Origin of the sequence: Sinobacterium norvegicum (assembly GCF_923077115.1) — a bacterium.
Classification (GTDB): domain Bacteria; phylum Pseudomonadota; class Gammaproteobacteria; order Pseudomonadales; family Sinobacteriaceae; genus Sinobacterium; species Sinobacterium norvegicum.
Window position 1 is genome coordinate 1,441,167 of record NZ_CAKLPX010000001.1, and the last position, 57,671, is coordinate 1,498,837.

Annotated in this window: 55 protein-coding genes (2 of these 55 cut by a window edge); 23 read left to right on the top strand and 32 right to left on the bottom strand. The window is 50.5% G+C overall.

Going from position 1 to position 57,671, the window contains the following annotated elements; genetic code table 11:
- The 7 genes from L9P87_RS06390 to L9P87_RS06420 all read right to left on the bottom strand — a co-directional run.
- A protein-coding gene (locus L9P87_RS06390; protein ID WP_237443841.1) for an SbcC/MukB-like Walker B domain-containing protein crosses the window boundary here: on the bottom strand, window positions 1-684 show its 5' portion. 3,024 nt of this gene lie to the left of the window's left edge; only the first 684 of its 3,708 coding nucleotides appear in the window; the start codon lies at window positions 682-684; the stop codon falls past the left edge of the window.
- Entirely contained in the window at window positions 681-1,970 is a 1,290-nt protein-coding gene (gene sbcD, locus L9P87_RS06395; protein ID WP_237443842.1) for an exonuclease subunit SbcD, read from the bottom strand. The genes L9P87_RS06390 and sbcD overlap by 4 nt, the downstream gene beginning before the upstream one ends.
- A 117-nt stretch (window positions 1,971-2,087) precedes the next feature.
- On the bottom strand, window positions 2,088-2,855 hold the full coding sequence (locus L9P87_RS06400; protein ID WP_237443843.1) for an SDR family oxidoreductase: 768 nt from the start codon (window positions 2,853-2,855) through the stop codon (window positions 2,088-2,090).
- A complete protein-coding gene (locus L9P87_RS06405; protein ID WP_237443844.1) occupies window positions 2,855-3,229 on the bottom strand; it encodes a nuclear transport factor 2 family protein in 375 nt (124 codons plus the stop codon). The genes L9P87_RS06400 and L9P87_RS06405 overlap by 1 nt, the downstream gene beginning before the upstream one ends.
- Window positions 3,230-3,292: 63 nt before the next feature.
- Window positions 3,293-4,045 (bottom strand): SDR family NAD(P)-dependent oxidoreductase, encoded by a 753-nt coding sequence (locus tag L9P87_RS06410; protein WP_237443845.1) that lies wholly within the window; start codon window positions 4,043-4,045, stop codon window positions 3,293-3,295.
- A gap of 5 nt (window positions 4,046-4,050) precedes the next feature.
- Window positions 4,051-5,313 carry a sulfotransferase family protein gene (locus L9P87_RS06415; RefSeq protein WP_237443846.1) on the bottom strand — a complete coding sequence of 421 codons (1,263 nt, stop codon included), beginning with the start codon at window positions 5,311-5,313 and terminating at the stop codon, window positions 4,051-4,053.
- 55 nt (window positions 5,314-5,368) lie between these two features.
- Window positions 5,369-6,643: an MBL fold metallo-hydrolase gene (locus L9P87_RS06420; protein WP_237443847.1), complete on the bottom strand. Its 1,275-nt coding sequence runs from the start codon at window positions 6,641-6,643 to the stop codon at window positions 5,369-5,371.
- 156 nt (window positions 6,644-6,799) lie between these two features.
- On the opposite strand from L9P87_RS06420, the gene L9P87_RS06425 reads away from it, so the two are divergent.
- Window positions 6,800-7,414 (top strand): TetR/AcrR family transcriptional regulator, encoded by a 615-nt coding sequence (locus L9P87_RS06425; RefSeq protein WP_237444382.1) that lies wholly within the window; start codon window positions 6,800-6,802, stop codon window positions 7,412-7,414.
- A gap of 11 nt (window positions 7,415-7,425) precedes the next feature.
- Here L9P87_RS06425 and L9P87_RS06430 read toward each other — a convergent pair whose 3' ends face one another.
- Window positions 7,426-7,791, bottom strand: coding sequence for a rhodanese-like domain-containing protein (locus tag L9P87_RS06430; protein WP_237443848.1), 366 nt, complete (start codon window positions 7,789-7,791; stop codon window positions 7,426-7,428).
- A gap of 146 nt (window positions 7,792-7,937) precedes the next feature.
- On the opposite strand from L9P87_RS06430, the gene L9P87_RS06435 reads away from it, so the two are divergent.
- Window positions 7,938-9,062, top strand: coding sequence for a helix-turn-helix transcriptional regulator (locus tag L9P87_RS06435; RefSeq protein WP_237443849.1), 1,125 nt, complete (start codon window positions 7,938-7,940; stop codon window positions 9,060-9,062).
- Window positions 9,063-9,152: 90 nt separating this feature from the next.
- Here the strand turns inward: L9P87_RS06435 and L9P87_RS06440 are convergent, their stop codons facing one another.
- Both L9P87_RS06440 and L9P87_RS06445 read right to left on the bottom strand, forming a co-directional pair.
- A complete protein-coding gene (locus tag L9P87_RS06440) occupies window positions 9,153-10,568 on the bottom strand; it encodes a flavin monoamine oxidase family protein (RefSeq protein WP_237443850.1) in 1,416 nt (471 codons plus the stop codon).
- 205 nt (window positions 10,569-10,773) lie between these two features.
- Window positions 10,774-11,361, bottom strand: coding sequence for an NlpC/P60 family protein (locus tag L9P87_RS06445; RefSeq protein ID WP_237443851.1), 588 nt, complete (start codon window positions 11,359-11,361; stop codon window positions 10,774-10,776).
- 369 nt (window positions 11,362-11,730) lie between these two features.
- Between L9P87_RS06445 and L9P87_RS06450 the strand changes: the two genes are divergently transcribed.
- From L9P87_RS06450 to L9P87_RS06470, 5 genes are all read left to right on the top strand, one after another.
- A complete protein-coding gene (locus L9P87_RS06450; protein ID WP_237443852.1) occupies window positions 11,731-12,396 on the top strand; it encodes a dimethylsulfonioproprionate lyase family protein in 666 nt (221 codons plus the stop codon).
- Between the two features lie 145 nt (window positions 12,397-12,541).
- Complete coding sequence (locus L9P87_RS06455; protein WP_237443853.1) at window positions 12,542-13,885, top strand: SLC13 family permease; 1,344 nt, start codon at window positions 12,542-12,544, stop codon at window positions 13,883-13,885.
- A 127-nt stretch (window positions 13,886-14,012) separates the two neighbouring features.
- Window positions 14,013-15,200 carry a helix-turn-helix domain-containing protein gene (locus tag L9P87_RS06460; protein WP_237443854.1) on the top strand — a complete coding sequence of 396 codons (1,188 nt, stop codon included), beginning with the start codon at window positions 14,013-14,015 and terminating at the stop codon, window positions 15,198-15,200.
- 144 nt (window positions 15,201-15,344) lie between these two features.
- Entirely contained in the window at window positions 15,345-16,337 is a 993-nt protein-coding gene (locus tag L9P87_RS06465; protein WP_237443855.1) for a 5'/3'-nucleotidase SurE, read from the top strand.
- 23 nt (window positions 16,338-16,360) lie between these two features.
- Window positions 16,361-17,059: an META domain-containing protein gene (locus L9P87_RS06470; protein WP_237443856.1), complete on the top strand. Its 699-nt coding sequence runs from the start codon at window positions 16,361-16,363 to the stop codon at window positions 17,057-17,059.
- Between the two features lie 87 nt (window positions 17,060-17,146).
- Here the strand turns inward: L9P87_RS06470 and L9P87_RS06475 are convergent, their stop codons facing one another.
- From L9P87_RS06475 to L9P87_RS06485, 3 genes are all read right to left on the bottom strand, one after another.
- Window positions 17,147-18,514 (bottom strand): DUF1254 domain-containing protein, encoded by a 1,368-nt coding sequence (locus L9P87_RS06475; RefSeq protein WP_237443857.1) that lies wholly within the window; start codon window positions 18,512-18,514, stop codon window positions 17,147-17,149.
- Between the two features lie 25 nt (window positions 18,515-18,539).
- Window positions 18,540-20,876, bottom strand: a complete 2,337-nt coding sequence (locus L9P87_RS06480; RefSeq protein ID WP_237443858.1) for a TonB-dependent receptor — start codon at window positions 20,874-20,876, stop codon at window positions 18,540-18,542.
- Window positions 20,877-20,938: 62 nt separating this feature from the next.
- Window positions 20,939-22,906: an alkyl/aryl-sulfatase gene (locus L9P87_RS06485; protein WP_237443859.1), complete on the bottom strand. Its 1,968-nt coding sequence runs from the start codon at window positions 22,904-22,906 to the stop codon at window positions 20,939-20,941.
- 107 nt (window positions 22,907-23,013) lie between these two features.
- Here L9P87_RS06485 and L9P87_RS06490 point away from each other — a divergent pair, with 107 nt between their 5' ends.
- Window positions 23,014-23,922: a LysR family transcriptional regulator gene (locus L9P87_RS06490; protein ID WP_237443860.1), complete on the top strand. Its 909-nt coding sequence runs from the start codon at window positions 23,014-23,016 to the stop codon at window positions 23,920-23,922.
- Window positions 23,923-23,986: 64 nt separating this feature from the next.
- Here L9P87_RS06490 and L9P87_RS06495 read toward each other — a convergent pair whose 3' ends face one another.
- Window positions 23,987-25,198, bottom strand: coding sequence for a leucine-rich repeat domain-containing protein (locus tag L9P87_RS06495; RefSeq protein WP_237443861.1), 1,212 nt, complete (start codon window positions 25,196-25,198; stop codon window positions 23,987-23,989).
- A 311-nt stretch (window positions 25,199-25,509) separates the two neighbouring features.
- Between L9P87_RS06495 and L9P87_RS06500 the strand changes: the two genes are divergently transcribed.
- Window positions 25,510-25,884: an acyl-CoA thioesterase gene (locus L9P87_RS06500; protein WP_237443862.1), complete on the top strand. Its 375-nt coding sequence runs from the start codon at window positions 25,510-25,512 to the stop codon at window positions 25,882-25,884.
- A 49-nt stretch (window positions 25,885-25,933) separates the two neighbouring features.
- On the opposite strand, the gene L9P87_RS06505 is transcribed toward L9P87_RS06500, so the two are convergent.
- The 4 genes from L9P87_RS06505 to L9P87_RS06520 all read right to left on the bottom strand — a co-directional run bounded on the left by L9P87_RS06505 (window position 25,934) and on the right by L9P87_RS06520 (window position 29,013).
- Window positions 25,934-26,311, bottom strand: a complete 378-nt coding sequence (locus L9P87_RS06505) for a hypothetical protein (protein WP_237443863.1) — start codon at window positions 26,309-26,311, stop codon at window positions 25,934-25,936.
- A gap of 72 nt (window positions 26,312-26,383) precedes the next feature.
- The gene (locus L9P87_RS06510) at window positions 26,384-26,611 is read right to left on the bottom strand and encodes a hypothetical protein (RefSeq protein WP_237443864.1); all 228 of its coding nucleotides are present in this window, start codon (window positions 26,609-26,611) and stop codon (window positions 26,384-26,386) included.
- 145 nt (window positions 26,612-26,756) lie between these two features.
- Window positions 26,757-27,524 carry a glucose 1-dehydrogenase gene (locus tag L9P87_RS06515; RefSeq protein WP_237443865.1) on the bottom strand — a complete coding sequence of 256 codons (768 nt, stop codon included), beginning with the start codon at window positions 27,522-27,524 and terminating at the stop codon, window positions 26,757-26,759.
- 235 nt (window positions 27,525-27,759) lie between these two features.
- A complete protein-coding gene (locus L9P87_RS06520; protein ID WP_237443866.1) occupies window positions 27,760-29,013 on the bottom strand; it encodes a cytochrome P450 in 1,254 nt (417 codons plus the stop codon).
- A gap of 251 nt (window positions 29,014-29,264) precedes the next feature.
- On the opposite strand from L9P87_RS06520, the gene L9P87_RS06525 reads away from it, so the two are divergent.
- On the top strand, window positions 29,265-30,335 hold the full coding sequence (locus L9P87_RS06525; protein WP_237443867.1) for a DUF481 domain-containing protein: 1,071 nt from the start codon (window positions 29,265-29,267) through the stop codon (window positions 30,333-30,335).
- On the opposite strand, the gene L9P87_RS06530 is transcribed toward L9P87_RS06525, so the two are convergent.
- The 4 genes from L9P87_RS06530 to L9P87_RS06545 form a co-directional block, all read right to left on the bottom strand.
- On the bottom strand, window positions 30,332-31,111 hold the full coding sequence (locus tag L9P87_RS06530) for a hypothetical protein (RefSeq protein ID WP_237443868.1): 780 nt from the start codon (window positions 31,109-31,111) through the stop codon (window positions 30,332-30,334). The two genes, L9P87_RS06525 and L9P87_RS06530, sit on opposite strands and share 4 nt — an antisense overlap.
- 500 nt (window positions 31,112-31,611) lie before the next feature.
- Window positions 31,612-32,106, bottom strand: coding sequence for a hypothetical protein (locus L9P87_RS06535; protein ID WP_237443869.1), 495 nt, complete (start codon window positions 32,104-32,106; stop codon window positions 31,612-31,614).
- Between the two features lie 36 nt (window positions 32,107-32,142).
- Entirely contained in the window at window positions 32,143-32,442 is a 300-nt protein-coding gene (locus L9P87_RS06540) for a 4a-hydroxytetrahydrobiopterin dehydratase (RefSeq protein ID WP_237443870.1), read from the bottom strand.
- A gap of 123 nt (window positions 32,443-32,565) precedes the next feature.
- Window positions 32,566-34,032 (bottom strand): carbon starvation CstA family protein, encoded by a 1,467-nt coding sequence (locus L9P87_RS06545; protein ID WP_237443871.1) that lies wholly within the window; start codon window positions 34,030-34,032, stop codon window positions 32,566-32,568.
- 414 nt (window positions 34,033-34,446) lie between these two features.
- Between L9P87_RS06545 and L9P87_RS06550 the strand changes: the two genes are divergently transcribed.
- Window positions 34,447-35,220 carry an enoyl-CoA hydratase/isomerase family protein gene (locus L9P87_RS06550; protein ID WP_237443872.1) on the top strand — a complete coding sequence of 258 codons (774 nt, stop codon included), beginning with the start codon at window positions 34,447-34,449 and terminating at the stop codon, window positions 35,218-35,220.
- Between the two features lie 14 nt (window positions 35,221-35,234).
- Here L9P87_RS06550 and L9P87_RS06555 read toward each other — a convergent pair whose 3' ends face one another.
- The 4 genes from L9P87_RS06555 to L9P87_RS06570 all read right to left on the bottom strand — a co-directional run bounded on the left by L9P87_RS06555 (window position 35,235) and on the right by L9P87_RS06570 (window position 40,066).
- Window positions 35,235-35,636 (bottom strand): DUF333 domain-containing protein, encoded by a 402-nt coding sequence (locus tag L9P87_RS06555; protein WP_237443873.1) that lies wholly within the window; start codon window positions 35,634-35,636, stop codon window positions 35,235-35,237.
- 2 nt (window positions 35,637-35,638) lie between these two features.
- Window positions 35,639-37,834 (bottom strand): cation:dicarboxylate symporter family transporter, encoded by a 2,196-nt coding sequence (locus L9P87_RS06560; protein WP_237443874.1) that lies wholly within the window; start codon window positions 37,832-37,834, stop codon window positions 35,639-35,641.
- The gene (gene bshA / locus L9P87_RS06565; protein WP_237443875.1) at window positions 37,797-38,996 is read right to left on the bottom strand and encodes an N-acetyl-alpha-D-glucosaminyl L-malate synthase BshA; all 1,200 of its coding nucleotides are present in this window, start codon (window positions 38,994-38,996) and stop codon (window positions 37,797-37,799) included. The genes L9P87_RS06560 and bshA overlap by 38 nt, the downstream gene beginning before the upstream one ends.
- A 140-nt stretch (window positions 38,997-39,136) precedes the next feature.
- Window positions 39,137-40,066 (bottom strand): 2-hydroxyacid dehydrogenase, encoded by a 930-nt coding sequence (locus L9P87_RS06570; RefSeq protein ID WP_237443876.1) that lies wholly within the window; start codon window positions 40,064-40,066, stop codon window positions 39,137-39,139.
- Between the two features lie 149 nt (window positions 40,067-40,215).
- On the opposite strand from L9P87_RS06570, the gene L9P87_RS06575 reads away from it, so the two are divergent.
- Window positions 40,216-41,496, top strand: coding sequence for a cysteine desulfurase family protein (locus L9P87_RS06575; protein WP_237443877.1), 1,281 nt, complete (start codon window positions 40,216-40,218; stop codon window positions 41,494-41,496).
- Here L9P87_RS06575 and L9P87_RS06580 read toward each other — a convergent pair.
- From L9P87_RS06580 to L9P87_RS06600, 5 genes are all read right to left on the bottom strand, one after another.
- Complete coding sequence (locus L9P87_RS06580; RefSeq protein WP_237443878.1) at window positions 41,493-41,945, bottom strand: pyridoxamine 5'-phosphate oxidase family protein; 453 nt, start codon at window positions 41,943-41,945, stop codon at window positions 41,493-41,495. The genes L9P87_RS06575 and L9P87_RS06580 overlap by 4 nt on opposite strands.
- 52 nt (window positions 41,946-41,997) lie before the next feature.
- Complete coding sequence (locus L9P87_RS06585) at window positions 41,998-42,708, bottom strand: ChrR family anti-sigma-E factor (RefSeq protein ID WP_237443879.1); 711 nt, start codon at window positions 42,706-42,708, stop codon at window positions 41,998-42,000.
- Window positions 42,705-43,295 (bottom strand): sigma-70 family RNA polymerase sigma factor, encoded by a 591-nt coding sequence (locus tag L9P87_RS06590; protein WP_237443880.1) that lies wholly within the window; start codon window positions 43,293-43,295, stop codon window positions 42,705-42,707. Before L9P87_RS06590 ends, L9P87_RS06585 begins: the two co-directional genes overlap by 4 nt.
- Before the next feature lie 320 nt (window positions 43,296-43,615).
- Window positions 43,616-44,983, bottom strand: a complete 1,368-nt coding sequence (locus L9P87_RS06595; RefSeq protein ID WP_237443881.1) for an L-serine ammonia-lyase — start codon at window positions 44,981-44,983, stop codon at window positions 43,616-43,618.
- A gap of 63 nt (window positions 44,984-45,046) precedes the next feature.
- Entirely contained in the window at window positions 45,047-46,351 is a 1,305-nt protein-coding gene (locus L9P87_RS06600) for a serine/threonine transporter (RefSeq protein ID WP_237443882.1), read from the bottom strand.
- Window positions 46,352-47,060: 709 nt separating this feature from the next.
- On the opposite strand from L9P87_RS06600, the gene L9P87_RS06605 reads away from it, so the two are divergent.
- The 8 genes from L9P87_RS06605 to L9P87_RS06640 all read left to right on the top strand — a co-directional run bounded on the left by L9P87_RS06605 (window position 47,061) and on the right by L9P87_RS06640 (window position 53,819).
- Window positions 47,061-47,516, top strand: coding sequence for a nuclear transport factor 2 family protein (locus tag L9P87_RS06605; protein ID WP_237443883.1), 456 nt, complete (start codon window positions 47,061-47,063; stop codon window positions 47,514-47,516).
- A 2-nt stretch (window positions 47,517-47,518) separates the two neighbouring features.
- The gene (locus L9P87_RS06610) at window positions 47,519-48,322 is read left to right on the top strand and encodes an SDR family NAD(P)-dependent oxidoreductase (RefSeq protein ID WP_237443884.1); all 804 of its coding nucleotides are present in this window, start codon (window positions 47,519-47,521) and stop codon (window positions 48,320-48,322) included.
- Complete coding sequence (locus tag L9P87_RS06615) at window positions 48,319-49,572, top strand: NAD(P)/FAD-dependent oxidoreductase (protein ID WP_237443885.1); 1,254 nt, start codon at window positions 48,319-48,321, stop codon at window positions 49,570-49,572. The genes L9P87_RS06610 and L9P87_RS06615 overlap by 4 nt, the downstream gene beginning before the upstream one ends.
- Window positions 49,569-50,333, top strand: coding sequence for a DUF1365 domain-containing protein (locus L9P87_RS06620; RefSeq protein ID WP_237443886.1), 765 nt, complete (start codon window positions 49,569-49,571; stop codon window positions 50,331-50,333). Before L9P87_RS06615 ends, L9P87_RS06620 begins: the two co-directional genes overlap by 4 nt.
- Window positions 50,334-50,378: 45 nt before the next feature.
- Window positions 50,379-51,650 carry an SAM-dependent methyltransferase gene (locus L9P87_RS06625; RefSeq protein WP_237443887.1) on the top strand — a complete coding sequence of 424 codons (1,272 nt, stop codon included), beginning with the start codon at window positions 50,379-50,381 and terminating at the stop codon, window positions 51,648-51,650.
- A gap of 45 nt (window positions 51,651-51,695) precedes the next feature.
- Entirely contained in the window at window positions 51,696-52,289 is a 594-nt protein-coding gene (locus L9P87_RS06630) for a DUF2878 domain-containing protein (RefSeq protein ID WP_237443888.1), read from the top strand.
- Between the two features lie 37 nt (window positions 52,290-52,326).
- Entirely contained in the window at window positions 52,327-53,136 is an 810-nt protein-coding gene (locus L9P87_RS06635) for a hypothetical protein (protein ID WP_237443889.1), read from the top strand.
- Between the two features lie 62 nt (window positions 53,137-53,198).
- The gene (locus tag L9P87_RS06640; RefSeq protein ID WP_237443890.1) at window positions 53,199-53,819 is read left to right on the top strand and encodes a DUF3833 domain-containing protein; all 621 of its coding nucleotides are present in this window, start codon (window positions 53,199-53,201) and stop codon (window positions 53,817-53,819) included.
- Here L9P87_RS06640 and L9P87_RS06645 read toward each other — a convergent pair.
- Window positions 53,816-54,373 (bottom strand): NAD(P)H-dependent oxidoreductase, encoded by a 558-nt coding sequence (locus L9P87_RS06645; RefSeq protein WP_237443891.1) that lies wholly within the window; start codon window positions 54,371-54,373, stop codon window positions 53,816-53,818. The two genes, L9P87_RS06640 and L9P87_RS06645, sit on opposite strands and share 4 nt — an antisense overlap.
- Before the next feature lie 140 nt (window positions 54,374-54,513).
- On the opposite strand from L9P87_RS06645, the gene L9P87_RS06650 reads away from it, so the two are divergent.
- The 3 genes from L9P87_RS06650 to L9P87_RS06660 form a co-directional block, all read left to right on the top strand.
- Window positions 54,514-55,428: a LysR family transcriptional regulator gene (locus tag L9P87_RS06650; RefSeq protein WP_237443892.1), complete on the top strand. Its 915-nt coding sequence runs from the start codon at window positions 54,514-54,516 to the stop codon at window positions 55,426-55,428.
- Window positions 55,429-55,600: 172 nt separating this feature from the next.
- A complete protein-coding gene (locus L9P87_RS06655; protein WP_237443893.1) occupies window positions 55,601-57,139 on the top strand; it encodes an AbgT family transporter in 1,539 nt (512 codons plus the stop codon).
- A gap of 165 nt (window positions 57,140-57,304) precedes the next feature.
- On the top strand, window positions 57,305-57,671 hold the 5' end (the start) of the coding sequence (locus L9P87_RS06660) for a YncE family protein (protein ID WP_237443894.1). The gene runs 929 nt beyond the window's last position; the window shows 367 of its 1,296 coding nt (coding positions 1-367); the start codon lies at window positions 57,305-57,307; the stop codon falls past the right edge of the window.

Genomic DNA, 57,671 nt, shown 5'->3' on the forward strand with positions numbered 1-57,671 from the left:
AGCCAGTGCCTCTGGCGTTAACACATCCACCGCCTGGCTGCGTTGGCGCAATAGGTTTAGCTGGCTCTCCTGTTCGCGGGCGCTGTCGAATACCTGCTGGGAGATTTGGCCATAGATTTCGCTGCCGGTGATCTGCTCTAACAGGTCGGCTCGCTTGCCGGCATCGGCATTGAGGAAGGCGGCAAAGCCACCCTGGGCCAATAACATCGACTTGGTAAAGCGGCCGAAATCGAGGCCGGTAATGCTGGCGATCTGCTGGTCCTTCTCCTTCACCTTGTCGGCGAGAATTTTATCGCCGCCCTCGCCCTCGCCCTCATACTCTCCAGTGGTGATTTCGGCTAATTCGACCTTGGCCGACTGCAGCTTGCCATCGGCGGCACCGCGGGCACGGCGCACCGACCAGAAGGCTCGGTAGCGTTTGTCCTTGACCTCAAATTCGACCTCGGCCAGGCAATCGCCGCTGTGCCGCGTCATTACCTTGTCCGCCGGTGACGGCTCATTCAGCCGCGGCGTGCGGTGATACAGCGCCAAACAGATGGCGTCTAACAGGGTGGTCTTGCCGGCACCGGTGGCACCGGTAATAGCAAACAGACCGTTACTGGCAAAGGGCTCCTGGGTGAAGTCGATCTTCCACTCGCCCTTCAGCGAGTTGATATTCTTAAAGCGCAGCGTCAGTATTTTCATTGCCCCGCCTCCTCATTCGCATCTTCATTCAGGCTGGCCACCACCTGATCGAACAGCACCGCTAGGCGCTGCCGTTTTTGTTGCTGTGGCTCGCCCTGCCAGTCTTCGAGCTCCAGGCGTTTATCGAATACCTGTGCCGGGGTGAGTTCCTGCAGCGTCACCTTGGCCTCGGTGGCCAGGCTTTGCAGCCGCAGTTTGCGCTCGCGGCGCAGCAACAATACCTCCAGCGGCAGGCCGTCGATCATCAACTCGATGCGCTGCTGTAGATCGTTGAGATAATCCTGCGTGCTGACTTCGATATCGAGCCAGGCCGGCAGGCTGGCATCATACTGTGTCGCCAGCGTCGCGATCTCAGCCTCGATGGTTTTCAGATCACCCTTGATCAGGTGCATCGGCTGAAAGCGCGGAATCTGACAGGGGCTGACGCGGCTAAATTGGCCGCCCTCGAACTCGGCGATCAACACGATTTTATCGTTGCTCAATTCATCGAAGCTGAGCGGAATCGGCGAACCGCAGTAGCGAATATGGTCACTGCCAGCGACTTTTTGTGGCCGATGAATATGGCCCAGGGCGATGTAATTCAGCGGCGGAAACGCCGAGGCGGGAAAGGCCTCCAACGTGCCGATATAAATATCGCGCACCGACTCTGAACTCTTGGCGCCGACGGTGGTGAGGTGGCCGGTGCCGATGATTGGCAACCTAACGCCGTACTGTTGTTCGATCTGTTGCTGCTGCGCCTCGGCTAACTGATAGATGCTGTGGTAGTGCTCGGCAATGGCCTGCTGCAAGCCCTGTTGCTTTTGACTGCCGCTGAGGCCGGATTGGCTGAGGGTGATATCGCGGGGGCGCAGAAAAGGAATGGCGCAGATAATCGCCTGCGGCAGCTTGTCACCATCGCACAGGGTAATCACCTGTTGCGCCCTATCGTCACAGGCACCGGGGATGACATGGGTATTCAAACAGGCTAACAGCGCCTGGGATTCCCCCAGGGTGGCGACCGAATCGTGGTTGCCGCCGAGGATGATTAAATGCACGCCGGTACGCTGTAAATCGACAACAAACTGGTTGTATAACTCGCGGGCATAGCTCGGCGGTGAACCGGTGTCGAAGATGTCGCCGGCAACAATAATGGCATCGATCTGCTGGGCAACGGCGGTGTCGATCAACCAGGCTAAAAACTGCTGGTGCTCGGCGCGGCGGCTCTTGCCCATGAAGTGTTGGCCAAGATGCCAATCGGAGGTATGAATGAGTTTGAAAGAGCTGTTTAACGCGGTATTTTTCGGCATCGAGGGGCAACGAGGGTGGCTATAGAATAAGCCCTATAACATACACCATCGTGGTGTTATTTTGTATTGCGGCGGCAGAGCTTCGCAACTGCTGCCACCACTATTGACCCGGCCGACTTAGAACTGATCTGGTCGCAGCAACGCATCCTGACCACCGTCAACAAACAGAATCGAGCCACTGACGTAACGGGCCGCGGGGTCGAGCAAAAACAGCATTGCATCGGCAATCATATCCGGGGTCGCCAAGTCGCCATAGGAAATGCACTTGCTAAACTCACGCGTGGCATCACCTAAGGTTTCATCGGCAAAGACTTTATCGGTCAGCGGCGTGCGAGTCATACCCGGGGCAATACCGTTAAGGCGAACGCCTTTGCGCATCATCTCGGCGGCGTTGCGACGGGTCCATTTGGTCAATGCATTTTTCGAGCCGGCATAGGCGTTGTGGCCATCCAAGGTCTCAATCAGCGCACAGGCCTCGGCCTCCTTACCCGCTAATAGCAACTCGATATGCTCTTCATTGAGGCCCGGCAATGGCGCCGAATTTGAACACACCGAGACAATGGCACCGTTCTTTTTCGCCACTAAGTCGACGACGCCTTCGATGGTGGCGACGGCGGCAAAATAATTGACCTGAGTAATCAGCGACAACGGCTCCGCCACCGGTGGCAGGCCGGCGCAGGCGACGAAACCATCGAGGCCATCGGTGGCCAATTCGGTAATACCGGCAATCGCATGCTGACGGCCCTCAACCGTGGATAAGTCGGCGATGATATCGGCGTTTTTTAAATCGACCACAATGACGCGATCACCGCGAGCCTGCAGGCTTTCTTTGAGGGCGGCACCAATACCGCTGGCACCACCGGTCATGGCATAGGTTTTAGTCATTATTTCGCCACCATATTACGGTCGCCCCAATAGGCGGTCATCTGGCTGATTAAGCCGTCGTCATTAAACTCCATCACATCGAGGGTTTCGATCACCAAATCGACACCCTTGGGGTGGGCCAGCATCGCCGCCGCCCCCCACTTATCACGAATGCGTGCATTACCCTCTAACTCCATCAGTTCGACGCTGTCGATGGCGATCTGATAAAACGCGCGCAGCGCCTCTGTGCCCTGGTGGGCACCGGTGCCGATGGGGTCTTCGACCACGGCATCGGCGGTAAACAGTTCGAGGATTTTTTCGACATCGTCGCCGCTGACGGCTTCGACATAGGCTTGTAAGGTGTCGGCAATGTGTTGGTCGTTAAGCTTGCTCATCAAGGTATTCCTTATTGTTCTTGTATTTTTAAAAAAGACTATTGGCTGTATTCGACAACCGCGCTAAACGCCGAGGGTATAGCCGCCGTCGACGGTCAGCGTTTGGCCGGTAATAAAGCTGGCCTGTTCACTGCATAAAAACAGTACCGCACCGGCAATATCCTCTGGGCTGCCCCAGCGCTTCAGCGGTGTCTTTTCGATAATCGGGTCGTTGAACTCGGGCATATTTTTCATAAAACCGGTCATCCGCGTCTCGGTCATACCGGCGGCGACGTTGTTGGCGCGAATACCGTGCTCGGCCCAGGTCAACCCCATCGACTTAGCCATCTGCACTAAGCCGGCCTTGGCGGCACCGTAACCCGGCACCATCTCATTGGCAAAAAACGAGGTGAGTGAAGCAATGCCGATAACATTGGCCCCGCCGCTAAGCTCGCTGGCCTTGAGATGCTCTAAACAGGCACGCGACAGGTGGTAGGCCGAGAACAGGTTCACTCTGACAGACTCTTCAAAGCCGTCGTGTTCCCACTCATCACCGGCCGGCATGCTGGCGCCGGCGTTGTTGATCAGTATATCGAGGCCGTCTAACGAGGCAGCTAAAGCTTTGATAGCCTCGGTGTCCTGCACCTTTAGGCTGCGGTATGCAAAGCCGCTCAAATCGACATCGTCATAATCCTGGCTGCTTGCACGTGTGCCGGTCACCGTCACCGAGGCGCCGGCATCGGCGAAGGCAGTAGCAATGCCATAACCGATACCACTGGTGCCACCGGTGACCAACACCTTGACGCCGTTGTACTGATAGATCGTTGTATTGTTCATCGGGGTTATCCTCGTACTCGCTTCACGGGAAAGGCGTCATAGTAAAAATTAAAATTCTCTCGCAGTTGATCGGGGTCGGCACCAAACTGGCCTTTAAGATCGTAAATTACCTTGCCATAGGCGCCTTTGTGGGCATCGACAAATTGACCGAGTTCGGTCCTTGCCTGTGCCGTCATTTCGAGGCCAGCCTTTTTATAAATCTGCTCAACCCAGCCAATATCGTCTTTAATGAGTTGATGGAACGGTACATCCAGACTCTGCGCCGCCGGCAGTTTATCGCGGTCGTTGGCGCAGGCCTGTAATAAATGCTGTACCCGTTCGGTCCAGTAATCGAGTAATTTGGTGGTCTCTACTTTTTTTCGACTCATCCGTTGGCCGTACCCCAACATGGTCACCGATGACTGGATGACCGAGACGGGATCGCGATGGGTAATGGCAATGGTGGCATCGGGGAAAACCTTGTGCAGTACCGGTAGCTGTTCGAGATGCTGCGGGCACTTCAACACCCAGCGCGTCGGCAGATCGGTGTCGCGCTGCTGCCAAGTTAATAGCTTTAATACATCGCGCATGTATTCATATTGGTAGGTTTGATCTTCGGAAAAATAAAAATCGCGCCAGCGCGGTGAATGACACAGCCACTCGTAGTTATAGGAGCCGAAGTTTGGCCCCATCAACTCCAGTTCCTCGTGAATATGCTCGGGGTTCATCGGATGCATCGCTGCCAAGTGTGGCGTCATCATTTTCATCATATCCCAGGCATCGCTGCAGCGCTGATAACGGGGGTCGGTGCCGTCCTCTAACAGTCCTTCATTGGGCAGCGGCACCGGCTCGTAGGATTCCCACAACGGCAGGGCGCGCAACCGTGAATCCGCCGCCATCAGGTTTAATAAATGGGTGGTGCCGGAGCGCGGCAGGCCGGCGACAATAATCGGCCGTTCGATCTTTACAGCTAAAATCTCTGGGTGCCGGTTAAACTGATCTTGGATTAGCAAACGGCTAATGGCGTGCTGCAACAGCTTATTACGCAGGCTTAAACGACCGAGACCGCTCAAGCCTTGATCGCTATTCCACTCGTCGCAGAGTAGATCTAAACGGGGTAAAAAGTCGCTTGGGCCCCAATCACTGAGGCCGGTTTTACTCTCAGCCTCGGCCATAATCGACTGGCGATCGAGCTCAACGGTTAAGGTCTTACCGTAGTCGACGGCGGACTGCTGTAACTCGCTGTAAACCGGGTGGGCGAGGTCATCGATGTGTATGTCATTGCTCATGTTAGCGCTATCCTGCGGCTCTCGTTAAGCCATTATTTAAACGGTAGTAAAGCCGTTACTTAAAAGAAAGCGAGGCTGTTTTGCCGCCCTTTAACAACTTAATTTGGTTTTCCAGCCAGCCGTTAAGCCAGAAATTATCGGCCTGTGCCAGCAGCTGTTGATGGACGCTGATTGCCAGTGCCACGGCGCTCTCATGCTGCGGTTCAACCGCCATTACAATATCCACCAGGTGTAGGCATTGCTCTAACTCGCCAGCATCGGCCTTGCCTTGTGCCCGCTCGACTAACGCATCGACACCGGCCAGCTCAACCAAGTCGCTATAGACATCGCTGGCCGGCACACTATAGAGTTCGGTGGTCGATTGGTGGTGAAACCAGCCCGCATAGCCTTCCCAAATAGCCCGCACACTCCACGATACCTTGCCGTAGCCCTGGCCGACTTCACACTCGGCGGGCAGAGTAATCTCACGCATCAGGGTATGTAGGTCTTTGCCCTCGTTCATGCCTTTGACTGTCTCATCGTGTACATAGAGAATGGCATCGCGAATCGCCGTCACTTCAGTTTTGATTAAATCGGCACCCATGACCGGTGCATGGTGGCCATAGAGTATCACCTCGGCATTCAAATCGAGTACGGTCTGCGCCGCCTCGGCACAGGTAATAGCGTCGCGGTAACGGTCGCCACGTATGGTCACCAAATTGGGGAAGTGACCAAAGGGGCAGCCAAAGATATTACCGGTTAAACAGATCTTATGCTGAGGCAGCCAAACAACTAAAGAGTCGTTAGTCTCGGCGCCTTTAACGCCAACCAATACTACCTCCAAACCGCCGAGGCTGAAGTCGTAGTAATCGTCGAAGGTGATATCCGGGGTTGGACTATCCTGGCCGTTGATGTCGGTATAGCCCTGCTCAGCGTAGTAAGCGAAATCTTTTTGAAAACTATCGAGAAAGCGAAAGGCGGCACGCTGTGAGCGGAAAGGACGCAGGCGCTCGTCATATTCCTGATGCTCATGATTACCCGACTGGGCAATGTATTGCAGACCCTGGTTACGATCGCGGAAGAACTGCACACCGCCGACATGATCGACATGGCCCTGAGTACTGATCACATATTGAATATTATCGGCGTTACTGAGGTCCTGATAATTCTTATAGTGCACCGGCGCCTCATAACCCATGCCGGTGTTAACCAGAATATTACCCTCAGTGGTTTCGATCAGATAACTGTTGGAGCAGCCCTCGGACATGACAATAAAGTCGTTGACCCGCTCACCGCCAAAACGAGCAGAAAAAGGCGCGTAGGGGCGTGATTGATACAACGGTGTTCTCATAGTGACCTCGTCAACAGTTAAGCTTACAGTATTAACTATATCGAGCCAGCAGCACAAAGGCAACAACTTAATACGCAGTATTAACTAAATTTTATCAGCGGTGTATGCTAGGCAGCACGATTTACCCGAGAATAGGAGCTTGAACACTTGAAGACAGTGAGAAAAGACAGCCTTGAAACAAAACGACTATTAGTCGATGCGGCCGAGAAATTGTTCGCCGAACAGGGTGTCGATAACGTTAAGATGGTCGATGTCAGCCAGGCTGCGGGACAAAAAAACCGCAACGCCGCCCAATATCATTTTGGTAGCCGCGCCGGCTTGATTACCGCGGTACTCAATAAGCACGGCCGCGATATCAGCGCCGACCGCCGTCACAGGCTGGCCCGGGTTGTACAGCAGCCCTGCCACGACCTGCAGGATTTAGTCGCCGCCCTGGTACTGCCAATCAGCCAGCATGTTCGCCATGCTGAGAATGGCCGAACGTACTTAATGCTCAATCGTCAGCTGATCAACAATGACGACCACATCAAGTTGGTCTGGGGGCGAATGAATAATTTCGACGATGTCTTGCAGCTACAACAGATGATGACGGCAAAAATACCCGCCCATGCCAAGCCGGTGATTCACGCCAAGATGGTACTGATTCAATCGATGCTGTTTAATGGCCTGGCCAGCTTTTACGACCTGTCAACGCAACAGGATGACTCCACCTTTGTCGCCACGTTGTGCAGCAGCATCGTCGCCGTGCTGACCTGTGATGTGAATAGCTAAATCACGGCACACTAGGGTGCCAACAGCCTCTGCTCCAGTGCCTGCGCATCGGTCAGGCCGCCGACATTGGTAACCTTGCTATAGCCTAAATCTTGCAGAGTTTTCAGTGCGATACCCGAGCGTCTGCCGCTGCGGCAATAAAGATAAATCTCGGCCTGCTTATCCGGACTCACCGCCGCAATATGATCGGCAATAACGTCGAAGGGTATATTGACCGCCTGCGCCACATGGCCCCGATCAAACTCTTCAGCGGTGCGCACATCGATCCACAGATCCGGTTCAGCCTGCGCCGGCAGTGCTACCACCGCCATCATTGCGGTAAAAATAATCGCCACTAATACCGACCAGCGTTGCGGCCCCTGTTCAATCGCTATCATTGTCCTCTCCCCGCTGTGATTCTCGAAAATTGTCACCACAGTATAAACCCTACGCCGATTGCTCGGCGAAATAAACAGCGGACGCCGCCCAGCGAAGCCACTATAATAGCGGCCAGTCATCACGTCTCTCTTGCAAAGGCCCCACCATGGCGGACCACCCACAAGCTTTGGTCGATAGCATTTATGCTGGTATTGTTGAACCCACCCCCTGGCAGCCATTTTTGCAGCAGCTGCGCCAGGCACTCAATTGCCAGGTGGCCGGCATGTGGTTTCGCTCACCGTTTACCGAGCAGGCAACGCTGTCGATGAGCGATAGCGATGAGCAGTTCACCGATTTTATTCCGCTGTTTTTTCAAAAATTTCAACAGCAATCACTGATCTTTAAACAGCCAGTAGAGCATGGTGAGGTGACGCTATTTTCCGAAGTATTAAGCAAGCAGGTGATCAAAGAGAGTGCTTTTTATGCCGACTATTTAAAACCGAACGATATTATCGATGGCCTGCAACTGTATATTGAAGAGCCTAACGGCCTACAGATGTGGATTCAACTCGGCCGCTCATCCCAGCACCGCTACTTCGATCAGCAGGATAAGGACTATTGCAACCAGTTCTCCACCCACCTCTGCCGTGCCCTAACGATTTATTCGAGCCTCAAGAATGCCGAGGCCAGAGCCAATATCAACGCCGAGGTCGTCGAGCAACTGTCTGTCGGTATTATTACCCTCGACCGCAACGGCCACATTGTCGACACTAACGACATCGCTAAATCGCTGCTGACAAAAGCCGATGGTATCGAAATCAACCAGGCCAAGCTGCGCCTGCTCGATAGCGAACAGCAACAGGTGTTTCGCCGTGCACTCGACAGCGTCATCACCGAGCAAGACAGCAGCCCGCTGTCGCCCAGTGTCGAGGTGATGCGTATTCCGCAGCGCTGCGGTATGGACCTCGGCTTACTTATTCGCTATGCCGCCACCACCCCCTGGTATCAGGGCCGAGGCTGTCCGTCGGTGGTGATCTATCTCTGTGACCCTGCGGTGCAGCGTGATACCCGCGAAGCCTTTGTCGCCAAACTGTTTGGCCTGACCCTGGCCGAGGCCTCGCTGGCGATATTGTTATCCGACGGCATGACCATCAGCGAGGCGGCGATCAGCCTGGCACTCACCGAGAACAGCGCCCGCACGGTCAGCAAACGCATCTTTGCCAAGACCGGCACCCGCCGTCAGGCTGAACTGGTTAAACTGATTCTCAATAGCGTCGCAATCCTCGGCTAACGATTTTACTATATCGCAACGATTTAGCGAAAAACCGTAGGCAAAAAAAAGCCCGACGAATCGGGCTTTTTCAGCGATCACACGGACAAGTTACTCACCGGCGATCTGCTTAACGGCACGCTGACCAGAACGCACAGCACCTTCGATGAAACCAACATGGTCATCATCGGTGTGCTCACCGGCGAAGTAGACACGACCATCAGGCTCGATGAACGCACCCCAATACTTCATCACCTGACCTGGCGAGTAAGCCGCGAAGCCACCCATGGTCCACTCTTCACGGTGGTAAGCATAGAGCTTAGCATCGACGAAGTATTGGCTTGAATTAGGGTACATCTCTTCGATCTGCTCGAGACGGTTGTTGATAATATCCTGCTCGCTCCAGTCGATCTGCTGATCGGTATAGCTACCCGAGCTGTAGGCAATTAAGATACCACCCTCACCCTCTTGGCTCTCGGTGCTTTCCCAAGTCCAGCCGATCTGGGTATCAGACAAGGTGTCACCACCGAGGCCGTAATCCAACCAAAAACGCTTGCTGTATTGCATTAACACCTTGGTGTGCGAGCCGTAATTAAGATTATCGGCAGCCTCTTGCTTCCAATCTGATAGCGCTGGAGTAAAGGCAATGCGGTTCAACACTGTTGAAGGCACGGTAACAACGGCATAATCGGCGCTAAATTTCTTACCCGCCGCAGTAACCACAACACCATTACCATTTTGCTTAATCGCAGTTACCGCATGGTTTAGCAGTACCGGCTGAGCGAGGCGATCTTCAAAGGCTTCAGCAAAGGCACGGCCGCCATCAAGAAAGCGCAAAATTTCTGATTCATTATCGCCAACACTCTGGTAAAAAGCATACTGACGCGCCATATAGAGCAGCGATACATTCTCAGCATCATCAAATTCGGCGCGAATATAGTGTTCGCCTAACTCTTTGGCAATGGGGTGTAGATTTAGACCATCGATCCACTCTTGAACCGTGGTGTTATCCAGTTCAGCGGCATTTTCAGACAAGCGCGGGTCACCCGATTCATGGATCAGATCACCCAATGCATCGAGTTCGTTATTAAAACGATTGTAGTCCTGACGTACCTGCAGACCCAGCTCACGCTTCAGTGAGCCGTAGGGAATCAACTGGCCTTCAATGTAGTAAGCACCCTCTTCGATCTTGCCCCAGTAACCTGTGCTGGCCATCTCCACGTCAAATTCATCGGCGTAGTTATTCACCTCGGTGTGCACACGTGGGTGATCGATTAATTCGCCGCCGGTTTCACCGTGCTGGCCACCCATGTCCAGGCTGCCGATACGGCCGCCAATGCGGTCGCGCGCCTCAAGAACGGTAACACTATAGCCGCGCTGCTCTAATTCATAAGCCGCGGTTAAACCAGCCATACCAGCGCCAACAACCACTACTTCTTGTTGTTGAGCTGTGGCGATACCACAAACAACAACCGACGTGCTAAGGGTTAAACCCAGCATCGCCTTTTTCACAAAACGTGAAATCATACATACTCCAATTATTTTTTTTGTCCAAGGGAATTGCCAACCAGCAATTCTAACGCACCAACATAGCCGCGGCGTAAAGTATAAGCAACAGCATGGTTAATATATTTACAATAGCAACATGCAATTATGTGACGCGCGTCACATATATAACCACGAGTACATCACTTAACATTGGCTAAACCGCTGATTAACCTGTTTATTATTTTCAATCAGCAACACGGCGCGACTGCCAGTAATGGCGCCGCCAGTAGTGGTCGCTTAATGGCGTAATTGTCACACCTAGATTGGTTGATGCGTGCAAAAAGGTACCGTCACCGAGATAAATGCCGACATGCCGGCTGTTAACACCGGTTTTAAAAAAAATCAAATCGCCACTTTTTAATTGCGTCCGCTCTATCTGCCTTCCCACCAGCGACTGCTGTGCCGTCGTCCGAGGCAGGCTTTGGTTGAACTGTTGATCGAAGGTGGTTTGCACAAAGGCCGAGCAGTCTATCCCCGCTCTGCTATTGCCACCGTAACGGTAGGGCACACCCTGCCATAACTGATACTGCTGCTGGAGACGACCATCGACCGACGACGGAGATGAACCAGCCTGTTGATGATCAGTGCCATTGTCCCCTCCGAGCAACGCCCTGGTCTTGCCGGCGACAACCGGAGTAACATCGCCGCTGCCTAACAGGCTGGGTTGCTGTGACGAGGCACAGGCGGTGAGTACAACCATAGACAGCGCAATAATACAGCGCCGCATCAGGCAGTAGTGCGCGCGGCTTACAATGTAGGAATTATACGGCATGGTAAGACCATCAAAAAACAGCCATCATATTAGCATCTGCTGCGACAATAGTTGATCTAGATTGGCAGGCTGGTCGGCAAAACTTGCTCTGTTTCACGCTATCGAGCATGGCTTTTGGCCCCTGCCAAATACCTCTTAATCAGCCATTTTTGATCTATGACAACGCCCCAGAATCACACCAAAACTTAACCTTACTTTAAATCGATAGGGAGGCTTAGCACAATCGATTCTCCCCCCTCCAATGCTTTATCGAAGCCAGTATTGACTCAGATTAATGATTGTTCATCGGTTAACTTTAGCCCTATCACTACTGTGCTAACGTCACCGTGATCATTCATACATAATCCTATTTGCTAGGGAGAATCAACCTTGAAAAAGCTAATATCTTTTGTCGTTGCTGCCGTTGCTGCAGGCAGTTGCTTTGCCACCAGCGTCGATGACGTCACCAACAACCTTAAGCCACAAGACAACTACCCCGGTGCAGAGCGACCGGTGTTTGGCAGTGCAGCAGGGGATACTCACTTCGTCAGCGAGGGCGACCTGCAGCGTAAGTCAAACAGCAGCTACCCCGCTTGGTATCGCGGTAATGGCGAAAACGGCAAGGCCGATGCCGACTCCCTGTACTCCTATGTTGAAATTGCCGGGCCATTCAATAACCCTATCGCCACCGAAAACATTTATATGGGCACACTGATTCTTAAACCCGGGGCAACTTATCCCGCCCACAATCACGGTGCCAACGAGATGTATTATATTATCTCTGGGGAGGCTGACTGGTGGGTCAACGACCAGAAGCAACCGGTGAAGGCTGGCGATACTATCTACCACAAGCCCTTCGATGTTCATGGCTGGGTGAATACCTCCGCCACCGAGGAGCTACACGCGGTCTATATGTGGTGGAAAGAACCCGGCGATCCGGATGACTTATTCAACCACGGCGCACGCTTTGTAAACCCCGAGCTGTTTGAGTCAGAAGGCGACGCACTACCGCATGCACAGCCAATGCCGAAGCCCGCCACCCCACTAAAAAAATAAGGCGATTTAGCCTACAGTAATAGCAGAAACTCTTGCTATTTATCCGTTGGCACCACTCAATGGACTAGTGGTGCCGACCTAGTGGTCAGCCACATCGATCAATAGAAGGTTCGCATAAAATTTACACGCTATGTTGGGAGTTACGATGGCATCACTGACACTACCGATGAAATTACTATTGATTAGCCTATGGGCGATGGTGAGCTACTGGTTAGGCCACAGCCTAGTCGATGACAGCGAGACGCAGGTCGGCTTATTCATGCTGATCTTATTTGCCGGCCTCTGGGTGACCGAGATTGTGCCGCTGCCTGTTTCAGCCTTACTCGTTCCCGTCGTTGCAGCCCTCAGCCATATCATGCCATTTGGCGTCGCTATGAGTAATTTTTCATCGACCGTCATATTCCTTTTCATGGGTGGCTTTACTCTCGCCGCCCTGCTGAATAAACACGGCATAGATACCTGGTTAGCGAATAAAGTCACCACCCTCGCCGGTGGCCACCTGTGGGTATCGGTCATCTTATTCCTGCTCACCGTCGCTGTGCTATCGATGTGGATGAGCAACACATCGACCACGGCGATGATGCTGCCTATTGCCCTGAGTTTGGTCGATGATCGCTTCCCGCGCATGCGTACCTTCCTCGTACTGGGCACGGCCTATGCCGCCAATGTCGGCGGTTTGGCCACCCTGGTAGGGTCGCCGCCTAACGGTATCGCCGCATCGGCGATGAACTTGGATTTTCTCACCTGGCTCAGTGTCGGCCTTCCCACGGCGGCAATGCTGTTCCCCACCGTGCTATTGATTCTCTATCTGGTGTTGCGCCCTGAACATGACGCCCAAATCGGCCGGACAGAGCAAGCTGTAGCGATGAATTGGACACCAACAGCCAAGGGGGCCGTGGTGTTATTCTTGATCACCGTTGTGTGCTGGATCTTCGCCGCTCCTATTGGCCAATACCTGGCCGTCGATAGCTTCGACCGTATTGTCGCCGTCGCCATCACCGCCGCTGCTCCGGCGCTGGGTCTGATCCAATGGAAGGAATTAGAACGCAAGATCGACTGGGGGATTCTACTGCTGTTCGGCGGTGGCCTCTGTTTATCGATGGCGCTAAAAAGTACCGGCACATCCTCTTGGCTGGCCAGTGAATTGATGTCTGGCCTGCAGTATGCACCGACTTGGCTGCTGATTATGGCCTGTATTGCCTTTATGTTGTTTCTCACCGAACTTGCCTCTAATACCGGTTCGGCGGCTATTTTGATACCGGTGATGATCAGCTTGGCGGATCAATTTAACCCAGCCATCACCTACTCATTGGTCTTTGGCGTCAGCCTGGCCGCCACCTGTGCTTTTATGTTGCCAGTCGCGACTCCGCCCAATGCCCTAGCCTACGCCACCGGCATAGTAAAACAAAGCAATATGCTAAAGGCAGGCTTGCTGCTCAATATCGTCAGCATATTTATCGTCTATTTCTGCGTCACGCTGTTTATTTAACAATCTTCCCCCGCACTTATAGAGCTGCAGCGGGGGGAGGTTACCTTACCGATGTTACACTGTACTTCTGTCGCTACAGATCTTATTGTTACCGGTCCAACGACTCAGGATGTCAGTCTGCCCCACTATGAATATCACCAGTACTATTGCCGGCTTCGGCGGCTTGCTTGGCTTGCTTCTCGCCCTTGCACTTTATGCCGTTAATGGCCGCAACCGTTATGCCAACCGGATTTTGGCCAGCTTTGTTGCGGTCTCGTCGCTTTATCTTGTTGCTCTGGTACCCTTGCACGGAAATTTCTCGTCGCCCTATTGGCTGGTAGAAATCATCGAACTGGTGGCGATGACGCTGTTTCTTAGCGGCCCTATTTTATATAGCTATGTCCGCGCCATGACCACGCCGGGATTTCGACTCGGACAACGCGATATTATCCATATGCTGCCGTTTTTCCTGCTCGTGCTCAGCAGCTTGTTACATATGGCAACCAACCACCACCCCATCGACGACGCGACAACCATCAGCGTAAACAGCAACAGTATTGGCTATGCCTCACTGTTAGGTATCTGCCACTACCTATTATTGACACTGTATATGCTGTTGTCGCTACGTTGCTTGCGGCGTTATCAGCGGCGCCTTCCCAACCAGTTCTCGTCGTTGCAAGGGGTTAGTCTGCAGTGGTTATATATTTTGGTCAGCCTATGTTTGGGGCTGGCGGTGATCGGTGGCAGTATTGCCATCGCCAGAATAGCCACCGACTTCGACTTTTGGCCCCGCGCTGTCTACTCGATATCATTAATGCTAACGCTGTATTACACCATTGCCTTCAAGGCGATTACCCAACCGATTATCTTCAACGACATGACTTTCAATAACTCATTGAACAACCACTGTGTCGCAGACAACACACCACCGGCCCAGCCACAATATCTCACCAGCAGCCTCACCCAGGCGCAGGCAGTGCTCTATCGTCAGCAACTCGAGCAGGTCATGAGCAAGCAGCAGCCCTATCTGAATAATGAGTTGCGGCTCGGTGATCTATCGGCGCTGACCGATATACCGGCCAACCACCTCAGTCAGGTACTGAATCAACAATACGAACAGAATTTCTTTGAATTTATTAACCGTCATCGCATCGAACAAGCCAAGCAGTTATTGACCTCGCCAGAGCACGGCGAGCTGTCGATGTTGGAGGTTGCCATGCAGGCCGGCTTCAACTCCCAATCGGCGTTTTACAAGCAGTTCAAGCTCCATGTAGCACAGACACCGGCGCAGTATCGAAGACAAAACACTTCGAGCAAAATACACGCAACCAATTGATATAAAACAACTTACAGATTCTCTCTTTGGAAAGAAAGAGTCATACAGGCAGTTTTTACTCGCTCTTTATAAATGAGGAGGCCTGCCAAAATCACCCTTGTTAGCATGACCATCTCACCAATAATAATTAGATGGAATTGTGCAATGAATAAACTCACCCTCCCCCTGGGTTCTGCCCTCTTGGCGCTGAGCGCACCGGCGCTGTCACTGAACCTGCTGCTGGTCAACGATGACTCCTGTAACTCAGAGGGCATCAACACCATGGCCGACGTGTTAGAGGCTCGCGGCCATGCCATTACCATGGTTGCCCCCGCCGGCGAGCAAAGCGGCAAGAGTAGTTCAATTTCGACCGAGGTAGGTCAGAGTTATGACATCAGCAACAGCGGTTTCGAAGGTCCCACTTCGGCAGCCAATCGCTATTGCGTTCGAGTCCCGACAGAGAACCCAGAGGAAGGTGGAGCTGAGGGCTTTATTACTGCCAGCGCCAGTCCACGTGACAGCGCCTTGGTCGGCCTGCAGCTGATGAGCGATAACCAGCCCGACATGATCATCTCGGGTATTAACAAGGGCCAGAATGTCGGCCGAGTCGCCGTCACCTCAGGCACGATTGGTGCTGTGGTTGCCGGCTTGCAGAACGGTATCCCCAGCATAGCCATCAGCCGCCACCGCTTTACCGATGAGGATGGCGTCAGCATTGAGGGTGCCGCCGCCATCGTCGCCGATGTGATCGCCGAGCTTGAGGCCAATCAAATTGAGGGGCAGCCACTGCTGCCGGCAATGACCGGTATCAGCATTAACACTCCCAAGGGCGTGCCTGTTGGTATCGCCAGCACCACCCTCGGCGTCGATGCCGACCTGCGCTTTGGCCCCAAACTGAATGAGTCCGGTGGCGTCGATATTGGCTTTGGTGGTTTCGCCAACCTCGCTGAATATATCGGCGAAGAAGCCGCTACCACCCTAGCCAGCAACCCCAACGCCACTATTGCCGATTATGCCGCCGCCGGCCTTAACACCAATGACGAGAGCCAGATGTATGTGGCCAATTTTGTCACCATTACCACCCTCGATGGCGACTATACCGCAGGACTACGAAAGCGCGAATTGTTACAAGTTAAGCTTCGTAATCTTTCACTGTAAATTTGCCTGAGGAGGAGTACGCAATGAATCATTACTTCACAGCTATCTTACTGGCTGCCACCACCGTCTTACTCACGGCCTGTGACAGCGACAGTAACAGCGATAACAGTCCTGCCGCATCAGCGGTTGAATTAGCCAACAGCGGCCTGTACACCGGCACCATACAGCGGGACAACGGCGATGTCGCCTTGATTCGTGGCTATCTTGCCGCCAGTGGCGAGGCGGTCATCACCATCGAGGCTGACGACAGCGAGCAGGCGACACATATCGTCCACGGCAACGTCGATGAAAACTATCTGTTGAGCGGTGAAATCACCGATGGCACCACCAGCGAAACCGTCAGCATCGCGCTGACGGCAACCTCTGAGCAACTCAATACCAGCATCGACAGTAGCCTGTTTAGCGGCGACCTGAGCAGTTTGTTGCAGGCAGGCACTGCCAGTGCCAGCCTCGACACGGTCAGCGGTCAATTCAGCAGAATTGACGGTGACGACCGCACGACGCTGAGCATCGACGCCGACGGCAGTTTCAGCCTCAGCGGTCCCTGCCAAGACAGCGGCACAATTGCCGTCATCGACAGCGCGATAAACCTTTACAGCGTCACCACAGAGCAATCCTGTGGTCAGTTAGGACTGCTGGCCACACTGGACAGCATCGAGGTCGACAACGATGTACTGCGTCTGGTTGGCCCCCTCGGAGAGGTGGATTACTTCCGCCTGTAATCAGCGCTAAAACGCTGGCGATTCGCCAAAAAAAAGCCCGAATCATCGGGCTTTTTTTGTAACAACATGTTGATGCCAGCATAACCGCTACTGTTTAACCACCAACGGTGGATACCAGTGCCCGGTTAGCACCGACTCATCCGGCCAGTACAGCCGCATTGTAAGAGTAAATGCACCGGCTGGCGCCGGCAGCCAGTTAGTATTCTGGTCGGTGCTGGGCGGCTGATGTTGAAGCAGAATATCTACCGAGCCATCGCTGTTATAGTGCAGCGAATCACGTGAGCCCAACGAATAACGATCGATGACATTATTAACAAAATATCCGTTTTCATCGTACATCGTCAGCGACCAAAAACCGTTAACTGGTGGGATTTGATCGGCGCCAAAATGGATTTTATAATGCTTGCTGCCATCGTATGGCTGATGATGGCTATCGACCTTGCTCATCGGGTAGACAGCATCGGCAGGCTCATTGGCACCGAGGCCGATATTCGCCACCACCGCGCGCTTGGCATAATTGATACCGTAGCGGCCAATATCCTGTAGCGGAATACTCCAGCCGTCGACTGGCTCAGGCAGTGGCGGATCACGTAAAATACGCTTGGCCATCACTGCACCCGCCTGTAGCAACCATTGCTGTGCTGAGGCTAAATTGTCAAAATCAAAGTCACCCTCACCATTGATACCCAGACGACTAAGATCTGCCAATATGACCTCATCCTGCTGGTGCCCCGGATAACGCTGCAACAAAGCGGCGAAATGCTGATAAAAAGTCGCTGTATTCCAACTGGCAACCAAGGCCGGTGGCGTCAGACAGTCTTGACATTTCAGCGTCTTCGCCGTCGATGGCGGCTGGCTATTACCCTGCTGCCAATCCGTAACAGTACGCAATTGATACTGATTCTGCAGCGGATGAATCACCGCAAAATCATTACCCTCAGAAAAGGTGCGACCAATAATCCAGCCTTTGTCAGTGGCTAATTCTACCACCTGCAGACCATCAACAACCTCCCCCTGCCAGCCCTGGGCCACCAGTAAAAAATCGCCTTTTGCCTGGCCAGTGGTGCGGCTGCCAATCGATGCCACCACCTCTGTCCACATATCCATAATGGGGAACATAAAGTAGCGGTCACCCATATCCGGCACCGACAAGACCATTGGCTGCTCACTCACGTCATACCAAGCGCTGGAATAAAGCGTGTCGTTATTGGGACGAATAACAGCGGTAAAACTGGCGTCGGGAAACGCCCTGATATGATCAAAACGATTCACCGGCCCGGTGTCGTGGCCGCCGCCCATGGCCAGATGCGTCTGCTCCATTAACACCAGAGGATAGGCGTAGAAATACATCTCTACCGCCTTCTTAATCGGCGCCTTAGCCGCCCAAACAAGGGCGAGCAAGGCAACAACCAACAGCATTAAAACAAGCAGGCTTCTTTTCAACATCGCGGGCATAACACCGTCCTTCTTCAGCTATCGGTTAAAAGTTATAAATGCCCTGTAGGGCGACGGTTCTTGGCGCCAGTGTTACCTGGTTATAGCTTTCATAACCCTGTGTCAGCGGCGTATCACTGGTAAAGGTTGCGCGCCTAACATCGCTGAGGTTTTTACCAATAACCGCAACCGACCAATCACCTTCGGCATCGGTCAGCGCCACCGTCATGTCATACAGGGTATAGGCCGCGCTCTCGCTGTTAGGGTCGAGGTTGAAGGCAGTGTATTGATTATCGGTAAAACTGGCATTACCACTGACCCGCCACATCAGGTTCGATGCAATAAACTGGCTATAGTCAAAACCGAGACTGGCACTGAACTCCGGTGTGTAGATGTTTTCCATGCCGCTAAGATCGCAACTGTCACCCGTTGACGGTGGTGTGCTACCCGATGCATTACAGGGGCCGTCTTCAAACTCATCAAAATTGAAGTCCAAATAGCCCACAGAGCCATTCAGCGTCAAGCCCTCAGCAACCAACCAGCGGCCATCCACCTCCACCCCTTGAATAGTGGCCTCACCGGCATTGATCACATAATAACCGGTACCACCATCAAAGGATGAGGTTTGCAGATCAGTATAATCAGTATAGAAAATAGCGGCATTAAGCTCAGCAGCCCCCTCTAACAAACGCATCTTGGTGCCTAATTCATAGCTGGTCGCTTTTTCTGGTTCAAACTGCCAGGGCTGTGTGGCACTACTGTAATTCCCTTTAACATCGAAGCCACCGGACTTTTGCCCCTGGCTGAAACTGATATAGGCCATATTCTCATCGCTGTAATCCCACTGCACATTCAGCGATGGTGTTACATATTTATCGGTAAAACTATCTTGATTGTCGTGTCGCTCCGCCTGCAGAACAGTTTCCCAGATCAGTATCGATGTAGGGTTGGTTATCGCGTCAGTGGTTTTATAGTAATCAATACCCACTTTACGCTCCGCTTTTTTCTTTTCATAGGTATAACGCAAGCCTAATGTTGCACGGAGGTTATCCTGAATATTCCAAGTACCCTGACCAAAAGCGGCTGCGGTATAGGCTTCTTGATAGAAATCACGCCCGCTGCTAGCGAGGCCATAGGTCGCCAATTGATTGATTTGATCTTCAGTAAATTGCGGCAGGCGATCATACAAAAGGCTGAGGCTATCGGCCAAATCGAGATCAGTATCGTTACTGAAACTGAGTTCAGAATAATCAAAATAGGCGCCGGCCAACCAATCGATGGTCTCACCACCGGGCGAGACGATACGGAATTCCTGGCTCCACTGCTCATACTCCTCGTCGCCAAACTGGTCGATTGTGTCATAGGCTGAGCGTGTCGATACCGTGCCACCAGACTGAAGAATATCGGCATCGGTTTTGCTCAGCGGTGACACCGATCCACCATCGGCATCAAGCGCATCACGATAATCATAGGCCGAATAGCCGGTAATGGATTTGAGCTCATAGTCACCGGCACTGGCATCCAGTGTCAGTATGACGTTGTTGACCTCAGTATCGCGGAACTCCTCACTGCCTGCACTGCGCTTCAGGTCGAAGCTGGTTTCGCCAGCATACTTACCACCGGCATCACTGCCACTGAGCTGTAATGGTAAGCCATCTTGTTCAAACTGTGAGTGCTCAACCTGCAGAGTGGCGGTGACAGTATCGCTCATATCCCAGACCAGGCTACCGCGAATAGTTTGATCATCCTTGCTTGGCTGATCTTTATTGAGCGTGGTGTTTTCCATAAAGCCATCACTCTGATAACCGCGGACAGCGAGACGTCCCGACAGACTGTCGGTTAAGCCGCCGCTGACAATACCCTGTACTTCTTTACTGTTATATTCCGGCTCATAGAGGGCAGTAACTTTAGCCTCAAATTCTTCCGTTGGTTTCGCTGTAGTGGAGCTGATCGCACCACCAATAACACTCTTGCCGAATAATACGCCCTGCGGCCCGCGCAGCACTTCTATCCGCTCAAGATCAAAGAAAGCCGTACTGGCCAATGCCGCGCGACCGCGATAGACACCGTCGACAAAGGTTCCCACTGATTGTTCGAAGCCCTGGTTGGCGCCGGTGCCGACACCGCGAATGTAAATGGCATTACTGATGACGCCATCGGTGGCGGTTAAGTTGGGGATCGATGAGGACAAATCGGCCACATTGGTAATATTGTATTGATCCAAGGACTCGCCGGTCATCGCGGTGATAGAGATCGGCACATCCTGCAACGACTGACTGCGTTTCTGCGCCGTTACAATGACTTCTTCTAACATCATATCTTGCGCCTGCACATTCGCAACAACGGCAAGTATAGCTAAGGACAGCGTAGCTTTCTTCAACATCTTAGTATTCCTTATATTGTTATTTTTCGTTTATATTTTAAATTTTAACTGATATTTAATTTTTATTGAGACGGCACAATGGCGAAATAAGGATCTGGCTCGACCAACGTCGACAGCACCTTTAATATCGCTAATGGATTGCCATCGACGCTGGCATCACCACTAAAAATCAAACCGGTAATGCCGCGTTCGCCGATCATAAAATCGACAAAGTTTTTACTGCTAATGGTTAACGTGGCCTGCGCAGGACGCGCCTCGGCGACCACAATATTATTTAAATTGGCATTACTGAGTTCAACATAGGTAATCACGCCGTTACTTGGGTCGATCACATTAAAGTTTACAAAGCCAATCTCTTCGGCCTCGTTGCTATCCACACGCACCGCCAACAGATCAAACAACTCAGCAAAGGTTAGCTCGGCCATTACATCCTTCGAGGGCGGCTTGAGCGCCGTGTGCTGTATGCCCTCTCGCAACTCCAGCGCACCGGTTAAGTAGATATTGCGCCAACCGGCTGTTTCCGCCTGATAGCCTAGCTGTTCATAGCTATCGGCTAACAACTCGCGGGCTGCTATGTTGCCAGGCTCCGCAGTCACGAGATGATTGAGCACTGTCGAAACAAAACGATACTCTCCAGCGGTATAGTCCTGCTGAGCGCGCTTCAGTATGTGGTGGCTGCCGCCCATGTATTCAACATATTTCAAGGCCTCTGGCAGGGTTGGTAACGGATTAAGATTGGCCGGGTTCATATCGAAATAGCCGAGGTAGCGGTTGTAAACCGCCTTGGCGTTATGGCTATAACTGCCATGGTAGCCATTGGTGGCCCATGACTGCTTAATCGTCGCCGGCACCAGCGCCTCTAACGCCTCACCGATGTCCTGAATCACTACGCCATTATTGGCCAGGCGCATTGCCTGGTTATGAACAAAGCCATAGTTATCACGCTGCAGGGTCAAGAAGTCTCGAATATTCTGCCCGCCCCAAATTGGCGAGGAGTGGGAGGCGATCAAGGTTTCCGCCTCATCCCCCCAAAACACCAACATCTCGTTAATATACTTGGACCAAGCCAGCGCATCGCGTACCTTGGCGCCGCGCAAGGTATAGATATTGTGCATGCCGTGAAAGGTTAACTCCGCCGTCCACAGCATTTTCATGGCGGGGAAGTACAGTACGGTTTCAGCCGGTGCCTCGGCACCCGGCACATCGAGGGCAATCAGCTCAACGCCGTCAATGGTATGACTCTCCTGGCGCTGCTGCTGATTAAACAATTGAGTCGGCAGGGCATAGTCGATACTGCCTTCTGACAAGGCCTTACCCAAGGCCGCATCGACAATGCCGTGGGGATGTGCCTGCAAGCCTGAGCCGTACTGATAGACGGTGCGTCGTGACATGGCATTGCCAGCGAGCAGGTTTTCGCTGATGACTTCTTCGGTCATGCCCACCGGAGCGTAAATATCAATATCGGGGAACAGATCGGTAACCCCCCGTGAGCCACCGAAATGGTCGCCGTGGGAGTGCGAGTAAATCATCGCCACCACCGGCGCCTCACCACCCTCTGGCATATTCGCCAGGGCGAACTCTAACGAGGCCTTGGCGGCTTCACGGGTGAGTAAAACATCGAGCACAATCCAGCCGTTATCACTGCGAATCAGCGTCATATTAGACAGATCGGCGCCCCGCACCTGATAGACACCCTCCCTAACCTGATACAGACCCTCGGCCGCCATATTCAATGTTGCCTGCCGGTATAGCGACGGGTTGATTGAATCGGGCATGGTCTGATTAATGAACAGGTAATCGTTGCGCATTAAATCGGCCGTGTTCTGATCGAAGGGGGCGATCAAGCCTTTTTTAGCATTCTCAAACGCCGTCACGTCCTGCCAATTAAGGTCGACAGCAAACGCCTTATTCTGCGCAATAGTCGCGGCCGTGGCCGGTTTGCCCTGATAATCCAAGACCACCGCCTCATCCGCAAAGGCTGTGGCAGCCAGGGCCAGAGCCAAATAAGTCATAATGTATGTCAATTTCATCGCTAATCAGCCTAATTCTTGTTCTATAGCCACCATAACCCAGTTGTAGCAGTGATGAAATACATCTAAGATGAGGGATAGTATTCACAATATGAATAGATAAAGCCATGCCAAAGCTCAAGCATTTAGACCTCAATTTATTCCGAATATTCATCTCGGTCTACCGCACCCGATCCTTTACCCGCTCGGCGGAAGAACTGGACCTGACCCAGTCCTCGGTCAGCAATGCCATTGGCCGGCTCAAACGCAGCCTCAACAGCGAGCTGTTCTATCGTGAGGGCCGCACAACGAAAGCCACCAAGGTAGCCGATGAGTTATTTGCCCAGCTGGCCAGCTCGATTATTGATATAGAGAGAGTGGTCAACAGCCTAGAAGCGTTCGATCCGAAAACATCGGCCAGAACCTTTATTGTCTATGCCTATGACTCTGCTATTCACATGGCACTGCCGCAGATTAAACAGGCCATTGCCGACACCAATATCGACATCGTGTTCAAGCAACTGCCCGCCGACGATCAGCAGGTTTATCATGATATAGAAAATGAGACGGTCGATTTGCTGCTCGATATTTTCGTACCACCGCAGCCCTCCCTCAACAATCTAAAAATACACTCCAGTGATATGTGCTGTCTGGTGAGAAAGAATCACCCGCGTATTACAGACTCCATCTCTATCGAGCAATTTGAAGCCGAGCAGCATGTACTGCTGAGTCATCGACGCTTTAATCTAACGTTAGCTGATTATTTTATTTTACAGCGACTAGATGCCCGCCCCACCTACTGTGAACACTCGTCAGAATTTAGCATTTTAGCCACGGTCTCCGAGTGTGACGCCATCGCCATCCTGCCTCGTGGACTGGTCGAGAAGCATCAAGATAAGTTTGGTGTTCGCGCCATCGACATCCCCTACAAGACCCGGCCTATTGAGCTGAATATGATTTGGGCCAAGAAGTTCGACCAAGCACCAGCGCATCGATGGCTGAGAGAGACAATAGAAAATGTCGCAAAATTGATCTAGCCGCGACAAAACTCAGCCATAAAAAAACGAGCCTGCAGGCTCGTTTTTTTATGCAGAACAGCCCCTACGTCGGCACACAGGCTTCAGCATAAATTGTTGCCTCAGTCAGCGCAGCTACCACGATGTCAACGCTATCACAGTCCAGGTTTGGGTTTTGATCGAGGTCTAGCTGAGTCAGCTCAGTTAAGACTGTCAACGAGGACACGTCGCGCAAATTATTATCGGTGATATACAGCTCGGTTAACTTCACGAGCTTTGCCAGCGACTCAACCTCTGTGACATTATTGCCATCAATTTCTAAGTACTCCAGCTTAACCGCTGCCTCCAAGCCCGAAAGATCTGACAGGCCATTTTCCCAAATTGACAGTGCAGTGAGGTGAGGGATCTTGGCAATATCATCCAACGAGGTAATGTTATTGCCCGACACCTCTAGCATGGCAATAGTCAGGTTGCCGGCCAATGGTGAGGCGTCAACAATCTGGTTATTGGCTAAAAACAACTTGCCAGCTTCACCATTAAATTCGAACCCCGCCAAGGCGCTAATATCACCGGCTGCATCGTCACCCTCATCTTGCGTACTGTTATAGCTTTCTAAATCGAGCTGCTCTAAGCGGCCTGGGATTAACTCTAACAAAGGCTGCAATGATGCGATTTCATTATCAAATAAAAATAAATGTTTGGTTAAACCCGTCAGCTGACCAATACCTGTTAGGTCTGTAATATTAAAGCTGCCACAGTCGAGTTCATCCAGCTCACTCACCGTAGTGACGTCAAGATAGCTGGCCTGATCGAGCACACAATTTTGCAGCGCAACATCGTTAAAGCTGAGAGATGACAAGGCGATCTCTGACGGCTCAGCCTTTTGAGCCGCAGATGCCTCGCCCTCATTGGTACACTCAACACCGTCTAACAGAGCCGCTTGCACGGTAATAGAATAACTCTCGCCATTAACCACAACAGGAGCATAACTGTTGGTGGCTACACAGCTGGTGGTTGTTTGCCCCACATCTGAAGTGATGACCACTGTATAAGCATTGGCTTGAGCAACCTCATCCCAGCTGATGCGGATAATGCTATCACCCGCCGCCGCAACGACATTGGCAGGGGCCATAAGATCTTCAACCGGTGTGACTGCCGGCGGGTTTGAGGGCGTATCTGCTGGATCATCCGCGCCAGCAGCGCCAGCGCTACTGTTACTACTGCCACCACCGCCGCCGCAGGCTGATAGGGCAGCGGATAAAATAGCAGCAGTCAGTATCTTGTTATAAGTCTTCATTAGCGTGTCATCCGTTATTGTTATTTTTTATCGGGACTCATTCTTCATGCTATAGACGCAGGCAGCTGGGCTGCTATGGCGACGCATTCTTCAAAGTTGTTTCCGAGTATAGAACCCGCCTCCGCCATCACCCAGAGGTGACAAGTGTCAATTATCGTAAAGAGTTTCGACTCTGAGGAATGGTTATCATCGATTAAAACAGCGACAGAAACAGCCGTTCTTCGTCACCATTAGTTGCTTAACTAAAACGCTAATCGTATGCTCTACGCGGAACAGTAGCACCCCGTTTTATGACCCAAAGGCCCTGAAATATGAACGATACCTTATTCAGAACGCGCAAAATTATCTCCTACCCTGACCTCAACGCCGCCGGCAAACTATTTGGTGGCACGGCACTGTCGTGGATCGATGAGGAATCGGCCATCTTTGCCTCCTGTGTACTCAACCGTTCTCACCTCGTCACGGTTCACATGTCAGAGATTAACTTCAAAAACCCGGGGGAGGTGGGGCAGATCGTCGAAATTGGCACCAAGCTGGTCTCTGTCGGCAAGACATCGATCACCGTCTCCTGCCAGATTCGCCACAAGAAAACCAAGACAGAAATTATCACCGTCGACAAGGTCGTCTTTGTCACCATTGGCGAAGACGGACAGGCCATAGAACACGGCTACCAGCACGAAGAGTAAGCGCTCTTCCCCGCTGGCCAGCCTTCACGGCCAGCGGTTATCCCCGGCGCTACTCCAATCTGATCAGTGAGCGCTGCAGCTGTGCAATATAGGGTTCAATACTAAATGCCCCAGTACATTGCACCGGCCAGAAAAAAATGAATTTATCGCTGGCAGCAGGATCGAACTCCCAGGCTTGACGATGGAAACAGGTCATTTTTATGGTCAGCCGCTGACGGGGGGCATCGGCAATATGATATTGCGCTGTTTGTGCTTCGATATGCAGTAATAAACGGTAAAAGTTCACTCCCTCACCACCCTGTTCTATCGAGTAGCAAAGCCCCAGTGCAGATAGCTGATTGAGGGTAAAAAGCAGCGTTTCGGTAATGACAATGGCATCGCTGTCAGCCTCGCCAACGACAGGTATTGTCTTGTTAAAATTGCTCACATCATATCCTCGTGTCCCCTCGGTATATAGTCCTCCACCAGCGTAGACCATCGGCATTCGATAGCATTGCCGTTACTGCAGCCACACCATGCCCTGCGCCGGAGGGTCATTATCTTGCAACCACTGTTCTGCGGCATACTCAGCATCCAACACTTGCTCACTGCTCGGCGAACAGGCTTGCTCATCCAGAGAACGACAGGCGATCATGATTAAATCACCGGCGAGCTGGCCACTGAAACACCAACATTGATGTACTGTGTGATAGTGCCAATCATCATTAAACAACACGCCTTGATTCATTATAACCTCTACTTTTGACCTTATATTCCGCGATAAAAAAAGCTTGGCAACCCTGTTAACCAAGCCCGATATTACGCCAGAAAATCAGCGACTGCGATAATTTAAAACTGCTGCGGCGCTGAGTTACAACACCGGTAACGTCAGTTTATAACTGTGGCAGCGCCGGGTTAACCAGGCCGGCACTCCAGCCACCGTCGGCGATGAACTCGGCACCGGTGCTGTAAGTCGCCTCGTCTGAGGCGAGAAAAATCGTGACATTGGCCACCTCGTGCGGCAGACCAACACGGGGCAGCGGATGGGTGGGATAAAACTCATTGGCCTGTTCGACACTGATAAACTCTGAGCCGTGCATTGCGGTATAAATACCGCCGGGGTGAACACTGTTGACGCGAATACCGTATTTACCCATTTCTACCGCGGCGGATTTAGTCATACCACGGACAGCCCACTTGCTTGCACTGTATGCACAGAGGCTGTTCTTAGACTGAATGCCATCAATAGAGGAGACATTGATAATAGAGCCGCCGCCGTTGGCCTTCATCGCCTCAAACACAGACTGCATACCCAGAAAGGTACCGAGCTGATTCACCGTCGCCACCTTCATAAAGTCTTCTTCGGTGGTTTCCATAATGGTCTTATGCAGTAAAATAGCCGCATTGTTGACCAGTACATTCAATGAGCCAAGCTTTTCCGCCTCGGCGACAGCAACGGCCCAGTCGGCCTTGCTGGTCACATCCATTTTAACAAAGCTGGCAACATCACCCAGCTCAGCTGCCAACGCAACACCTTCATCCTCTAACACATCGGCAATAACAACCTTGGCACCCTGTGCCACTAAACCACGAACAGTGGCCTCACCCATTCCCCGTGCACCGCCTGTAACAATCGCTGTTTTACCCTGCAAACGACTCATTCCAATACCTTCTATATTATTTTCGTCAGTAGACATCTGAACTGATTAGTTAAGCAATTAACAGAACAGCGTCGGCTGTGCGGTTAATCTGTTGACGAAAAGTTTAACACTATCACCAAGCCCTAAATCGAGTATTTTCAAACTATATTTTTTCAACATAGTCCCAAAGGAGGTGGTTTTTTTTTTACTTTTACCCCCTCGATAACTCTTGATCATCGTAGGGGTGTGGACCCAATCAACCGATATTAGTCTGCAAACGCAATTCTTTCAGACAGATAGAATTATGATTACTGTTATCGCGCACCGGTTCCTCAGCCAAGGTCAGGTTGGGGAAACGTTCGAACAGTTTGGTAATGGTGAGATACAGTTGACGCTTAGCCATTGCTGCACCAATACAGTAACGCGGGCCATAACCGAATAAAATATCTGGATCAAAGTTACGGCTGACATCCAACACCTCTGGATTGGGAAAGCGTTCGGGATCCATTTTATCGAGATGCGGCATCAATAAGACCAGCTGCCCCTTCGTCACCTGCTGCCCTAATACCTCCATATCTTCCGGTGCATAACGGGCAAAGCCCATTTTTGAATTCATGCTCCAACGTAAAATTTCAGTAAAGGCATTTGAGAAGGACTCGGGAGTGGCCAATGCAGCATCACGCTGATCAGGGTTTTTCACCAGTGCATAAACAGACCACTGCTGAGCCATCAGAGTGGTATCAGCACCAGCGCCGATAAGCGCCAAGATAAGGGTAATAATATCCCACTCGGTGAAATCCGGGTTGGCAGCCTCCAGCTCTAGCATGGTGCTCAAAAAGTCATCCTGCTCTGGCGACGTTCTTCTCTCGGCAATAACCAACTTAATTAAATCGATGGCATGGTTACACTGCTGCCTGACTTCTTCCCGGCGTTCCTCCGATATTGTCGGATTCCAAGTCTCGGTAAAGTTCTCTATCAGTGGTTTTATCTCGTCCCAGTACTTCTCAGGAATGCCAATCATACGAGTTATGGTGATAAAGGGAATATGCTCGGCCACTTGTTTAATGTAATCGAAGGACGCCGGCTCACCCAGCGAGGCAAGTAGCTTATCGATGTCTGGCTCTATGCGTCGCTGAATTTCATCGACCACATTACGTGAGAATGCAGGCGAGACGACCTTGCGTATCAAGCGATGATGACTGTGATCGGCAACCAGGCTATGACCAATCAACGCCTTTTCAAAATTACCCCAATCATCTTCATTCGGTTTTTGCGGAGCAAACTCCCAGTCATAAAAGTCCGACGACAAATACTCACGACGCCAGCAATCCATAATATCGCCAATATCGGTCATCACCCACGCCTGCCAGGGTGGGTAAAAAACCATCGGGCCACGCTCAGCCAGGGCACGACACTGCGGCATCGGGTTTTGACAGTATGCATCCGAGGCAGGATTAAACACCTCTTCTATGCTGCGCTCTGTTTTGCTTTGTGTTGTCTCGGTCGTCATTCTGTCACACCTTTTTATCATTATAGTTATGGTTGCCGCCATCCTGGCGAATGTATGTTGCAGTACTTGAAGTCAATTCCCTGCTCCGCCATACTCAACTTGGCTGATACATTTATGTAACACCGTTTTTTTACTCAGTGGAAGACTATTTGTTCATGTTATCCACTAATTAATATTCGCCTCGTCATTATGAGTGAGTTCGACGGCGGCAACTCCGCTATTTTCGACATTCTGCCAGGTATCACCCCACTATGTTTCTGCGCGTCCTCTTGATCCTTTGCTTTGCTACGCTACTCCCGCTCGTCAGCCATGCTGATGAGGACTGGAACCCAACGCCACCGAAGGCTGAAAAATGGGATTGGTTGCAGTTAACCTCTGGTGAATGGCTCAAGGGCGAGGTTATTGTGCTCTACAACGATGCCGTTGAATTCGATAGCGACGAACTTGATGAGGTCACCATCGACCTCGAAGACATTAAAAGTTTACGCACCGCACAGGTGTTAGAGGTGCGATTCCTTGGGGGTATTGACCGTGTTGGCCAAATCACCATGATCGATGATCAGCTCCATTTCAACGGCGAAGAACAGGGGTATTCTCGCCATGCCATCCTCAGCGCCACCGCCGGTGAGGCCAAGGAAAGTAACTACTGGGTGGCTAAATTTAGCCTCGGCGCCAATATTCGCCAGGGCAACTCCGATCAGGTCGACATAACCTCCAGCTTAAAAGCTAAGCGCAGAACCGTCGGCAATCGTTTAGATTTCGATTATATTGCCAACTATAGCCAACTCGACAATGAGGAAACCGCGGATAATCAGCGTTTTAATTTCAGCTGGGACCGATTCATTCGTGACCGCCTATTTTGGCGCCCCATTTTCCTCGAATATCTTCATGACCCATTCCAAAACATCAACAGCAAGTACACCGTGGGTACCGGCCTTGGTTATGACATTGTTGATAACGACCGAACCGAGTGGAATATTGTTGCCGGCCCAGCCTTTCAGCAAACACAGTTCATCACGGTTGAAGAGGGAAAAAACGACAGAGAGAATACCGGTTCATTCGGCTTATCCAGCGATTATGAATACGAGATCACCGGTGATATAGACTACTTCCTTAACTACTCTGGCAACTTTGTGAACAGTGCCTCAGGCACTTACAACCACTATTTGAGTACCGGTCTCGAAATCGAACTGACAAAAATGCTCGATCTTGATATTTCACTGAACTGGGACCACACCAAAAACCCGCAGGCTGATGAAGACGGTATTACCCCGAAGAGTGATGATCTCCGTCTCGTCGTTGGCATTGGTATCGAGTACTAAGCCAGCGTCAAATAGTTATTGGCCTTTATATCACTCTTAATCTGCTTGACGGCGCGCTTATAGCTAGCGCGCAAATGCGCCTTCAAATAACGTGTTGCCTGCCCGTATGGAATACTTTTCAACTGACAAAATACCGCCAAGGCAAAGACTACTTCATTCTCACTCAAGCTTGCCTGACGATTCGCACTGGCGTTATAACAGCTGCCGCAGCCACCTTTAAATGAATAAGCAGAGTTGACCATCATCACACCGAAACCAAGGAAGATAGCCACCACCTCTGTCGCCTCGATGAAATAGTCTCGACCACCCGGTGGCAACTGCTGTGACTGAGCCACCATATGCTGCGCCAACAGGTGCGCAAAACTGGATGACAAATCCTCAGGCTTAAGGGTTTGTTGCGGTTGATAGCTGAGGGCTAATACCGTGTCGGTGCTCAACAGCGAAACTGGCGACCCCTCACTACCCGAGGAATCTCGTTCAATTGTCGTCAAGCCCAGTAAGGCGGGTGACTGCTGACTGAACTGCTCCGGCGGCAACAACACAAAAGGCCAATGGCTTAAACCGGCGTAGCGCTGACAATGACTGAAAATGTTGACGGCCTTGGCGTGAACACTATCGACCCGGCCAGGGAAAAACGCATTAGTCGGCTCGATTAAGCGTGTTCTCTCGTTGAACTCCTGGCGATCAAAATTAGCTAACGCCCAGGCAAAGCATTGATAGATCCAGTCGGCACTCTGCTCAGGCAGCAGCGGCTTGGTGTTAAAAATAGCGAGCATTCAGTCCCCCCTCTAACAATAATCAGGTCATCGTAACAAAGTGTCATATCAGAGGTTAAGCGTTAATTACTGTTTAACACTAGATACTCGGGAGACCTGCGATAACACGCCCTCAAAGACCTTGCTTTCGGCGCCAAAGTCACGGCCTTGGTCACCTCGCTGTAGCACAGCAAACAGCCGATTCTGCAACACGGGGCACAAATTGAACAAACATTACACGGTTGTATACATTTCCACAGTTTCTGTGGGTAACTTGGTGGATAAAATGTTGGCATAGCGCCGAAAGCTACGCTATTTGTAGGCGGCGAACGGATTGTACATTTTTTAACCAGCAGGATATATACTAGTTATTAATCAATAACTTATATATATCAACAGTTATCTAAAGCTTTTTATACCGGTCTTCGCCCACCGCGTGCTGGCGGTATTATTTTGATGTGCATAAAGCCGCCCTAAAACGACTGCTATAGAACAACAAAGCGCTCTATCTACACAGTTTTTCAAATGTGGCCGATAATTTGATAGCGTTTGTCGACGCCGCCAATACGGGTGATCAAAGTGTCATCGAGATAGCTGCCCAGCAGTAATGTACCCAGCGGGGAAACAGGCGTTACCACCACGACCTCAGTGCCATCGACATCGAAACTCAGCCCACCGGCAGCGGGGCCAATAAAGACCACCCTGCAGGCAAGAGCATCTTGCCGATAGGAGACCAGAGAACCGATACTAATCGGCGAATCTTGATCGATGGGGGTTGGTCGCAGCCGCCGATACTGATGAATATCTTGCAGGCACTGCGCCACTCGCTTAGCCTGTCCCTGGGCCAGATACGAAGCCTCCAACCCCAGTGTGTCATACTTATTTTCGGCGATATTCTCAACGTCGGTTGCCGTCTGATAGGCCTGCAGCGCCGCCTTTTCAGCTTGTTGATGGGTGGCCTCAAGTGCCGCGATCAACGCCACCAACACGTCATTTTTATCAATTGCTAATACCACTGTGCAGCCTCAACCAAAAAAAACAGGGTAACAGGACTAGCGACTAATGGCGTTATTCATTCGTGCCGCCAGGGCAAAATCGAGTGCGGTTATTCCCCCTGCATCATGGCTGATCAAGTCGACGACAACCTTGTTATAGATATTAAACCACTCGGGGTGATGATCGAGTTTCTCTGCCGCCAACGCACACTGGGTCATAAAGGCAAAGGCCTGACTGAAATCTGAAAACATAAATGTGGTGTGCAACCGTCCATCGACTATTCGCCACTGTTGCTGTGAGCGGTTAATGCCATTGAGTGCGGCGGACATTTCGGCGGGGGTTAAGCAATCGGCCATGGTAACGCTCCATCTATCGGGGTAATAAGTATAGTATGAACAGCCAAGCGGCAACGATGATCACTAAAAAAAGGAAAAAAAAGCGATGACTCAAGGCCATCGCTTTTCAGCTAACACGAGCGCTTATGCGGCGACAGGCTGACGTTTGCTATGGACAATGATCAGCAGCAATAAGGCAGCAGCACCGACGCCAACACCAATCGGGGTGCCGAGTCCATGGGGCAGACCAAAGCCAATGCCGGCGCTCATAATATATGAGACCGTCACGCTGGTACCGATAACGGCAGGAATACTGACAATCCAATGGAAGGTACCACGATCAAACAGATACTTTGTGGCCAGCCACAGAACGCTGGTAGAAAGTAGCATGTTCGAGAAGGCGAAGTAACGCCAGATCAACGAGAAATCAATCTTGGTCATAAAGTAGGCAATGACCAAAATCGGCACCGCTAGCAAGATACGGTTACGCATACTTTGAGGGATGTTAAAGGCATCTACTATGGTTAAACGCAGCGAGCGGAATGCCGTATCACCAGAGGTAATCGGAAATACTGCCACGGCGATGATCGCCATAATACCACCGAAGACACCGAGGTAACTGCTGGCAACATGATTAACAACCAGGCCAGGACCGCCCTGATCCAGCAGTGATTTAAGCTCGACATAACCACCTGGGAAAGCAGCAATACCCGCCAAGGCCCACACGCAACCGACAACACCCTCAGACATCATGGCGCCATAATAAACTGGACGCACATACTTTTCGTTGGTTAAACAGCGAGCCATAATCGGCGCCTGAGTCGAGTGGAAACCACTGATTGCACCACAGGTAATGGTCATAAATAATAGCGGCCACACCGGCAGACCTTCGGCGTTAGGTTCTAAGAAATCATGAGCATAATGGCCGTGCTGGAAGTAGGCAAAAAAGTCACCAGTAACCGGTAGGTGTGGAGCATTGAACAACAATGACACAGCAATAGAAACCGTCATCACAATCATTAGCAAGCCAAACAGCGGGTAAAACTTGGTAATGATTTTATCGATTGGCAACAGCGTCGCCATGAAGTAGTAGCCGAGGATAACCAGCACCCAGAAAGTATTGCCCGCAAGAATAGTTCCTTCAAAAACCTCAAGGTTACTCAGCAAGCCAGCGGGGCTCATGATAAAAACCACACCTACGAAGAACAGCAGCATGGCGGTAAAGATCAACATAATGCCTTTGAAGAAAATATTGAAATAGTGGCCCGCAATCTCTGGCAGGCTTTTGCCATCTTCTTTAATACTCAGCACACCGGAGAAATAGTCGTGTACCGCTCCACCAATGATATTACCCAGCACAATCCAGACCAACGCGATGGGGCCATACAAAGCACCGAGTATGGGGCCAAAGATGGGGCCGACACCGGCGATATTTAAAAACTGAATTAAGAAAGCCTTAACAGGGTGAATCGCAACGTAATCGACCCCCTCTTCAAAACGGCTTTGTGGCGTCTCAGCTGTCGGGTCAATCCCCGCCTGCTTCTCGACAAATGGGCTATAAAATTTATAACCCAATAGCAATAACGCAATACAGATAAAAAAGACAATCATGGTAACATTCACTCCTTCCGTGTTTACAACAGTGTAGCCTAGTTAAGTTACTCTTTTAAAGCGTCTTTAACCGTTACAGTGATTGCAACACCCTGGTCTATGGTTTTCATTGTGCAGCTTAGTAATATTGGGTTGTAATGTGTTTCTGTCGCGCCAAAGAATCGCCAGAGACAGCGCCCCCTATCCCCTTACTAAATGCCGTGTTTACATGCTGGGCGATTATACAAATCCACCGACCAAGACCACTCGAATACATCAAATTTTATTCGGATAATAATTAACTCTTATCCAGTGTACTCACCGAAAACTTTCTAACGATTTGATTAATGCTTGTTCATCTATCGGCATCAGACTTTATGGTGCAGATCATGTCGGATAGAATCAGGGAAAATCATAATATGAAAAGGCCTCCACGTGCAGCATCAAGACTTTCATGTCGACTGGCATGACTACTATGCGATTTTTACCATCACCCGCAGCCACAAAAAAAACGCCCTGAGCAAAAGCGTTATTGATGGCCTGGCAGCGTGTTTTGAGCAACTGGAAGAAAATTCATATCGAGGCCTAATCATTACTGGCGCCGACGGTATTTTTAGCGCCGGTACGGATTTGGCCGAAGCAGCAACGCTGTCGATGGCACAGAGCCAACATAAACTCGATACTGTCAGAGCGCTCTTTATTCGCATTTATCAGTCACCGATAACCACTGTTGCGGCCATCCATGGTATTGCCTACGGCGGCGGTTTAGAGTTGGCAATGGCCTGCACTTTTAGAGTGGCCAGTGCTGACGCCAGGCTGGCACTGCCCGAGATAAAGCTCGCTGTGCTACCCACCTACGGCGGCAGCCAATTCTTACCAGCCCTGGTCGGCAGGGCGAAGGCAACAGAATTAATACTAACCGGTAGAGCGGTGTTGGTTGAGGAGGCTTTACAGATTGGACTGATCAACCGCCACTGCGCTGATGACGTTGTCGCGGAAGCCTTTGAGTTGATGACAACCGTTACCTGCCACAGCCAGGTTGCGATCAATCTTGTACATCAGTGTATTGACGCCGCACAGGACTTAACCTTGGAACAGGGCATGGCCGTGGAAGCCGAATGCGCCAAGGTCGCCCTGGCCAGCAGCGATGCCATGGAAGGGGTGACAGCCTTTCTAGAGAAGCGTGTACCCAACTACCAACACCGCTGAGCCGAGCCACCCCATCAGTTACTGAAGTAGCTTTTAATACTGCGTTTGTAGAGGGTGTCGGCATCAATATGCCGGCCATTGCTAAATTCACACTCGCCGAGCGTACTACCATTCACACCGGGCATTTCAATGTAGTGACCACCGTGAATAACACAGTAACGAGCACTCTCGTTATAGTAGCCACTCACCTTTCTTCCCGGTGGCTGGCAGTGGCCCTTCTGCACCGCAATTAAGGCACACTGCCTATTACCCTCAAAGACACAGACCGGGTATTCATCACCGTGGCCATCTTTAAACATCTGCTCCACCGCAGACACATCGTCACAGCGCAGCGCTCTATCATCATCAAAAAAGACAGCGGCCAGCGCAGCAAATAATACGGTAAAGACTAAAACTGATCGTAGGTTTTTCTTCATGTTTACTTTTCATCCACCCAATGCAATACATCTTTAATCACCGACCAACGCGGTGTTTTAGGCTTGGCGTTTTCCCCAAGAATCCAATAGCTATATAAGTCATCAACATAGCCTGATGATTGCTTGATTTCCAGCCAGCTATTGAGCATCGTATGCAGCGAGGTATTACCCTTGGCAACAGCAAACGCTGCGGGGTATGACTTGATATGGTCTCTATTATAAATTGTCGTGTAGCTTGGGTTCAATATCGTCCACGTCTTTCCCGCCTCCAAGCTTACCATTAAGCCGTCCCAGGTTTTACCGTCGTCGTCAAAAAACTCCTGATCAGAGCCAATGTTTTCAAAGGATATATTGCTAAATTTTTCTTCTATATGTGGAATAATGGCATAGTCACCGACCGAGGCAATACGAATCTCACCAGCTTTTCTGATCAGTTCATCGCTGGAGAACTCATCGGCACGATAGTCTTTCACTACAAAGGCATAATGCAACGTCAATACCGGCTGCGTGAAATCAACCAACTGTATGCGGGAGGTGGTCATCTGAAAACCTGAAATCAACACATCAAGTCGCCCCTTGGCTAACAAATCCAGCACATTATCAGCACGATAGGGCAGAAAGGCGATTTTGACGCCCAGCTCAACCGCCAGTGTATTCATCAGCTCAACATCAAACCCCACCAACTCGCCATCAATATTATGAAAAGAGAACGGTACTTGCAGTGGGTTATAGCCCACCCGTAGCACGCCGCTTTCAATAATTTCATCGACAGTACGCGGCTCGGTGGTACTGGCGATCTCACTCCACTCATGGGCTGTGACGCGCTCTGGCAATTTTTGCGCCGAACTCATTTGCACCACAATATCATCCATCACATACTCGGTATTGACCACCGAGCGTAATAACAGCGCCGAGGCGGCTAATATCGCCGCCATCAACAGCGAAGAGACAACGCTGTAGATAACCAGTTTCTTCATATCGAATTGGCTTAAACCGGCTAACATCGCAGTACCGCCAACAGCAAGAACAAAGATATTCATCGCTGCTAACAGTGAGGTAAAGCGGCTGGTAAACAGGCTGGAGACCATATATAACTGAAATAAATCCGAGGACAGCTCCAGCGAATCAAGCAGCATCGGAATAGTTAAATAGACACTACCGAAAAGACTGATCAGACCATTAATCGACATTGGCACATAGGTTAAAAAGTCCATTTCACTGCCCGAAAACCAAGCGGCAAACAACACAAAAACAATGGTCAGCAACTTGCCTAGATTAGGAAAGCTAAAGACCACTGGGATAATAATATTGGCATAGTCGTCTGTTTTTCTATCGCCAATATTGTACTTATGAAACAGTTCTTTTGTGCGCTCGATCAGTAGTGGCAAAATAATAAATATATTGCCAGCGGCGAAGGCGGTAATCATTGCATCCTTGGCAATACCGGTAATGTCGCGATAACTAAACGGCGTCATCACCGCCACAATAGCCGGCAGCAGCAGATACGTTAGCACAATAGTCATGACCACATGGGCAACAAAATATACTTGTAATTTTTGAAATTCGTCAAAATCCATGGTGCCGGCGGTCGCTGCCGTCATGGCAAATATTCCAATCGGCATCAGTTTAACAATATACTGCGTCACCTTGTTAAAGGCCTCGCCTAACAACTCAAGCGGCCTTAATAATGGCTCTTTATCCTCGATGGAAATAAGCGCGATACCGGTGGCTAAACAAAATAAAACAATGGCCGGAATATAACTATTAGACATTGAGAAGAAGGGATTGGAGGGGATGTATATATCCAAAATATCAACCGGCTCGGGCCCATTCAGTTCTGATAAACTAAAAAAATTTCCGGCCTGCCATTCAGGAAAAGTGAATTTTATAAAATACATCAACAACAGGCCGAAAAACCAAATAATCAACATTAGCTTGCCGACATTGACTCCCAGGCTTTTAGCCTGCTGAAAGCTGAGTTTACCCAGACTGGATATCAACGATACGATGATATAAGGGATGATGGTCATTTGTAACAATTTGATGAAGGCATCACCGATGATCGACATCCAGGCAACCATATCACCAAAAAACAGACCCGATATAATACCGGCGGCAAAGGATAGCAATACCAACGTCGACATACTCATCGGCTTTTTATCAGTTGTTGGCGCCACCGCTGAAGTGGGTACTGTCATAATGTATCTCTCCCGGTGCGACTGCAGACCAATTACTTGATGCCTCTGACACCGCCTGTTGATAACAAGCTAGATACTCAGCCACCTTGTCATCAGGGTTAAATCTCTTTGCCGCACTCAACCGCCCAGCTCGACCCATTGTTTGTTGTTTTTCGCTGTGTAATAAGATGTCAGCCATGTAATCAGCCATCGCCACCACATCATCGGGTTCAGCTATAAACCCAGTCACCCCATGCTGTACAACCTCGGGAATGCCATCGATATTACTGCTGACCGTCGGCACCTCACAGGCCATTGCCTCGAGCAAAACCATGCTAAAGGACTCTCGGTAACTCGGCTGAATCACGCAATCCGCATTGGGCAAATAGTCTTCGACATGACAGACATCCCCCATAAACGTCACCTGTTGTTCAATGCCTAACAGCCGACATCGCGACTGCATCACTTCTATATCCGGGCCACTACCTAATAGCACCAACCGCGCCTTGACCCGTTTCAACAACAGATGAAACGCAGTGATAACCGCCTCGCTATTCTTTATCGGTCTGAAATTTGACACATGCATGACGATTTTTTCATCATCACTGGCCATGGTTCGACGCACCGACGGTGCCGCCTTGGCTGGTGAGAAATCGTCGAGATCGATAAAGTTATGAATGACCTCAATAGGCTTCTCTACCTCAAAATTTTCATAGACATATTGCCGCTGAAAGGCCGACACTGTCGTCACCATATTCGACTTATTAATACTGAACTGGTTGAGCGGATAGAGCGGCTTATCCTGGCCGACAACGGTTACATCGGTGCCGTGAATAGTCGTTACCGTGGCAAACTTGACCGTTGATATCTCGCCGGCTAAATAAGTACACAACGAGTGCGGAATAGAGTAATGCGCGTGCACCACATCGAGTCGGTAGCGCTCTGCCACCTCGACAATTTTAGCGGTTAAAGCGAAGGTATATAAGGGGTCTTGAAATAGCGGGTAATGAATCGCCTCGACGGAGTGGAAATGAACGTTTTTCGTATGCTCGGCGAGCTTAAACGGTCGCGATTGCGAGATAAAATGAACCTGATGGCCTAGTTTGGCTAAACCTAGACCGAGCTGAGTGGCTACCAAGCCAGAACCACCGATACTTGGGTGGCATACAATTCCGATTTGCATGATTTATCACCTAAAACGCGCTAATAACGCTATAGAGTAGTTGGTTATTAATATTTGCACAGTATCAATATGACAACTCTGATAGTTAACAATGCTTTAAGGCCGGTTGGCAAGTTAAATTGTGCCGAAATTTCCGGTTCTCAATATCCTCTTTTCATATCAACCTCATTAACTAACGGCCGCCCTTCTTGCATACGCCGATAATTCTCAATGATTTGCGGAGCCACTGAGACCGGATCCGTAATGCTCGAGCAATGGGGGGTCAGCGCCAAGTTATCGCAGCGCCAAAATGGATGACCAGAAGGCAGCGGCTCCTGCTGGAAGACATCGAGGCATGCACCCGCCAATTGACCGCTGGCCAAAGCCGCCAACAAGTCCTTCTCGACCACATGGCCACCCCGGCCAACGTTAATCAAATAGCTGCCGGCCTTCATTTGCTGAAACAGGCTGTGATTCAAGATACCGTCGGTCTTAGCTGTCAGTGGCAACAAGCAAATAATGAAATCTTGCTCGCCGATAAAGGCTGACAATTCTGCGTCCCCACGATAGCTTGCCACCCCCGGTATCTCTTTTTGACTCTGTGACCAGCCAGATAACTGAAAACCAATGGCCGCCAATCTCTTGGCGCTATAACTGCCCAGCTCGCCCAACCCTAAAATACCAACCTTAGTCTGCTCGATAGAGGCGGTTAACCTGGGTGTCCAGGATTCTTGTCGCTGCTGTTGACGGTAGTGAGACCAGTGACGCAGCTGCTGCATAATAGCCGATAATAGATATTCGAACATCGATGAGCACAACAGCGGATCGATCAAACGTACTACCGGCAGCCCCTGGGGCAGCTGTTGATCATTCAGTAGATGATCAATACCAGCCCCCATCGAGCAAATACAACGCAGATTAACCATCGGCAGCAGGGTTCCTGGTTGATGCTGCCAACAGAGAGCAAACTCTACACGCTTCGCATCATCAATATTAGGCCACTGCTCAATGGCTATATCAGGTGCTAAATCTGTCAGCGCCTTAAACCAGCTACCGTCCGTTTTATCACTACTTAATATCGCAATCGACATCACTCAACCTATTAAATACTCATGACCAAAAAACTGAAAAACGTTAGTTACACTCAATTTTATAGTATTCAAACATAGTGAAACCTACAATTTTAATCCTTCATCAACATTGACTGCTCACAGAGTCGCAATAAATAACAGGTCATAATATGGCTTGGTTGTTCCCTGAGTTGCCAGAGTTGCCAGAGTTGCCAGAGTTGCCAGAGTTGCCAGAGTTGATACCAGGGTTTACGCTTGGGCTCATATTTTTACTGTGTGAACAGCCTATGCCTATTTCGACACCGCCTATTTACTTCGATAACAATGCCTCGACGCCGCTGAACCCGCAGGTTGCTCAGGCGATGATTGATTACCTCAGCGATACAACGGCCTTTGGTAATCCCTCGCTGCCCCACTGGGCTGGCAATGGTGCCAAGCAGGCGCTGGAACACAGCCGTCAACAGGTCGCCGATTACCTCCACTGCCAGAGCAACGAAGTTATTTTTACCAGCGGTGGCACTGAATCCAACAATCACGCTATTTACGGCGCGGCCTTTCACAGCCTTGCCTCAGCACAACCTAAAAAACACATTATCAGTTCGCCGATTGAACACCCAGCCACCCTGGAGCCACTGGCAGACTTGGTCGCCAATCACGGCTTTGAAGTCAGCTATTTATCCGTCGACGAACAGGGATTTTTCGATGCGGCTGAGCTAAAGCAACACCTGCGCGAAGACACCTTGTTAGTCACCTTAATGCACGCCAACAATGAGTTCGGCTCGATCCAGCCAATTGCCGACATTGGCCAGTGGTGCCAGCAGCAGCAGGTTTTATTTCATGTCGATGCGGTGTGCTCTGCCGGCAAACTAACCATCGACGTGGCCAAGCTCAACGCAGACTTATTATCACTCAGCGCCCATAAATTTTACGGCCCCAAGGGCGTTGGCGCCCTCTATATTCGCCACGGTATCGACGCTGAGATCAGTAGCTTTATACGGGGCGCAGGACAGCAACAGCAGCGCCGCTCTGGTACTGACAATGTGATTTTAGCGGTGGGAATGGGTGAGGCATGCAAACAACTGCTTAACAAGGACATTGCCAGCAGCCAACGGCAGATGATGACGCTACGCAATAGCCTATGGCAGCAGCTAAAACATGCTCTCGGCGATGGCGTCGACATCAATGGCAGCACCAATGATACCCTGCGTTTATGCAATACCCTAAACTGCTCGTTCATCGGCAGCCAAGGTTTGGATCTGTTACTGCAACTGGGGGGGGAACTGGCCTTTACCGCAGGCAAGGCTTGCTCAGGCTCGATCAACCTGCTGGGTAAAGGCTCTCTACAGTCGGCAGGCTCTGTGCGCTTTAGTCTCGGCGCCTATAATACCCAGGCCGAGGTAGACCGCGCCGCAACGTTAATTGTGAATCATCTCAACAACAAAGACTATTAGGCCTGCATACGGCCACTAAAATCCCAGGCCGTTATCTTGCCCAGGGTCAGGGTGATAACACGCTCGTCTTCACCGCGGCTACTGAGAAAGGTACGCAACTGATCGTAGCCGTCACCGATAAACCGGTTGAGTAAGTCATCCAATTGAGACGCCGCATCCTGTTCGCCAATGGTGGCAACCGCCTGTCCTCTCACCCCTTTATAGGGCGGCTTATTCAATGCAACCTCGAATGCGCATTGCGGTGTCTGCTGCAGCTTTCTGATTAGCTTACTATTTTTGTGCGCAACGGCATAGATATTGCCCTGCCGATACTGGTGCCACACCGAGCAAATCATGGGAAAGCCGTCGCTGTCCATGACCGCGATGCGCATGGGGGTATTTTGAACACGTAAAAACTGCTCAATGGCAGCCAAATCCCAATCACTTTTTGCCAGCACTGTTGCCTGCATAGTTAACTCCGTTATAGGGCAAAAATAGCCGAGGCTGGCCTCGGCGAAATGACTAAAATGATGGTACCGGGTGAGTTAACCGCAGAAAGGGGTTTAGCAAGCGGGTAAAGAAGCCGGTAAATTGCACAGGGCCATCGAGTACAATCAAACAAATACAGTCCTGATCGTGCGTGGCAACGGGCTGGTGTTTATCGCCACTTTTACGGAAGATAAAGTCACCGGGATTGTAGCTGCCATCCTGATCGGAAAAGCTGCCCTGTAATATCACCGTGACTTCCTCACCACTATGGCCGTGATGCGCCATACTTCCGCCGGCTTTGACCTTTACCAATGAGGCCTTGGCACCATTACCGTCGGTGCATAGCTCACTGAGGAAGACGCTGCTGGTGATTTTCGTCCACTTAATCGACTGATAATCATCGGGCACCCAGCGCGACAAACAACGGGGAATCGTCAGCCCGCCGACACGCTTTGGCGCTTGCTCTGCAGCAGGCTTTGGCCGTGGTGTAGGGTGTTGTTTGGCGGCACTGATCTTGGCCAATACCGAGGCCTTAACAGTGTCAGCCACCGGCTGCGAAGCGATGGTTTCCAACTGAATCGAACCCAGCAACTGCAGCTTATTGATATTCTGCTGGCAGACAGCACACTGATCGATATGCGCTGAGATAGTCAGCGCCCTGCTCATTGGCAGAGAACCGGCACTGAAATCAATCAGCTGATCATCGCTGGGGTGGTATTTAACCGCTGTGTTTGAGGTCATCATAACGCTCTCCTCATAATTACTTCTAGTTTGCTCAATGCTAATCTCACTCTCGACTTCACCGTCCCTAAGGGCAGTGCCAAGTCATTGGCTGTTTGCTGATGACTCTTGCCTTCCATATAGACCTTGGCCAACACCTGCTGCTGATCTACCGGCAACTGAGCCATCGAAAGTCGAATATTATCTTCATCTTGCTTCTGCTGTGTGGCGGCGAAAACATCTTGGCTTTCGTCGACAATATTGAGGTATATATCCTCTGGATCTATGTCCGATGAATAGCGGCCGTTCTTGCGCAGATAATCGATACGGGCATTTCTGGCCAGAGTGAAAATCCAAGTAGAAGCGGCGGCCTTTTTCGGTTGATAAAGGTGCGCCTTGTTCCAAATCTTCAGCATTACATCCTGTACCAATTCATCGGCAACCATGGAGGCGCCAGGCTGTGCCGCCAGACTAAAGGCGCGTATCTTGGGCGCAAAAATATCAAACAATTGGCTGAATGCCTGCTCATCTTGCTCATCGCCGATACGGATCAGGCATTGCTGCCACAATATCGCATCTTTCGACGGTTTTTTATCTGTTTCAGCGGCCATAATATTGACAGTACCGTTGGCTGGTTAAGGACAGTAATTGATTCTGTTATTGGTTATACGCCAGTGACAATATTTTGGATCACTGCATTCACAAATAATACCGAGACTCGCCGCTGCCAATGACAAACACCATACCCACAGGGCGGCAGCAACCGACGACGTCAGCGCAAATCGTTACAGAACAAGCCTAGCATGGCCAAATAAATGCTCAATATCAACAAATTAGCACGGTGATAGTAGAGGGGATAAAACCTAGGAGGGGATAAATAGGCCAGCACTGTGACAGCTGCTGGCGGGATCAAGCATTCACTGCTTCATTATTACGTACAGGTATAGGCAACCTTTAGCGCCAAGCCACCCTGCGAGGTCTCGCGATACTTTGCATTCATATCTTTGCCGGTTTCGTACATGGTCTCAATCACCTTATCGAGCGATACCATCGGCTCGGTATTGCGACGCAACGCCATGCGAGAGGCATTAATCGCCTTCATCGACGAGATCGCATTACGCTCGATGCAAGGTACCTGTACCTGGCCAGCCACCGGATCGCAGGTCAAGCCTAAGTGGTGCTCCATGGCTATTTCAGCAGCCTCAGCCACCTGCATCGGACTGCCACCGAGTAATTCAGTTAAGCCCGCCGCCGCCATCGAGCAGGACACACCGATCTCTCCCTGACACCCTACCTCGGCACCCGAAATAGAGGCATTGCGTTTATACAGGCCGCCAATGGCCGCTGCAGCGCAGATAAACCGGCTATATTGCTCGACACCGACCGGCTCAATAAATTTATCATAGTATGCCAACACCGCCGGAATAATGCCGGCAGCACCATTGGTTGGCGCCGTGACAACTCGGCCACCGGCTGCATTCTCCTCACTGACGGCGAGGGCAAACATATTCACCCAGTCGATAATAATCATCGGGTCGCCTGCCAAGTTACCACTGGACAGCAGCTGGCGATGGAGCGCCGGCGCACGACGAGGTACACGTAACGGCCCCGCCAAGAAGCCCTCGGTTGCACAACCACGCTCAATCCCCTCCTGCATAATCTGCCAAATTTTCGCCAAACGCTGATCGATCTGAGGCTGCTCGGCAAGGCTCTGCTCATTGCGCATCATCAAGGTGCTAATACTGATGTTATTGCGCAGGCACAGGTCTATCAGTTCATGGGCACTGGTAAAGGGGTAAGGCAGCGCTTGTTGTTGCTCACCCTGGCTATGAAAGTTCTCCTCATCGACGATAAAGCCACCGCCGGTTGAAAAATAAGTTTTACTAAACACTTTTTCAGCGCCGACGAAGGCGTGAATAGACATACCATTTTCGTGCAGCGGTAACGGCTGGTTAATAAAGTTGATCGCCAGCGGGCCAAAACTGACCGAATGCGCACCGAGATCGATACTCAGACGCTGGCTGTCTTTAACGTTTTGTAAAAAATGGGGGATTGTATCGAGGTCGACAAACTCAGGCTCGAAACCTGCCAACCCTAGAATAATCGCACTATCGGTATTATGGCCCTTACCGGTTAAGGACAGAGAGCCATACACATCCACGCTAATATCGGTGACACGATGCAATTCGACGACTTCTTTTAAATCATCAACAAATTGCTTTGCCGCTTTCATTGGTCCCAACGTGTGGGAGCTTGAAGGACCAATACCAATTTTGAAAATGTCGAATACACCGTGCATTGTTTCACCTCTTTAAGGCCTGAGAGCTCAGGCCTTTGTAGCGTTACCGATTAACCAGATGTCTTATACCAGCAGCTTGAATACGATGCCGGAGATAGCAACCAGACCCATGGTGGTGATAAATACATTGGCAATAGTGCCCTGGTATTTGGCCATCGCAGGCACTCGCTTAATGGCGTACATTGGCATCAGGAATAGGATGGTAGCAATGATTGGGCCGCCTAAATCTTCGATCATACCGAGGATACTAGGGTTGATAATCGCCACTGCCCAGATAGTGAGTAACATAAAGCCAATGGTGAACAGGTTGATGTTCTTGTCGCTGATGTTTTTACCCATGGACTTGGCTTGCTTGCTGATAATGCCGTTCATGCCTTCACGAGCACCTAGATAGTGGCCGAAGAATGAAGAGGTAATAGCAACAATGGCAACAATCGGGCCGAAGTAAGCAATCAGCGGGCTGCTGTGAACATTGGCAAGATAAGACAGCACGGTGAGGTTTTGATCTTTGGCTTCAGCTAACATTTCAGGCGTTAGGCTTAACACCACAGAGAAGACGAAGAACATAACAAAGCCCAGCAACATCGCCGATGTGCGCTTTAGAATCTCGTCTGATTTCTCAACTGCTTGGTTGCCATACTGTTGACGCTGTTTCATGGCAAAACTACTGATTGCTGGCGAGTGGTTGAAAGCAAACACAAGAACGGGAATCGTCAGCCAGATAGTCGTCGTGAAATCAACGGCACTGGGCACTTGGCTGATGGCAGATAGGTTCCAATCAGGAATCAGATAAAAAGACATACCGGCAAGAATGATAACCAGTGGGTAAACCAGGAACTGTGTCACCTTCAACATCAATTGTTCACCGGCAATCATTACCGACATCATGGCAGCAATCAGCACAAAAGATAGCAGTGGACGAGGTATTTGCCCCATGCCTAATTGATGCACCATAAAGCTGTCGATGGTATTGGTAATACTAACGCCGTAAATCAATAGAATCGGATAAATGGCGAAAAAATACAGCACAGTAATCAGCTTACCGGCGCCGTTACCAAAATGCTCTTCAACAACATCGGTAATATCTGCGTTGGGATTTTTTGAGGATAGGACAAAACGAGAAAGGTTTCGGTGGGCGAAATAGATCATTGGGCCAACTAAAACGGCCATCATAACCAGCGGCCAAAAACCGCCTAAACCTGCGTTGATTGGCAGAAATAAAATACCGGCACCGACGGCGGTACCAAAGAGGCTCAACACCCAGGTGGTATCGATTTTGTTCCACTGATTAGCGGATAATTGCTCCTCTGTATGTTGTCCATCGCTATCGAGAATAGCGGTACTGTTTGCTGTGGCTTCGTTGTTCATGATAAACACCTTTCACATTGCCGCTGCTCGAAGTGTTTATTGCTTCACAGGGCTAGCACATTTGCATTTTACCCTCTCAAACCGCTTAGTTTCAAAGAGTGAAATCGTTACAATTTTTCGACCCGGCTATTTAAACTTAGCACTCAAATTATGTACATTACTTTTGTTTCACTTTTCACTTTTCGTTTAATTACAGTAACAATTATTGAGCCATATCAGTTTTTAAAAAAATGAAAAAAAAGTAAACAAGAAGCATTATTAGCAAGCAATATAGCGCCTGAAATCACCTCTATATAGATCCGCACTTATACCTACAACAAACCTAAAATATAAGTACATCTATAAAATTAAAAAAAACAAAAAAACCACGAAAAAGACACATAAAAAACAACACAAGACTTTAACCCCATGAGTCTATTGACAAACATTCTGGTGATTTAAACAGCAGGGGGGAATCCTCTGCCCCTCAAGCTATTTCCGCCCCTTGTCATGAGCGCAAACGTACGGCGGCGGCAGAGCCTATTATGGCGGCAAAACGCATTACATTAGAGAGTGCTATTATTCTCTCAACACGGCATTATTTAATGGCAAGCCATTGATTTTATACATGACTACATACGGACACCGTTGCCAGAGAGCCGCCCTTGACCGTATTATTTTGATCCAGACAGCCGCTACCTACGTATAAATCAGTACTTACGGGCAGAATATGATGACAACTGTGAATACCACTACTGAGCGACACAACCCATTAATCGAAGACTTCAAACGCTTCTACCGGGATATGAAGTACGGCAAGGCCGTCGACATCAGCGATATCTACGCTGACAATGTTATTTTTGTTGACCCGATTCACAAGCTACAAGGACTGGACAACCTCAGCGCCTACCTCGACCACTCGCTGGAGAATGTCACCGAATGCCGCTTCGAGTTCCTGGATATTATTGCCAGCGACTCGATTGCCTATATTAAATGGCGTATGCACTATCACCACCCAAAGATCAGTGCTCAGCCACAAACCCTCAAAGGCATTAGCCACCTCCATTTCGATCAAAAAATAACCTTCCATGAGGATGTCTATGACATGGGCAGCATGGTCTATGAGCACCTACCCATCATCGGTCGCATCATCGGTTATATTAAACGTAGAATTGCCAGGGGATGAATATGACAACCCATCATGTCATCTGGATCACCGGCGCAAGCTCTGGCATTGGCCAGGCACTGTGTCGCTATTACGCCGAACAGGGCTGTACCGTGGTGGCCACGGCCAGAAGCCAAGTCAGCCTAGAGCAAAGCTTTGCCGCCATGCCTGAGGTGCACTGTCTGGCTGGCGACGTCACCGATGGCGCCAAGATGAAGCAGCTGGCAGAAGTGATAGCACAACGCTTCAATCATATTAACGAGCTGATTGTGAACGCCGGCAACTGCGAATACATCGACGAGCTCCCCGTCGACGTCAGCCTGACCGAACGATTGATGGCGGTGAATTATCACGGCGCTATCAACACCATTAATGCCGGCCTACCGCTGCTGCAAAACTGCCCCGAGCAAGCGACTATTATCGGTGTCTGCTCACAGGTTATTTTTGCCCCCTTCTGTCGCAGTGAAGCCTATGGTGCCAGCAAGGCGGCGCTTGACTATTTCTTGCAGAGCTTACGGATCGACCTGAAAGCTGCCAGCATCGATGTCAGCATTGCCTACCCTGGTTTCGTCAAGACGCCACTGACTGACAAAAACACCTTTGACATGCCTTTTCTGATCAGCGCTGAGCAGGCCGCCATCAGAATCGACCAAGGCCTTAGCAGGCAGCAACAGCGTATCATCTTCCCGCGACGCTTAAAGCTGATGCTCGGTCTTAGCAGATGGTTACCCTCGCTCTGGCAGCGCTGGATGCTCAAGGGCCAAACAGCACAGTTCAGTGAACAGACAACCGCCGAGCACTCAATATCAACACAGGACAGCCCATGAAAATAGCGATTATCGGCAGCGGAATATCCGGCTTAACCGCCGCCTACTTACTTAATCCAGACCACGACATCTGCGTCTACGAGAAAGCCGATCGCATCGGCGGCCACACCGCCACGAAACAGCTCCAGCTAGCGGGTCGCGATTACGCCATCGATACCGGCTTTATCGTCTACAACGACTGGACCTACCCCAACTTTATCAAGCTGATGGAAACGCTAGGGGTGGCCAGCCAAACCACGGCTATGGGCTTCAGCGTCACCGCCCACCAAGGCCGCTATGAGTACAGCGGCAATGGCTTTGATGGCTTGTTTGCTCAACGCAAGAACCTCTGCAATATCAAGCATTGGCGCATGCTGCGAGACATCGTCCGGTTCAATAAACAGGCGATTGCAGATCTGCAATCGGGTGAGCTTGACGGTGATGCCACTCTGGCCCAATACCTCGCCGCCAACGGTTATAGTCGGCAGTTTATCGACTACTACTTAATCCCCATGGGCTGTGCGATTTGGTCATCGTCCACCGATATGATGCTGGATTTTCCGCTGCAGTTCTTTGTTCAGTTTTTCAAAAACCACGGCCTGCTGAGCATCAAAAACCGCCCTCAGTGGCATGTATTGCAGGGCGGCTCCAGCAGCTATTTGCCGAAACTGACGGCCAGCTTTAACGACAAGATCCAGCTCAATACTGACATCACCTCAGTCAGCCGTCACTCGGAGGGTGCCACCCTCACCTTCGCCGAAGGTCAACAGCAACAGTTCGATCACGTCATCTTTGCCTGCCACAGTGATCAAGCATTGAAACTACTTGCCGACCCCAGTGAGGCTGAGCAGTCCGTGCTTGGCGACATTCACTACAAAAGCAATGAGGTGGTTTTGCACTATGATGAAACCCTACTGCCAAGGAATAAAAAAACCTGGTCCAGCTGGAACTATCTGCTCTCTCAGACCCAGCAGGAACATGCGGTGCTGACATACAATATGAATATTCTACAGGGCATTGAGTCTGACCATACCTTTTGTGTCACGCTGAACGCCAGCGACCAAATCGACGCCAAGAAAATTCTTGGCCGCTATCAATACAGCCACCCGGTCTTTACCGAGGCGGCTATCGAGGCACAACAACGCTGGCCAGAAATCAATGGCAGCCAACGCACGTGGTTTTGTGGCGCCTATTGGGCCAATGGCTTTCACGAGGATGGCTGCAGCAGTGGCCTGAGAGTTGCTGTGGCGCTGGGAGCAAAGCCGCTATGAGCCATGCATGCTATCAAGGCAGCGTCAGACATCGTCGTTTCATGCCCTGCGACAACAGCTTTAGCTATGACTTATTCATGTGGTATATCGACCTCGACCATATCGCGGATTTTCAACAACGACGCCTGTTCTCCCCCTTCAGCCTCAAACGCAAGGATTACCTCGATGGCAACAACACCCCGCTCAAGGGTGCCGTGGTGGCCGAACTTGAGCAGGAACTGGGGCCACTGCCGGTCGAAAAGGTTTTTCTGCTGACTCAGCTACGCTGTTTTGGTTATGTGATCAATCCAATCAGCTGCTATTACTGTTTCGATAAAAATCAGCAGTTAGTCGCCCTTTTAGTCGAGGTGACCAACACGCCTTGGGGTGAGAGACAATTATATCGCTTAAAGTGTCATCCAAACAACAACACCCAGCGTATAAATTTCGACAAGCAGATGCATGTATCACCGTTTAACCCAATGCAGATGCAGTACCAGTGGCGTAACAACAACCCCGCAGCAGGGCTAAGCATCCACTTAAGCTGCCTTTTAGGTGACCAAAAGGTGATGGATGCCACCCTGAACATGAAGCGACAGCAGTACCAAAGCGAGGCTGAAAATAGCGGTAATAGAATATTTAAAAACCCGCTGATGACATACAAAATTGCCGGTTTAATTTACTGGCAGGCAGCAAAATTATTTTTTATCAAGAAGCTGCCACTGCAGCGGCATCCGGGTAAAAAGATCACGACAAACACCGCCAGTGACAGCAGTCACTAGGCCAAATTTTTCAAACCGTTTTGATGATTTAAGAGGGATATAAAAATGGCTTCAATCAGCACCGCATACAACCACCTTGATGATCACTTGAAGTCCAGTGCTATCGATGATTTCGCCTACAGGAAAGTCATCAAACACTTTGCCTGCATCCGCCACGGCCGCTTGGTGATTAGTTTTGATGACCAGACTCACTCTATGGGCCAGGCCCATAAAGACACGGATTTAGTCGCCTACATCCACGTCGAGAACAAGGCGCTATTTCGTCATATCATGTTAAACGGCATGACCGGTGCTGCAGAGATGTACATGCTTGGAGCATGGAAGTGCCCCGACTTACTCAAGCTTATACAACTGATGTGTCGCAACATTCATCTGTTATCAGAAATGGACAACAAGCGCAGCACCCTGAGTAAGGTCTCCAATAAGTTGATGCATTACTTTAATCAAAACACCGTATCGGGCTCGCAGCGTAATATTTCTGCTCACTACGATTTAAGCAATGATTTCTTTGCCACCTTCCTCGATAAATCCATGATGTATTCGTCGGCCATATTCGCCGATGACAACACCTCACTGGAGCAGGCCGCGACGTTTAAATTAGACGTTATCTGCCAAAAGCTTAACTTATCAGCCACGGATCATGTGGTTGAAATTGGCACCGGATGGGGCGGCATGGCCATTTATGCCGCACAGCATTATGGCTGTAAAGTGACCACCACAACCATTTCCCAGCAACAGTATGACTACACCTGTGCGCAGGTCAAAAAACTCGGCCTCGAAGGTCAAATCACCGTATTAATGAAAGATTATCGCGAGCTACAAGGCCAGTTCGATAAGCTTATCTCTATCGAGATGATTGAAGCGGTAGGCCACAAGTTTTACCAGAGCTACTTTGAACAGTGCTCCCACCTGTTGAAAGAGGATGGTCTGGCCTTGATACAAGCCATTACGATCTCCGATCAGCGCTTTCATCAGGCAAAAAACCGAGTCGACTTTATTCAGCGCTATATTTTTCCCGGTGGGTGTCTGCCCAGCGTCTCGGTCATTAGCAACTGTATTGCAGACCATACCGACATGCAGATTGTCGACCTCGACGACATCACCAAGGATTACGCCTTAACGCTACACCACTGGCGCCAGGAGTTTCACCGGGGCATTGAACAGGTTAAACAACTGGGTTTTGACGATATATTCTGCCGCATGTGGGAGTACTATTTAAGCTACTGCGAAGGTGGTTTCCGCGAGCGCGTGATTCAAACCTCGCAGATCCTCATCGCCAAGCCACTGCACCGTGGCAACACCTCGCGCAGACGCTAATTTACCCACACGACTCAACAATACTGACTCACGACGGAGGCCATCATGAAAAGCAACAGCCTTACATTCAATCAAAAATTCTCCGAGCTAGGCGGCAGCAAACAACGCGTTATTCGTAACGCACTGCTGTTTCAAGCCAATTGGTTTATTTGTGCGATTTATGATGAATCTGTCAGCGTCATCAGCACCATGCTTTTAGTCTTGGTGCATTTTTTCTACCAGAGTAAAGATGGCCGCGAGTGGTCGATGATTCTGCTGTTTAGTCTGTCAGGCTATCTCTGTGATAGCCTGCTGGCCAACCTTGGGGTGATCGAGCTGAGCGGGCAATTCACCATCAATTCCAGCGGCACGGTACTGGCACCAACCTGGTTATTGTTTTTATGGCTAAGCTTTGCGACCACCATCAATCATTGCATGGCCTATCTGCAAAAGCACCTGAGTCTGGCCGTATTGCTCTGCCTCATCGCCGTCCCTCTCAACTATCTTGCCGGTGCCAAATTAACCGGCAGCACGCTGGCAGATCCTCAGTGGCTCAGCCTGTCATTGTTTGGTGTTTACTGGGCGGTGCTGCTGCCTGCAGCGCTGCTTTGGTGCCGACTCTACTGCGTGCACAACACCCCGAGCAATCAGCAGGCTTAACATAGCAACAGCATTACATGAGCAGAGGAGTTACCCCATGTTAACATTTGCCACCCAAACCATCGTCGTCTCCTCGTTTGTTGCCATGGCATCGGCCTCTGTTGCTTACGCAGAAACAGTGGTTGGCCAAGCCTACTCACAGGATAGCTTTGAGGCGGTGTACCAAGAACTGCATCAACGCAGCGAACAGCTACACAGCGTGGTTTACCGCAACAATAGCCAGGCGGTGTTTGCCCAAAAGGACATCGATTATCGTCAGGGAAAATCAGCGCCAAATATTGTCTTTCGCAGCGATCACTGCAACGAATCCTATGCATTAACAAAATCAGTTGATGAAAATGCCGCTGTCGACACCGCCTTTGGCGTTGAAATAGCCATGCACTATAGCAACAGTTGCGCCGACAAAAGACACAATCAAAGCATCACCCTAACCCCTCCTTATGTCATTGATGCCGGGTTTGATCACCACCTTCGCAGCAACCTTGACGCAGTCAAGCGTCGCGACCTTAGTTTTAACTATCCACTGCCCAGCCGTTTCAGAGAAATCAGCTTAAAGGCAAAGGCGATTAACTGCGATCAGGTGCGAGATAATTTCTCGCTGCTATTAAACGCTAAAAATGCTCAAACCAGTGCACGTGAGGACTGGCAACAATGTATTGTGCTGCGTCCATCCAATTGGATTATTGCGCAGTTGTTTCCACCCATTTACCTTGCCTACAACCAACAGCAACAACTGGCAATGTATGCCGGAAAGTCAAATATTAGCAATGTTAATGGCGACTACGAAAAAGTGGTTATCCTTTATTCAGAGACAACCGAGCAGCAACAAATAAGCTTTAATCGGTGATCTTCTTAGCCCGCCGATGCGTATAGCTTAATAACCGATACCGCATCACAAAGGCTAGTTCAATGACATTATTAAAAAGTAAATCTGCAATTGCGTTGCTCGCTTATATGGTTTTTCTACTCAGCGCCTGTAGCCAGCAAAACATCCAGCAGTACAGCGATCAAAAACCAGAAATTAACATTCAAACTTTTTTTGATGGAAAACTAAAAGCCTACGGCGTGGTTAAAAATCGTCAGGGTGATGTCATTCGGCATTTCACTGCCGACATTACCGCCAGCTGGCAAGACGGCGTGGCCACACTGGATGAACACTTTATTTTCAGTGACGGCGAAAAAACCCAGCGAATCTGGACGTTAAAGCCAAACGGCAACGGCAAATTTCTCGCCTCTGCCAACGATGTTGTAGGTGAGTCAGACATGCTGGTTGCCGGCAATGCCATCTTCATGGAATACATTCTTCAACTGCCCTATAAAGAAGGTATTTTGGATGTCACCGTCGACGACAAGATGTTTCTGGTCGATAAAAATAAAATAATCAACGAATCTATTTTCACCAAATGGGGGTTTAGAGTGGCCACCGTTCAGCTGGTGATTGAAAAAACTAACGGGGCTGAAACCGCCACAACAAGACGTCGCCCCGCCACCACCTTAGCCTTCGTTCGCGAGGCAAAATACAGCTATTAAGCCGCACTGAAATGCTGATCGAGATGATGCACATATTGCTGTTCGATCCAATCCGTCTTACCCGCCACGACATTATCCGCGTGAAACGTGGGCAACTGCGTTCTGACACTTAAATAGTGGTTAGTCATAATCAACGGCTGCATCACATCATCTATATGGCTGGCATTTTTCAGCACCATCCCTTTACCCAAGTCACTGCGTTTGAGGTTTGAGCTGGTCACAATCATGAATTTTTCCGCCGGCAGTAAGCCGCCCTCACCATAGTCATCGGTAATGACAAAGGTTTTGTTATACAACAAGACCTCATCCAACCACTGCACCATGGGCGCCGGCATATTGAACCACATAATCGGCGTGATATAGACAATGGTATCTGCCCACAACAACTTAGCCACCTCGCGGTCAACATCCCAGCTAGCCGTCGATACATCCGATATTCTCACCTGATGGTTTTTGGCCGCTAAGTTCTGCTCGGTTAAATAAGCCAAGTAACCATTGAGCTGCCCCTTAGCATCAAAGATAGAATAACCCGCCGCCACTATTAATATTTTCATTGCCCTGACCTGTATTGTTTAGAAGAGATAGGCATCGGTATCAATACCGCTGCTTAATCATTAATGGACAGTCTAATACCCAGGGTATAAATTGATAATGACCTAAATATTGAAATAATTATTCATCAAAAGTGAAGAATATGAGCAAAATTGACGATATGGCGCTGTTTGTCCGCGTCGTAAAAGCCTCGGGACTTGCCGCCGCCGGCCGTCAGGTGGGGCTTTCCCCCGCCGCAATGACTGCACGTATTAACGGCCTAGAACAGCATTACAACACCCGCTTGCTCAATAGAAGTACCCGTAAAATATCGCTCACCGAAGCGGGGCAGCGATTTTATCAAGGGTGTCTACGCGTCATCGCCGAGGTCGAGGATACCGAAGCCCAACTACTCAATAGTACAACCACTCTATCAGGGCGATTACGGGTCACCGCCGCCTCGGATTTTGGCCGCCAGTTTATTGCCCCAGCACTGGCACAATTCACCCAGCTTAACCCTGGGGTACAAGCTTATTTGCACTTAACCGATGGCATCGTCAATATCATCGAGCACGGCTTCGATCTCGCCGTGCGCTATGGCAACCTGCCCGACAGTAATTTAATGGTTAAACCATTGGCCGATAATCACCGCGTACTGGTCGCTGCGCCAGACTATATTGCCGCCATGGGCGAGCCGCAGCAGCCATCGGACTTATCCACACACCGCTGCTTGGTGATGGAGAGGATGGGAGAGCCACTTAATGAGTGGCAGTTTTCAAACGCTGACGGCACAGACATCATTAAAGTACAGCCGTCACTGCTGAGTAGTGACGGCGGCGTTATTCGCCAATGGGCACTGGCCGGAGCGGGGGTCGCTTATAAGTCTATTTGGGATGTGCGCGACGACCTTAAACACAATCGCCTCATGCTGCTACTCGATGACTATGTCAGTGGCTTTCAAAGCAGTGACGACAGTCAAACCGGCCTGCAGCTGGTCTATCCAAGCCGCCACTATATGCCGATGCAGGTCGAGGCCTTTATTCACTATTTGCAAGACTGGCTTGCCGTAGAGCGCTGACCACCCTGTTAAGAACGATGATTCAAATAATCAACCGAATCGTCCAAAGCCTTGACTCAGATGCTATACAGCCTTCTCAAAAGGCATTACCCTTTTGTTACTATTTGCCTTAAAAATCCAAATAGCTATATTAAACAGAACCTTAATCACCTGACTCAGTTGTGGGATACCGATGAAGCCAACCACCCCCTCCAGCATTCTCAGCCGTATCCTCGATACCATTGAAAGGGTCGGCAATAAGCTGCCAGACCCTGCCATCTTATTCTTGCTGCTCATGCTGATCGTCTGGTTCTGCTCCCTAGCTCTGTCATTTGTCAGCTACGGCGAAATAGACCCTCGCACCGGCGAGGCGATTGCCATCAACAACCTGCTCACCAGCCAACAGCTGACCGACTGGTTGACATCGATGGTGACCACCTTCACCAGCTTCGCCCCACTTGGTGTGGTATTGGTTGCCATGCTGGGTGTCGGTGTGGCCGAACGCTCCGGCTATATTAACGCCGCCCTGAAGGCGATGTTAAAGGTAACGCCGGCCAGCCTGATCACGCCGGTAGTGGCGCTGATCGGCATTACCTCCAGCGTCGCCACCGACGCCGGCTATGTCGTCGTCATTCCCCTCGCCGGCGCTATTTACTACGCCGTTGGCCGCCACCCCATTGCCGGTATTACCACCGCCTTTGCCGGTGTCTCCGGTGGTTTCTGTGCCAACTTCATTCCCTCGGGTCTCGACCCCTTACTGCAAAGCTTTACCCAGAGTGCCGCCCAGTTAGTCGACCCGGCAATGCAGATCAACCCGCTCAACAATTGGTTCTTCACCACCGCCTCCTGCATCCCCATTATGCTGATTATTTGGTTTATCACCGATAAGGTGGTGGAACCCAGACTCAACGCCAACTCGCCACTCGACACAGACATCGATGCCGACAACCAGCTTCAACACACCTCAAGCAAAGAGACTCGTGCGTTTCGTATTGCCAGCCTGACCATGTTGATCGGCCTCGCAGGCTTGATCTTTTGGGCCGCCGATCCACAGTCGACACTGCGTGGAGCCGATGGCAGCTTAACCAGTTTCAGCGCCCCTTTAATGCAAATGATCGTACCGCTGATTTTTATCTTTTTTATTATTCCCGGCGTTATTTTTGGCTATCTCTCCGGCAATTATCAAAACTCTAATGACGTGGTTAAATCGATGTCGCAGTCGATGGAAACCATGGGCCACTACATCGTCATGGCCTTCTTCTGCTCCCTCTTCATCGCCGCATTCGCCAACTCAAATATCGGCGTTCTAATGGCGGTTAAAGGCGCCAACGCCCTGCAGGCCCTCGGTTTATCCGGCGGCGGCACTGTCGTCGGCATGGTGGCCTTAGTGGTAGTGATCAACCTCTTTGTCGGCTCTTCATCGGCCAAGTGGGCACTGATTTCACCGGTATTAGTGCCGATGCTAATGCAGCTAAATATGTCACCAGACTTGGTGCAGGCGGCCTACCGAGTCGGTGATTCAAGCTCAAACATCATCACCCCACTAATGCCCTACTTCCCCTTGGTCGTCGCCTACTGCCAGAAGTATTACAAGGGCACCGGCATCGGCACCTTAATTGCCACCATGCTGCCCTACTCGATTGCCCTGGTAATCTTCTGGACCGTCTTCCTGCTCGGCTATTGGGCATTAGGCTTACCCCTGGGACTGGGCGCCAGCTACCACTATGGCTAGTCCTGCATCACTGGCGGATATCGGCACTGATTGACGGCTGATTATTCATTGTTCTGATAGCCAATATCCGGCTATCAGTGTTGATGCCTGTGGGGCCGAGGGTTAACATCACGGTTAAAATGATAACAACAAATTGGGTCCGTATAAGCCCAGGAGTTTATTGCCGTGAGTAACCTATTGTCCCACCCTAATCGCTGGCTGCCCACAGCCGCCGCCATCAGTTTTAGCCTAATGGCCGCCCTGTCGCCGATCACCACACTCGCCTCTGCAGCTGAGCTGGCAAAGCCTTCATCCAGTGAACAAACCTCCGCCCCCCGTGACATCATCGTCGTGGGCAATAACTGGGACGGCACGGCCGATATATTCGCCAGCGATACCTTCGATCACATTAAACACATCAACATCGTGCCCGATCATCAGCAGCGCTTAGCCGATATCGAACAGCAGGGCATCATGCGCCAGATTATGTTCTACGGTATTCGTCATTTAATAGGCGAGGGCCACGATCAGCTAGTCGATGATATGTTCACCT

Excerpts from the sequence above, each read along its gene's own strand:
- L9P87_RS06480 (WP_237443858.1), bottom strand. The coding sequence starts at position 20,876 with ATGTTGAAGAAAGCTACGCTGTCCTTAGCTATACTTGCCGTTGTTGCG.
- L9P87_RS06620 (WP_237443886.1), top strand. The coding sequence starts at position 49,569 with ATGAGCCATGCATGCTATCAAGGCAGCGTCAGACATCGTCGTTTCATG.
- L9P87_RS06490 (WP_237443860.1), top strand. The coding sequence starts at position 23,014 with ATGCCAAAGCTCAAGCATTTAGACCTCAATTTATTCCGAATATTCATC.
- L9P87_RS06585 (WP_237443879.1), bottom strand. The coding sequence starts at position 42,708 with ATGATGACCTCAAACACAGCGGTTAAATACCACCCCAGCGATGATCAG.
- L9P87_RS06570 (WP_237443876.1), bottom strand. The coding sequence starts at position 40,066 with ATGTCGATTGCGATATTAAGTAGTGATAAAACGGACGGTAGCTGGTTT.
- L9P87_RS06540 (WP_237443870.1), bottom strand. The coding sequence starts at position 32,442 with ATGGCCGATTGCTTAACCCCCGCCGAAATGTCCGCCGCACTCAATGGC.
- L9P87_RS06560 (WP_237443874.1), bottom strand. The coding sequence starts at position 37,834 with ATGACAGTACCCACTTCAGCGGTGGCGCCAACAACTGATAAAAAGCCG.
- L9P87_RS06410 (WP_237443845.1), bottom strand. The coding sequence starts at position 4,045 with ATGAACAATACAACGATCTATCAGTACAACGGCGTCAAGGTGTTGGTC.
- L9P87_RS06400 (WP_237443843.1), bottom strand. The coding sequence starts at position 2,855 with ATGACTAAAACCTATGCCATGACCGGTGGTGCCAGCGGTATTGGTGCC.
- L9P87_RS06595 (WP_237443881.1), bottom strand. The coding sequence starts at position 44,983 with ATGCACGGTGTATTCGACATTTTCAAAATTGGTATTGGTCCTTCAAGC.
- L9P87_RS06445 (WP_237443851.1), bottom strand. The coding sequence starts at position 11,361 with ATGCCGTATAATTCCTACATTGTAAGCCGCGCGCACTACTGCCTGATG.
- L9P87_RS06655 (WP_237443893.1), top strand. The coding sequence starts at position 55,601 with ATGAAGCCAACCACCCCCTCCAGCATTCTCAGCCGTATCCTCGATACC.
- L9P87_RS06640 (WP_237443890.1), top strand. The coding sequence starts at position 53,199 with ATGACATTATTAAAAAGTAAATCTGCAATTGCGTTGCTCGCTTATATG.
- sbcD (WP_237443842.1), bottom strand. The coding sequence starts at position 1,970 with ATGCCGAAAAATACCGCGTTAAACAGCTCTTTCAAACTCATTCATACC.
- L9P87_RS06645 (WP_237443891.1), bottom strand. The coding sequence starts at position 54,373 with ATGAAAATATTAATAGTGGCGGCGGGTTATTCTATCTTTGATGCTAAG.
- L9P87_RS06520 (WP_237443866.1), bottom strand. The coding sequence starts at position 29,013 with ATGACGACCGAGACAACACAAAGCAAAACAGAGCGCAGCATAGAAGAG.
- L9P87_RS06625 (WP_237443887.1), top strand. The coding sequence starts at position 50,379 with ATGGCTTCAATCAGCACCGCATACAACCACCTTGATGATCACTTGAAG.
- L9P87_RS06555 (WP_237443873.1), bottom strand. The coding sequence starts at position 35,636 with ATGAAGAAAAACCTACGATCAGTTTTAGTCTTTACCGTATTATTTGCT.
- L9P87_RS06600 (WP_237443882.1), bottom strand. The coding sequence starts at position 46,351 with ATGAACAACGAAGCCACAGCAAACAGTACCGCTATTCTCGATAGCGAT.
- L9P87_RS06465 (WP_237443855.1), top strand. The coding sequence starts at position 15,345 with ATGAATAAACTCACCCTCCCCCTGGGTTCTGCCCTCTTGGCGCTGAGC.
- L9P87_RS06415 (WP_237443846.1), bottom strand. The coding sequence starts at position 5,313 with ATGAGCAATGACATACACATCGATGACCTCGCCCACCCGGTTTACAGC.
- L9P87_RS06650 (WP_237443892.1), top strand. The coding sequence starts at position 54,514 with ATGAGCAAAATTGACGATATGGCGCTGTTTGTCCGCGTCGTAAAAGCC.
- L9P87_RS06610 (WP_237443884.1), top strand. The coding sequence starts at position 47,519 with ATGACAACCCATCATGTCATCTGGATCACCGGCGCAAGCTCTGGCATT.
- L9P87_RS06510 (WP_237443864.1), bottom strand. The coding sequence starts at position 26,611 with ATGAATCAAGGCGTGTTGTTTAATGATGATTGGCACTATCACACAGTA.
- L9P87_RS06605 (WP_237443883.1), top strand. The coding sequence starts at position 47,061 with ATGATGACAACTGTGAATACCACTACTGAGCGACACAACCCATTAATC.
- L9P87_RS06515 (WP_237443865.1), bottom strand. The coding sequence starts at position 27,524 with ATGAGTCGTTTGCAGGGTAAAACAGCGATTGTTACAGGCGGTGCACGG.
- L9P87_RS06405 (WP_237443844.1), bottom strand. The coding sequence starts at position 3,229 with ATGAGCAAGCTTAACGACCAACACATTGCCGACACCTTACAAGCCTAT.
- L9P87_RS06630 (WP_237443888.1), top strand. The coding sequence starts at position 51,696 with ATGAAAAGCAACAGCCTTACATTCAATCAAAAATTCTCCGAGCTAGGC.
- L9P87_RS06525 (WP_237443867.1), top strand. The coding sequence starts at position 29,265 with ATGTTTCTGCGCGTCCTCTTGATCCTTTGCTTTGCTACGCTACTCCCG.
- L9P87_RS06635 (WP_237443889.1), top strand. The coding sequence starts at position 52,327 with ATGTTAACATTTGCCACCCAAACCATCGTCGTCTCCTCGTTTGTTGCC.
- L9P87_RS06455 (WP_237443853.1), top strand. The coding sequence starts at position 12,542 with ATGGCATCACTGACACTACCGATGAAATTACTATTGATTAGCCTATGG.
- L9P87_RS06545 (WP_237443871.1), bottom strand. The coding sequence starts at position 34,032 with ATGATTGTCTTTTTTATCTGTATTGCGTTATTGCTATTGGGTTATAAA.
- L9P87_RS06440 (WP_237443850.1), bottom strand. The coding sequence starts at position 10,568 with ATGATTTCACGTTTTGTGAAAAAGGCGATGCTGGGTTTAACCCTTAGC.
- L9P87_RS06615 (WP_237443885.1), top strand. The coding sequence starts at position 48,319 with ATGAAAATAGCGATTATCGGCAGCGGAATATCCGGCTTAACCGCCGCC.
- bshA (WP_237443875.1), bottom strand. The coding sequence starts at position 38,996 with ATGCAAATCGGAATTGTATGCCACCCAAGTATCGGTGGTTCTGGCTTG.
- L9P87_RS06475 (WP_237443857.1), bottom strand. The coding sequence starts at position 18,514 with ATGCCCGCGATGTTGAAAAGAAGCCTGCTTGTTTTAATGCTGTTGGTT.
- L9P87_RS06575 (WP_237443877.1), top strand. The coding sequence starts at position 40,216 with ATGGCTTGGTTGTTCCCTGAGTTGCCAGAGTTGCCAGAGTTGCCAGAG.
- L9P87_RS06530 (WP_237443868.1), bottom strand. The coding sequence starts at position 31,111 with ATGCTCGCTATTTTTAACACCAAGCCGCTGCTGCCTGAGCAGAGTGCC.
- L9P87_RS06435 (WP_237443849.1), top strand. The coding sequence starts at position 7,938 with ATGGCGGACCACCCACAAGCTTTGGTCGATAGCATTTATGCTGGTATT.
- L9P87_RS06430 (WP_237443848.1), bottom strand. The coding sequence starts at position 7,791 with ATGATAGCGATTGAACAGGGGCCGCAACGCTGGTCGGTATTAGTGGCG.
- L9P87_RS06500 (WP_237443862.1), top strand. The coding sequence starts at position 25,510 with ATGAACGATACCTTATTCAGAACGCGCAAAATTATCTCCTACCCTGAC.
- L9P87_RS06590 (WP_237443880.1), bottom strand. The coding sequence starts at position 43,295 with ATGGCCGCTGAAACAGATAAAAAACCGTCGAAAGATGCGATATTGTGG.
- L9P87_RS06485 (WP_237443859.1), bottom strand. The coding sequence starts at position 22,906 with ATGAAATTGACATACATTATGACTTATTTGGCTCTGGCCCTGGCTGCC.
- L9P87_RS06460 (WP_237443854.1), top strand. The coding sequence starts at position 14,013 with ATGAATATCACCAGTACTATTGCCGGCTTCGGCGGCTTGCTTGGCTTG.
- L9P87_RS06580 (WP_237443878.1), bottom strand. The coding sequence starts at position 41,945 with ATGCAGGCAACAGTGCTGGCAAAAAGTGATTGGGATTTGGCTGCCATT.
- L9P87_RS06470 (WP_237443856.1), top strand. The coding sequence starts at position 16,361 with ATGAATCATTACTTCACAGCTATCTTACTGGCTGCCACCACCGTCTTA.
- L9P87_RS06420 (WP_237443847.1), bottom strand. The coding sequence starts at position 6,643 with ATGAGAACACCGTTGTATCAATCACGCCCCTACGCGCCTTTTTCTGCT.
- L9P87_RS06495 (WP_237443861.1), bottom strand. The coding sequence starts at position 25,198 with ATGAAGACTTATAACAAGATACTGACTGCTGCTATTTTATCCGCTGCC.